Here is a 57,671-nt window from a genome sequence, read left to right as displayed (position 1 = left end):
CGAGACGCTCGCCCAGCACTTCTACGACACCTTCCCGCAGCTCGACGAGGTGCGCTTCACCCACCGGTGGGGCGGCGTGATCGACACCTGCAGCCGCTTCAGCGCCTTCTACGGGCAGGCGCACGGCGGGCGGCTGGCCTACGGCGTCGGCTACACGGGCATGGGCGTCGGCGCCACCCGCTTCGGCGCGAACGTCATGCTCGACCTGCTGTCCGGCGAGCCGACCGAGCGCACCGAGCTGCGGATGGTGAAGGAGAAGCCGGTCCCGTTCCCGCCGGAGCCGGTGCGCTCGGGCGTCATCCAGGTCACCCGCTGGTCGATCGCCCAGGCCGACCAGCATCAGGGCAGGCGCAACCTTTGGCTGCGCGCGCTCGACAGGATGGGGCTGGGATTCGACTCCTGAGCTGCGGGCATGATGCCCTGCGACCCCCGTTGGAGAGCACGGGGGTTGCGGGATGCGGGCGAGTGTCGTGGCCTGGGCGGGCCTGGCGGTGCTGACGGGCGGGTGCGGGCGCGAGCCGGCCCACGTGGTGCCGGCGGCGGTGGAGGCTCCGGTCAAGGTCGCCCGCTGTGTCATGAAATATCCAGACGTTCAGGCCGGGCGTCTCGCCCGCGCCCGGCTCGACCGCGACCTCGCCCACTACCTCGCCGGCCGCCCCGGCCGGGTCGTCTACGCGGCCCACGACCTGGTCAGCGGCGTCCGGCTGGGACGCGGCGAGCAGCAGAACGACCTCATCACGGCCAGCGGCGCCAAGGTGGACATCCTCACGGCGCTGCTGGCCGCCCGCCCGGGCGGGCTGGACGAGGGCGAGCGCGACCTCGCCGAACGCATGATCACCGAGAGCGACAACAGCGCCGCCGACGCCCTGTGGTCACGCGTCGGCGGGGGCGGCGCCATGAGCGAGTTCTACCGGCGGGCCGGCCTGAGCCGCACCGCGCCCGGACCGAGCGTCTACTGGGGCGGCACCACCACCAGCCCGTCCGACCGGCTCCGGCTGCTGAAGCTGCTCGTCAAGGGCGGCAGGGGGCTGAGCGCCGAGGACCGCGGGCTGGTGCTCGGGCTGATGGGACGGGTGCAGCGCGACCAGGCGTGGGGCGTCAGCGCCGCGGCGCGGAGCGGCGACCGGGTGGCGTTGAAGAACGGCTGGACGCCGCGCCCGTTCATCCACAACACCTGGGCCGTCACCAGCTACGGCCGGGTCTCCGGGCCCGGACGGGACCTGCTGCTGTCGGTGCAGACCGACCGGCAGCCGGGGGAGGGGGCCGGCATCGAGACGATCGAGGGCGTGGCCCGCATGATCGGCACCCGCCTGGACGGCCTGCGCCCCACGCTGCTCCGCCCCTGCCCCACCAACCCCATCCCCTGAGGCCGGGGAGCCGGGCGCTCAGGCGCGGGTCAGGGCCTCCTCCGGGATCTCCTTCGGCACGCCGCGCAGCCCCACCAGCGCCAGCACCGCGACCAGGGCCAGCACCCCGCTGGTGACCAGCGACGTCACGTGCACGCCGGTGAGGAACGCCTCCCGCGCCGCCGCCATCAGCGCCTCCGCCTGCCCGGGCGGCAACACGGCGGCCGTGCGGGCGGCTCCGGCCAGCGACTCCCTCGCCGTGTCCCCGGCGGGCCCGCCCAGCGCGGCCGGCAGGTCGAGGTTCGTGCGGTAGACGCTGGTCAGCACGGTGCCGAGGACCGCGATGCCGAGCGCCGCCCCCAGCTCGAACGCGGTCTCCGACACCGCGGCCGCCGCCCCGGCGCGTTCCCTGGGGGCGGTGGCCAGCACGTTGTCGTTGTTGACGGTGAAGGCGAAGCCGACGCCCACGCCGCCGACCACCATGGCGGGCAGCAGCGTCAGGTAGTTCAGCTCCGCGCCGAGCGTGGTGTAGTAGAGGAACGAGACCGCGTTCATGGCCAGCCCCAGCGCCACCACGCCGCCCCGGCCGAGCGGCCGGATCAGCCGCGCCGCGAGCACGCCGCCGACCGCGCCGCTCAGCCCGCCCGGCAGCTGCGCCAGCCCCGCCTGCAGCGGCGACCAGCCCAGCACGAGCTGCAGGTACCAGGCGAACATGAGCATCATCGCGGACATCGCGAAGATCGCCAGCAGGTTCGTCAGGATCGACGCGCTGAACGCCCGCCGGGCGAAGAGCCGCACGTCGATCAGCGGCTCGGCCAGCCGCGTCTGCCGCCGGGCGAACCAGCCCAGCAGCAGCACCCCGGCAGCGCCCGCGGCCGGCACGTCCGGCTGCGCGAGCCCGTCGTGCGCCGCCTCCTTGACGGCGTGGACGAGCGCGACCACCCCCACCACCGACAGGCCCGCGCTGAGCGGGTCCAGCCGGCCCGCTCGCGGGTTGCGCGACTCGGGCAGCAGGACGAGGCCGCCCGCCAGCACGAGCAGCATGACCGGCACGTTGAGCAGGAACACCGACCCCCACCAGTAGTGGTCCAGCAGCAGGCCGCCCACCACCGGGCCCACGGCGAAGCCCGCCGCGCTCATCGCGCTCCAGATCCCGACGGCCGCGGTGCGCTCACCCGGCTCGGTGAAGACGTTCCTGACGATCGACAGGGTCGACGGCATGATCGTCGCGCCGGCCACGCCGAGCAGCGCCCGGGCCGCGATCAGCAGCTCCGGGCTGGGCGCGTACGCGGTGACCGCGGAGGCCACGCCGAAGGCCGCCGCGCCGATCAGCAGCAGCCGCTTGCGGCCGACGCGGTCGCCCAGGTTGCCCATGGTGACCAGCAGACCGGCCAGGGCGAAGCCGTACACGTCGCCGATCCAGAGGAGCTGGGTGGAGCTCGCGCCGAGGTCGGCGGTCAGCCGGGGCAGCGCCAGGTGCAGGACCGTGAGGTCGAGGGAGAGCAGGAGAGTGGCCAGGCAGGCGATGGCCAGGCAGGCCCATTTGTTGGTCACGCGGTCGGTCATGGGGCCACTGTCGCGGGGCCGCCTGACCGCGGGCCTACCGCTCGCTGACCGTTCCGCTGACCGGCCCGCCTGCCGGTGCGCCCGCCTGCGCCAGCGCCGCGTCGATGCGGACGCGGGTGTCGTGGGCGCTGAACCAGTCCTCCGGGCACTCCTCGCGGGCCCGCCGCAGCAGGGCCCGCGCCTGCCCGGGCGCGCCGTCCCGCAGCGCCACCTCGGCCAGCCCGAGATGCGCCCAGGCCAGCATCTCGCCGGAGCCGTTGCGGCCGGACAGCTCGACGGCGAGCAGGTAGTCGGCCCGCGCCCGCGCCGGCTCGCCCAGGTGCTGGAGCGCGTCGCCGCGCCGGCACAGCGCCTCGGCGGTCTCCGTCACCGCGCCCAGCTCGCGCGCCGTGGCCAGCGCCTCCTCGGCGAGCGCGCACGCCCGCCGGTAGTCGCCCTGCTCCTGGTACAACGCGCCGAGCCCGGACAGCACCAGCGTCAGGCCCCACCGCTCGCCGATCTCGGTGAACTCCGCCCGGCCCTGCTCGAAATGCTCCAGCGCCTCCTCGATGCGGCCGAGCGCCTGCAGCACGAACGCCGCCCCGCTGTGCGACAGCGCCCGCTGCCACGGCGGCAGGCCGTCCATTATGGCCGTGACCAGCTCGTAGGCCTCCGCGAAGTCCCCTGGCGGGCCGGTGAGCATGGACAGCAGCATCATCAGGAACTCCACCCGCTCCGGCAGGTAGGTGACCGGCAGCAGCGTCCGCACCTCCTCCAGGCGCTCGCGTGCCCGCCGGTCGGCGGTGCCGGCCCAGGCGGAGACGAGCACGCACATCACGTACTCCTCCATCAGCTCCGGCGGGCGGCGCTCGCCGAGCGTGGCCAGCAGGTCGGCGGCGAGGGCGGCGCTGGTGGCGCGGTGGCCGCGCATCCACCAGTAGCAGGCGCTGTGGGCCAGCAGCCGCAGCGCGGTCTCCACCTGGCCGGTCTCGATCGCCCAGCGCAGGGCCGCGTTGACGTCGTCGCTCTCCTCGTCCAGGCGGGCCAGCCAGGGCAACTGCTCGCGGGTGCGCAGCCGGGCGTCGGCCGCCAGCACCAGGTCCAGGCAGTAGCCGGTGTGGGCGTCGCGGAGCGCCGCCGCCTCACCCGACTCCGCCAGCCGCTCCGCGCAGAACGCCTGAATCGTCTCCAGCATCCGGTAGCGCCCGCCGACCTGCTCCACCAGCGACTTCTCCGCCAGCGAGAACAACACCTCCTCCGGCAGCCCGCACACCCGCTCGGCCGCCTCGGGCCGCGCCCCGCCCACGAACACGCTGAGCCGCGCGGCCAGGCGCTGCTCGTCGGCGTCCAGCAGGTCCCAGCTCCAGGCCACGACCGCGTGCAACGTCTGGTGCCGGGGCAACGCCGTGCGGCTGCCCCGGGCCAGCAGCCGGAACCGGTCGTCCAGCCGCGCCGCCACGTCCGCGACCGACAGCGTGCGCAGCCGCGCCGCGGCCAGCTCGATGGCGAGCGGCAGCCCGTCGAGCGCCCGGCAGATGCGCACCACCTGCGCCGCGTTGCCCGCGTCCACGGCGAAGCCGGGCCGCACGGCGGCCGCCCGGTCGGCGAACAGCCGCACCGCCGGATAGGCCAGCGGGTCGCCGGCCTCGGGCGGCGGCAGCGGCAGCGGCGCGACGGGCAGGATCGACTCGCCGGTGATGCCCAGCGCCTCCCGCCCGGTGGCCAGCACCCGCAGGCCGGGACAGCAGGCCAGCAGATGGTCGGTCAGCTCGGCGGTGGCCGTGATCACGTGCTCGCAGTTGTCCAGCACGAGCAGCAGCTCGCGGCCGGCGAGCGCGGTCGCCAGCCGGGTCAGCGGGTCCACGGGCCGGTCGGCGGGCCGCAGGGCCTCGCGGACGCCGAGCGCCGCCAGCACGGCGGCGGGCACGTCCGAGCTGTCGGAGACCGGGGCGAGCGGGACGAAGCAGACGTCCTCCGGCTCCTGCGCGGCCGCCTCGGCCGCGAGCCTGGTCTTGCCCGCGCCGCCCGGGCCGATCAGCGTCACCAGCCGGTCGGCCCGCAGCCGGGCGCGCACCTGGGCCAGCTCCTCGGCCCGGCCGACGAAGCTGGTGAGCTGCGCCCGCAGCCCCTGCCGCTGCCGGGTGACCGGGGGCGCGGGCGCGCCGAGCGCCGGGTCGGCCCGTAACACGGCGAGGTGCGCGGCGGCCAGCTCGGCGCCCGGCTCGACGCCCAGCTCCTCGCCGAGGGTCTTCCTGGCCTCGTCGTAGACGGTCAGCGCCTCGGCCTGCCGGCCGCTGCCGTACAAAGCCCGCATGAGCTGGGCGCGCAGCCGCTCGCGCAGCGGGTGCGCGGCGATCAGGCCGCGCAGCTCGCCGGCCAGCTCGCGGTGCCGGCCGAGGTCGAGGTCGGCCTGCACGCGGTCCTCCACGGCGGCCAGGCGCAGCTCCTCCAGCGCGGTCGCCGCGCCCCCGGCGTGCGGGGCGTCGGCCAGCGGCGCGCCCCGCCACAGCTCCAGCCCCTCGCGCAGCAGCTCCGCGGCCCGGCCCGGGTCGCCGGCCGCGAGCGCCCGGCGGCCGTCGGCGGCGAGCTGCTCGAAGCGGCGGGCGTCCACCTCGGACGGGTCGGCGGCCAGCCGGTAGCCGGCCGGATGGAACTCCACCAGATCCCGGCCGAGCGCCCGGCGCAGCCGGGACACCTGCGACTGCAGCGCGTTGGCCACGCCTTCGGGCGGCTCCGGGCCGTACAGGCCGGCGACGAGCCGGTCCGCGGCGACCACGCGCCCGGCGTGCAGGGCCAGCAGCGCGAGCAGCGCCCGCACCCGCGGGCCGCCGAGCGCGACCGGCTCGCCGTCCTCGCCCAGCGCGGCCGTGGGCCCGAGGATCTGGAAGCGCATGCCTCGATTATCCCGGCTGGGGGAGCATCGCGGCGGTCTCCGCGTACGTCGGGACGGGCGGCGCGGGCCGGCCCTGCACGGCGAGCGCCGTCGCGAGCGCCCCCTGCAGCGCGGCCCGGTACAGCAGCGACCCGGTGCTCACCCGCGCCACCCCGGCCGCGCCGAGCTCGGCCAGGGTGGGCCCGTCCGGCTGGTGCAGCACGTTGAGCGGCAGCGGCGTGGCCGCCGCGACCTCGGCGACCGCGTCCAGGCCGGTGAGCCCGGGCACGAAGACGCCGTCGGCGTGCCCGTACGCGCGCACCCGCTCCAGCGTGTCGCCGGTGCGCAGCCAGCAGGTGTCGGTGCGGGCGTTGACGAACACGCCGTGCCCCAGGGCCGCCTGGATGATCTCCTGCTGGAGGCCGATCGGGCGCAGGGTGCCGTCGGGGCGGCCGTCCTCGATGTTCACGCCCGCCACGCCCAGCGCGGCCAGGCCCGCCACCAGGGCGGACACCTCGGCCGGGTCGTCGCTGAAGCCGCCCTCGACGTCCACGGTGACCAGCACGCCGAGGCCCTTGATCGCCTCGGCCAGCTCGACGGTCTCGGCCCGGGTGACGCCGGCCGCGTCCGGCCTGCCGTGCACGGCGGCCACGCCGAGACTGGTGGTGCCGATCGCGGGGAAGCCCGACGCGGCCAGGGCGGCGGCCGAGCCGTAGTCCCAGGCGTTGGGCAGCAGGAACGGCCGGCCGGGGCGGTGCAGGTCGCGGAAGCGCTGGGCGGCGTTCACCGGCGTCCCCCGTCCCGCAGGCCCTCCAGCACGCCGGCGGCGAGGGCGAGCGCGTGCGCGGGCGCCGGGCAGGGCCGCACGCCCGCGCCGAACGTCAGGTGCGGGGCCTGCCCGCGGGCCGGGTCGAACCGGCCGGGGTCGGGGAAGACGTCCGGGTCCCTGTTGGCGGCCGTCAGGTCGAGGGTCACCTCGTCGCCGGTGCGGGTGTCCAGCCTGCGGGTGGCCTTGAGCGGCGGGTCGTGCCGGAGCGTCTCGCGGAGCAGCGCCTCGACGTCACCCGGCTGGGCCAGGTGCGGCAGGGCGTGCTCGATCAGGGTCTCGACGGCGGAGTGGGCCTGGAGGAGCAGAGTCACGGCCGGGAGGTCGGCCCGGTCCAAAAGGGCGGCGACGGCGGCGTCGGCCCGCGGGCTCTCCTCGCCCGACAGGTAGCCGGCCGCGGCGGCGGCGACCGGCGCGGGCAGGGCATCGGGGTCCGCGACGCCGAGCGCGGCGCCGAGCACCCGCGTCGGCACGCCCCGCCAGTCGCCGCGCGCCTCCAGGGTCGCGGTGCGGGCGGCGTCGCGCAAGGCGGCGGGGTCCAGGCCGGCCAGGCGCTCCTCGACCAGGCGGCGGCGGGCGGCGTGCGTGTCGCCGGTGCTGAACCGCGAGACGTGGGCGCGCAGCCAGGCGAGCGTCCCCTCGCGGCCGTCCTGACGTACGGGAGGCGGCACGTACCGGGTGTCGGCGAGCACCGCCAGGGCTTCGGCGTGACGGGTGATGAACATGTCACCCACGCTAGGAGCAGGATCGTTCGACGACGGCCGAAGCATGCCGGTCAGGCGGCCAGCCGGGAGGAGTCCCGCGGCGGGACGGCCTCCACCGGCACGGGGGCCGCGGCCCGCCCGGTGACGCGGCGCGCCGTCGCGGCCAGCGCCATCGTGACGAGGAGCGTCATCTCGGCCAGCACCACGGCCCGCTCCAGCAGCCCGTAGTAGGAAGCGCCGCCGATCAGCGGCGAGGTGACGGCGGCCGGGTGCGCTGCCAGGTACACGGCGAGCGTCAGGGCCGAGGCCACGCTCACGGCCCGCACCGCGTTCCAGCGGGCCGCCGCCGCCCGGCCTCGCGCCAGGCTCCAGCCGGCGACCGGCAGCGAGGTGAAGACCACGGCCGCCGACCAGCGGTGGATCTCCCCGGACAGGGTGCCGACCTGCGCGGTGCCGGGGTCGGTCGGGAAGACCGCGCTCATCATCAGGCCGGCGGCCCCGGCCAGCAGCAGCACGCGGGTGGCGGCGGTGCGCGCCGGCTCGGCCGTCGCCAGCCCGTACGCGAGACACAGGCACGCCCCCGCGAGCGCCAGCATCCCGGCGAGCACCGGCATCATCCCGCCGGGAACCAGCGCGTAGTCGCTGAGCAGCGGCTGGGCGGGCAGGGTGAGCTCGGCCCAGGCCAGCGCCGCCGCCGAGGCGAGCGTGCCGGCGAGCGTCCCCGCCACGCTCCAGCGCGGTGTCATCGCGTCACCTCGTCGTAGATCGCCTCGAACCGGGCCAGCGACGCCTGGTGGTCGTGGGTGAGCGCCAGCTCCCTGCTGGCCGCGCCGTACCTGGCGCGCAGGACGTCGTCGGTGAGGACGCGGGTCAGGTGGCGGGCCAGCCCGACCACGTCGCCCGGCTGGAACAGGTGGCCGTTGCAGACCACCAGGTGCGGCAGCGCCATGGCGTCGGCCGCGATCACCGGCAGGCCGGTCGCCATGGCCTCCAGCGTGGCGATGCTCTGCAGCTCGGCGATGCCCGGCATGGCGAACACGTCGGCCGCGGCGTAGGCCTGCGGCATGGTCTCGTCGGGGACGAAGCCGAGGAAGAACACCCGGTCGCCCACCCCGATCCGGTGCGCCAGGCGCTCCAGCTCCTCCCGCTGGCTGCCCTTGCCGACCAGCGCGACCTGCGCGTCGGTCTCGTTGAGCACCAGGGGCAGCGCGCGGATCAGCTCGTCGATGCGCTTCTCCTCGTCCAGGCGGCCGACGAACAGCGCGGTCGGCCGGTCGGGCAGCCCGAACAGCCTGCGCGCCCACGCCTTCGGCTCGGCGTGCGGGTGGAACCTGGTCAGGTCGATGCCGCAGGACACCGGCTCCACCTCGCGTGCGAACCCCTGGTCGGCCAGCAGCTTGGCGGCCAGCGGGGTGGGCGTGGTGACGTGGTCGGCCCGGTTGAAGATCCGGCTGAAGTCGCGCCAGGCCAGCCGGCCCGCCCCGGCCCGCAGCCGCGCCGGGATGTGGGCGAACTGGAAGAGGTTGTCGGGCATGAAGTGGTTGGTGGCGACGACGGGGACGCCCGCGCGGCGGGCCGCGCCGATGGCGGCCCGGCCGACCACGAAGTGGCCCTGCGTGTGCAGCACGTCGGGCCGGATGTCGGCGACCAGCCGGTCGAGCCGGGCCGGGACGGTGACCCGCATCGTCGGGTGGACCAGCAGCGGCGCCGAGCGCAGCCGGTGCACGACCACGCCGTCCACGACGTCGGCGCTGGCCGGGCCGTGCTCCGACTGGCAGACCACGTGCACCTGGTTGCCGCGCTCGGCGAGGCCGGTGGCCAGACGGTGGGTGAAGTAGGCGGCGCCGTTGACGTCGGGCGGGTAGGTGTCGGTCGAGATCAGCACCCGGCGAGGGCGCTCGGGGGCGGGGGCGAGCTCGGCGCGGTCGCTGACGCTGTGCAGGGGCATGGCCATGACGGTGACTCCAGAATCGCAAGGGAACCCGGCCGGGGGAGGACCGGAGAGAGAACGGGGGACGACGGGCAGGGGGGACGGGGACAGGGGACGGGGACAGGGGACGGGGGACGGGGACAGGGGACGGGGGACCGGTCAGGCGGGCTCGGTGCGCGCCTCCAGGGGGCTGGTGCGCGCCAGCGCGACGGTGCCGGCGGCGGTCAGCAGGGCGGCCGCGACCGGCGCGACCCCGGTCGGCAGCGGCTCGCCGAGCAGCAGCGCGCCGAAGGCGACCGCCGTCAGCGGGTCGGCGACCTGCAGCGAGGCGAACGACACGCCGAAGTGCCCGACGGCGTAGGCCCGCTGCAGCATCATCAGCGCCAGCAGCGCGGGCGCCGGCAGGGCCAGCAGGTACCACCAGTTCCAGCCGCCGTCCACGAGCACCCGCATGAGGGTGGCCGTGGCGCCGTACAGGACGCCGGAGCTGGTGGCGAGCAGCGCCGCCCGCGCGGCCGGCGAGGCCACCCGCGCGCCGGCCCAGAGCAGCACCGCCGCGATCCCGGACACGGCGAGGAGGATGAGCACGCCGTCCGGGGCGAGCCGGGTCGGCCCCTCGGACTCCGGCACCATCAGCACGAGGCCGACCAGGCCCGCCGCCACCACCCCGGCCGCGCCCAGCTCCTTGCGCGAGGGCCGGCGGCCGTGCAGCGTGGCGGCGATGGGCAGCGCGAACAGCAGGCTGGCCACGCCCATCGGCTGCACGACGGTCAGCGGGCCGAGGCCGAGCGCGACGATGTGCAGGCCGCCGCCCGCCAGGATGGACGCGCCGCCGGCCAGCCAGCGCGGCCGGCGCAGCAGCGTCAGGAGTCCCGGCTTCGCCGAGCCGGCCGCCTCGAACTGCTGAAGGGCCGCGCCGAGCGCGAAGAACAACGAACCGACCAGGGCGATCACCGCGGCCAGTACAGTCATGCGCGCACTCCTCTCACGACGGATGGTTGCCAGGCAGGGTCAAACGGACGTGTCCGCGGGAAGACGTTCCGGGGAAGGCTGGATGGCGCGCCGCTTCCTGGCCCACCGCACGACCTCGACGACCGCGGTGACGGACAGCGCGATGCCGAGGCCCAGCAGCAGCCCCTTGATCGGGTCGTTCTCGAACGCCATCCCGCCGAAGAACCCGATCAGCCCCGAGTAGAGCGCCCACGAGACCGCGGCGATCGCGTCGAAGAACGTGAACGAGCGCAGCGGGTGCCGCACCGCGCCCATGGTGAGCGTGGTCGCGGTCCGTCCGCCCGGGATGTAGCGGGCCACGACGAGCACCAGCCCGCCCCGCTCGGCCAGCGCGTCGCGCGCCCAGACGAACGCCTTCCTGCCCCGCAGCCGCCCGGCGGACTTGTTGCCGATCAGGTACGAGACGTGGTCGCCGGCGAACGCGCCGAGCGCCGCGACCACGATCACCAGCGCGAGGTTCGTCTCCCCCGACGCGGCGAACACCGCCGCCGTGATCACCGACGTCTCGGCCGGCACGACCGGGAAGAACCCGTCGAGCACGGCCAGCGCGAACAGCGCGACGTAGAGCCAGGGCGACGACATGACCTGCTGGACCAGGTCGAGAACGGCATGCGACATGGGGCGAGAACTCCGATCTTCAGGACATACCGACAGCGTCTCGGTACGGGAGGTCCCGGGGCATCGGGGATGCCCCCGGTCGAACGCGGACCCATCCCCTAATCGGGTCAGGGCCGGTATCCCTTGAAGCTAGAAACTCCGCTGGTCGCGGCACATCGGCCGATCGGCAGCCGCCACCCCCGACTTTCGTCGGGGCCGGTGCCGCGATCCCCGGGCCACACCGTCGATCCAACCCGTTCGCGCAGGCCCGCACAGCAGTGGAGGTAGGCGCTTTGGGGGTGGTGCTAGCTCTACCCGGACGGTGTCGCGCGCCCCACCCTGACTTTCGTCAGGGTCGCCTCCTGTCTGAGGAGGAGGGCGGGCCCCCTCCGGACCCTCATAAGGTCGGTGACGTGAGACTTCTGCGGCCGCTGCGCAGGGAGAGCCGCCGCGAGGTGGTCGTCGACCTGCTGCTCTGGGTGTTCCTCCTCGCCTTCGTCGCCGCCATGGGGCCCGACCCCACCGCGGATCCGGCCGCCTTCGCGACGGTGACCGTGCCGCGGCTCGCCCTCGCGACGGCGGCGGTGCTGGTGGGGCGGCGGTGGCCGCTCGCGGCCCTGGTGCTGCTGCTGCCGCTCGGCCCGTGGCGCTTCAGCGACGGCTTCGCGACGGTGGACCTGACCTGGCTGCTGCCCCGGCGCGACGTGAAGATCCTGCCGCTGGTGGCGACCTCGCCGTTCATCGTCTGGTACGCCTACTTGACCGGGCGGCGGGCGGCCGGGGCGTGGCCGCCGGTCGTGGCGTTCGGCCTCATCGCGGCGGTCGGGGTGGCGGTCGTGCTCGCCGCCGGCGGCGACCTCGCGCTCTGGGTGTCGATGGTGACCGGGCTGGTCGGCACGTATCTGGTGCCGTACCTGCTGGGCGTGCTGCGGCGGCTGCTGCTCCAGCAGCGCCGCCAGGCCAGGCTGTCGGCCGAGGCGCAGGCCCGGCTGCGCGAGCGGGCCAGGATCGCCCGCGACATGCACGACTCGCTCGGCCACGACCTGGCCCTCATCGCGGTCCGCGCCGCCGGGCTGGAGGTGGCGCCCGGGCTGGCCCCGGCGCAGGCCAGGGCGGCGGGGGAGCTGCGGGTGGCGGCGGCCGAGGCCACCGAGCGGCTGCGGCAGATCATCGGGCTGCTGCGCGAGGACGCCGACCCGGCGCCGCTGTCGCCCGTGGACGAGGACGTGGCCGAGCTGGTCGGCCGGGCCAGGGACTCCGGCATGGCGATCACCCTCGACCTGGCGGCGGGCCCGGTGCCCGGCCTGGCGCACGCCGTCGTCCAGGAGGGGCTGACCAACGCCGCCAAGCACGCGCCCGGGGCCGCCGTGCGGGTCACGGTCGAGCCGCACCGGGTGAGCGTGCGCAACGGCCCGCCGCGCGGCCGGCCCGCCGCCCGCCGCGGCGGCCTGGGGCTGACCGGCCTGCGCGAACGCGTCCGGCTGGCGGGCGGCACGCTGACCGCCGGGCCCGTGGACGGCGGCTTCGAGCTGGCCGTCGAGCTCCCCCTCGCGGGGGAGGAGGATCCCCGCGGCTCGGGAGGCCGCCCGTAGCGCGGCGCGCGAGGCTCGGTGCATGACGTACGAGAGAGCGGGCCTGGCCCGCGTCACCGCCGGGCTCGTGGCGGGCGCCGCCATGCTGCCCTACCTGACGCTGAAGGTCCTCTGGCTGGCCGGGCGGCCCATCGGGGTGAGCGATCCCGGCCTCATGCGCGAGTCGTCCATGATCGGGGCCAACGCCGTGACCTTCGGCATGGAGGCCGTCGGGCTGCTGCTGGCGGTGGCCCTCACCATGCGGTGGGGCCTGCGGCTGCCCGCCTGGCTGGTGCTGCTGCCGCTGTGGGCGGGCACCGGCCTGCTGTCGGAGGTCGCCGTCACGACGCCGCTGGCGCTGCTGACGCACGGCGGCGCGGTGTTCGCGGGCGGCAGCCCGGTCCGGCCGTGGGTGTACCTGATGGTCTACGGCGGGTTCATCGTCCAGGGTCTCGCGCTGATGACGGCCTTCGTCCTGTACGCCCGCGAGCGCTGGCCGTTCGCGTTCGCCCGCTTCCCCTTCGCCGGGCCGGCCGCGCCGCTGCACGCGGTCGTGGCCCGGGGCGTGCTGCTGGTGGCCGGGGTGCTCGGCGCGGTGCGGCTCTTCTGGGCGGTCACCGGCGGCGGCGGCGGCACGAGCGCCGCGGCGGGCGTCCAGAACGGGGTGAAGGGGGTGTTCGCGGTGGGCGGCGCCCTCGCGCTCGCGGCCCTGGTGCGGGGTCAGGGGCCGCGCCGGCTGGTGGCCGCCTGGCTGGGCTCGGGCGCCCTGTTCGCGAACGGGCTCTACGGCTCGCTGCTCACCGTCGTCGGAGGGCCGTTCGGCGCCGCCGGGGCGCCGGTGCGGATCGCCGACCTGTTCGGCCTGCTGACCGGGGCTCGTGATGGGGCTGTGCGGGGCGTACCTGCTGGCCGAACGGTCAGGCGTGCGCGACGTGCAGCCGGCGCAGCACCCGCTTGAAGGCCCACACCGAGAACGTGATCGCCAGCCCGCTGATCACGGCCACCGCTGAGGTGCGCAGCACCATGAACGCGCCGAGCGAGCCGCCCAGGCTCTCGTACACGGCCAGCGCGATGCTCAGCGTCGAGTTCATCAGCAGCACGAACGCCCACAGCAGCGTGATCCGGGCGAAGAACCTGCGGATGCGCTCGTGCCTGAGCACCGCCGACGGCAGGTGGATGTAGTCGAGCGTGAGCTTCTGCACCAGCGGCCGGTTGAGCCGGACGGAGGCGAGGAAGGCCATGCTGATGCAGATCGTGCCCAGCTCCGGCTGGATGAAGAACCACATCCAGGTGCCGGTCCAGAACGACACGAGGGCGCGCACGGTGATCGCGAACGCCGCGAGGTACATGGTGGCGGGCACCTTCACCCGCCTGATCAGCCGCCACGCCACGCCGAGGTAGACCCAGGCGACGGTGGCGATCAACGCCCACTTGAACCCGAGGACCACCATGGCGAGATAGAACACCGCCAGCGGGGCCACGACGGCTTCGAGCAGCTTGGGCGCCGCCTCGCGGGCCAGCGCGCCGAGGCGGGGGAGGGTCACCGGGGGATGGTTCAAGGCTGCTCCGCAGATAGGCCGACGATCAGCGACTACCCGGGCTTCGAGGGGCCAGGGCTTTCCTGATGGACCGCTCGCACTTACCGCGGCGGCATCGCCCTGGCGTCCGGGAAGCACGCCGGTGGCTTACCGTACCCGAGCCAGGGCGGTGCGACTGCCTCTTTTGCCACGTTCCATCTGTGTCCTACCGAACCAGCAGGTGCTTGAACCCGGCTTTCAGCCCAGTGAAGCGGTGGCCAGCTTCGCGCCGAACCCCAGGAAGACGGCCCCGACGCACGAGGTCAGCCCGGCGCTGACCCGCTGGTGCCGGCGGAACTGGGCGGCCAGGAAAGTGCCGCCGAAGATCAGCGACGTCAGGTAGAGAAAACTGAAGACCTGGATGACCGCGCCGAGGATCAGGAACGACAACGCCGGCGCGCTGTAGGCCGGATCCACGAACTGCACGAAGAACGAGACGAAGAACAGGATCGCCTTCGGGTTGAGCAGGCTGATCGTCAGCGCCTTGCGGAACGGGCGCGGCTGGTGCTCCACGGCGGCCTGCGCCGGGACGGCGGCCTCCGTGCCCCGCCCCCGCGCCCGCCAGGAGCGCCAGGCGCCCCTGATCATCTGGAAGCCGACCCACGCCAGGTAGCCGGCGCCGGCGTACTTGACGACCATGAACAGGATCGGGTTCGAGCGCAGCAGGGAGGCCGCGCCGGCGGCGGTGAGGACCATCAGCACGGTGTCGCCGACGAAGACCCCGGCGGCGGCCCGGTAGCCCTGGCGGACGCCGTGCTGAGCGGCGAAGCTGAGCACGTAGAGGGAGTTGGGGCCGGGCAGGAGGATGATCAGGAAGGCGCCGATCACATAGGCCCAGAAATCGGTGATGCCGAAGAACACGGATCTCACCGTACCGCCTGCTCAGTCCCCCGGCGGATACCAGATCCCGCCATATCGCGCTCCACCCCCACGTCGAACGCCGCTACCTCGTGGTGCCGCGCCTCCGCTCCTCCCGCATCCACGTCCACGACGGTCGTCACGCTGTTCCCGGTCTGGAGCCAGCCCCCGGCTCCGCAGATGCGGGCAGGATGGGACATGTGCGGATATCCATCCTGGGGCCGATGGAGGTCGAGGGCGCCGGCGGGCCGATCGAGGTCGGCGGGCTCCGGCTGCGGGCCCTGCTGGCGGTGCTGGCGCTCGACGCCGGGCGGGTGGTCACCGCCGACCGGCTGATCGACGTCCTGTGGCCCGGCGAGCCGCCGGGCAACGCGGCCAACGCCCTGCAGACGCTGGTCAGGCGGCTGCGGGTGGCGCTCAGGCCGGAGAAGGTGCTGGAGAGCCGGCCCGGCGGGTACCGGCTGGCGCTGGCGGGGGACGACGTGGACGCGCTCCGCTTCCGGCGGCTGGCCGGGCGGGGCAGCCCGGAGGAGGCGCTGCGGCTCTGGCGCGGGACGGCCCTCGCGGGGCTCACCGGCGTGCCGTACCTGCGGGACGTGGCGGAGGGGCTGGAGCAGGAGCGGCTGTGCGCGGTCGAAGCACGCGCCGAGGCCCGGTTGGCGACCGGAGAAGCGGCCGGGCCGGCGGCTGAGGGATCGGCCGGGCTGTCGGCTGGGGGAGCGGCCGGGCTGGCGGTGGAGCTGCGGGCCGAGCTTGCCGCCCACCCGCTGCGGGAGCGGCTCGCGGCGCTCGCCGTGCGCGCGCTGGCGGCCGGCGGCCGGCAGGCGGAGGCGCTGGAGCTGTTCGAACGCACCCGGCGGAGGCTCGCCGACGAGCTGGGCGTGGACCCCGGCGCCGAGCTGCGCGCCGCCCACCTGGCCGTGCTGACCGGGGAGCCGCACACCGGCCGCCCGGCCGCGCCCGCCGCGCAGCGCCGTGCGGGCGGGGAGCCGGCTCCCGTGGGCAGGCAGGTCGTGCGCGGGAACGTGCGGGTGGCGCGGACCAGCTTCATCGGGCGCGAGGCCGAGCTGGAGCAGCTCGCCCGGCTGCTGCGCCGGACCAGGATCGTCACGGTGGTCGGGCCCGGCGGCGCGGGCAAGACGCGCCTCGCCCTGGAGACGGCCGCCCGCGCAGGGGACCGCGTGGACGCCTGCTGGGTGGTCGAGCTGGCCTCCCTCAGTGCCCCGGCCGAGCTGCCCGGCGCCGTCTGCGACGCCCTCGGCCTGCGCGAGGACCGGCCGGTGCCGTACCACCTCGAACCGGCCGCCACCCCGCCGGCCGGCGGCGACGCGCTGGAGGCCGTCACGGACGCCGTCGGCGACGGCGACGTGCTGCTCGTGCTGGACAACTGCGAGCACCTGCTGGACGCCGCCGCCGCGCTCGCCGAACGGCTGCTCGCCGCCTGCCCCCGCCTGCGCGTCCTGGCCACCAGCCGGGAGCCGCTGAGCGTCCCCGGCGAGCACCTGGCCCCCATCCCGCCGCTGGAGCCCCCGCCCGCCGGGGTCACGGCGGCCGAGGCCGCGGCGTACCCGGCGGTCCGGCTGCTGGTGGAGCGGGCGGTGGCGGCGCGGCCCGCGTTCGTGCTGGACGACGGCAACGTGGCCGCCGTGGCCGAGCTGTGCCGCAGGCTGGACGGCCTGCCGCTGGCGATCGAGCTGGCCGCCGCGCGGCTCCGCACGATGAGTGCCGCGCAGCTCGCCGATCGCCTCGACGACCGCTTCCGGCTGCTGACCGGCGGCAGCAGGACGGCGCTGCCGCGCCAGCAGACGCTCCGCGCGGTCGTGGGGTGGAGCTGGGACCTGCTGGAGAGCGAGGAGCGGGCGCTGGCCGCGCGGTTCGGGGTGTTCGCGGGCGGGGCCGCTTTGGAGAGCGTCGAGGCGGTCTGCGGGCACGAGGCGGGCGCGGTGCTCGGCGCGCTGGCGGACAAGTCGCTGGTGCAGGTCACCGCCGACGGCCGCTACACGATGCTGGAGACGATCAGGGCGTACGCGCTGGAGCGCCTGGCCGAGGCCGGCGAGAGCGCCGAGTACCGGCGGAGGCACGCCGCCTGCCTCCTCGACCTGGCCGAGCGCGCGGTGCCCGAGCTGCGCACGGCCGCGCAGATCGACTGGATCGAGCGGCTGGCCGCCGAGCGCGACGACTTCGCCGCCGCCCTCCGCTGGGCCGTGGACGCCGGCGAGACCGCGACGGCGCTGCGGCTCTGCGCCGCGCTCACCTGGTACTGGTGGATGTGCGGCTACCGGCAGGAGAGCCTGGCCTGGGCCACGCAGGTGATCGGGCTGGCCGGCGACGCGCCGCCGCCCGGCCTGACCGCGGCGTACCTGTGCTGCCTGTTCGCGCAGGGCGTGACCAGGTTCGCCGAGTTCGTCGGCGACCGGGAGCGCATGCGGGCCCTGTCGCGGCGGCTCGACGAGCTGGTGGAGCAGGCGGAGCGGGAGGGGCCGGTGCACCCGATGATCCGGCTCAGCCGCGCCGTCGCCGCGGCCGTCGCCGGGCGCGACGAGCACGTCACGGAGCTGATGCGGGAGTACGCGGCGAGCGAGGACCGCTGGCTGGCGAGCGCGGCGCTCATGTTGTCCGGCTCGCACGGCGGCGAGGAGCGGCTGGAGCGGGCGGTCGCCGGGTTCCGGGAGGTCGGCGACCGGTGGGGGCTGACCGAGGCGCTGCTCGCCCTGGCCGCCGCGCGGGCGTCGAGGGGCGCCCCGACCGGCGACCTGATCGCCGAGACCTGGTCGCTGACCAGCCGGTGGGTGGCCGCCGACGAGGCCGTCTCCACCCTCGTCCGGCTGGCCGAGCTGCGGATCAGGAGCGGCGACCTGGACGGCGCGCGCGAGGACCTGGCCCGCGCGCGGGCCACGATGGACGACGAGGTGTCCCCGCTGACCCGGTTGCAGCTCGGCATGGCCGAGGCCGCCTACGACGAGCGCCGCGGCGACCTCCCCGGCGCCCTGGCCCGCTACCGCGACCTGTTCGACGTGCTCGCCGAGGGCCCGCCGATCGCCCAGTTCGCCGCCGCGCTGCTGACCGCGCACGGCCGCGCGCTGGCCCGGGCCGGCCACCTGGAACAGGCCCTCGGCCGGCACCGGCGCGCCCTGGACGCGCTCGGCGCGACCGCGCCCGACCGGCCGCTGCTGGCCGCCGTGTTGTCCGGCTTCGCGCTGGCCGCGCTCGCCGGGGGCGACCCCGAGCGGGCGGCCGTGCTGTTCGGGGCGTCCTCGGCGGCCGACTCCCACTTCGGCATGGCCGACTCCGGCACGCCCGAGGCGACGGAGGGGGTGGCCGCGGCGCGGCGGGCCCTCGGCGAGGCGCGCTTCGAGCGGTGCTTCGCCGAGGGCGCGGCCCTGACCCGGCCGGAGGTCTACGGGATGGTCGGCAGCACGACGTAGGACGGGGCGTGCAGGGTGGTGGTGCCCTTGTCCGGGTTGCGGGCGAAGCGGGGGAAGTTCGAGCCGGCCACGTCGACCCGGATCCGGTGCCCCGGCAGGAAGGCGTTGGAGATCGCGCCGAGCGGCACCCGGACCTCCCGCACCTCGCCCGGCGCGAGGCCGGTCACCCGGACGATCCCGTCGGTCAGCAGCTCGGCCCGCCCCGACGGGTGCACGTCGACGAGCTTGGCGGTGACGTCGGCGCCGGGCGCGGTCGAGGAGATCCGCGCGACCAGCTCGACTGGGCCGCTGACCTCGACCCGGCCGGTCAGGGGCGCGCTCTGGTGGCGCAGCACGTCGCCGCGCCCGTCCAGGGGGCGCTGGTCGAGCGGCCCGTAGGCGTCGAACACCATCACGGCCCCGCCCACCGTGGGCACCGGGTCACCGGGATCGGCGACGAACTCCCCGAGCCACCCCTCCTCGCCGGGCCGCCCCTCCTCGCCGGGCCGGCTCTCCTCGGCGGCCAGCGTGCCGTCCGTACGCAGGTGGTGGCGCACCGGCTCGGCCCGGCGCGGCGGCCAGGAGTCCTCCTCCCGCCAGGCGTCGTCCCCCATCACGAAGATGCGCACCCGCGCCCGGTCGCCCGCCGGCCGCCCCCGCAGCCAGTGCCCGAACCAGTCGAGGTGGACGCCGGTCCAGTCCACCGCCTCGTGACTGGCCAGGTCGCCGTAGTCGCGCCCGCAGATGTGGCGTTCGTGGCTGAAGTGCGACCACGGGCCGACGATCAGCCGCGACTCGCCGCCGAGCCGCGCGAAGTGCTCGATCGAGGCGTCGCGGAAGTAGTCGTACCAGCCGGTGCTGACCAGCGCGGGCACCTCGATCGCGGCGTGCCGGACGACGCCGCCGCCCCACATCGGGTCGGCCGGGTCGGGGGCCGACATCCAGGCGGCGTAGAACGGCACGAGGTCGGCCAGCAGCGGCTGGTCGGTCAGCGGCAGGCGTTCCATCAGCTCGTCGAGCGCGCCGGGCCGGGTGACCGCCGTCAGGTACGCCTCCTTGTCCGCCGGGCTCGCCGTGCCGCGCGCGATCCGCCGGTCCAGCTCGCCGACGGCCAGCACGATCACGGCGACGGTGAGGATGATGTTCAGGTTGGCCACGCCGCCCGGCTGGTACACGGCCTCGTACAGGCCGAGCGGCGGCACGTGCGGCGCGATCGCCCGCAGCCCCTCGGGCCGTTCCTGCGCGGCGAGGAGCTGGGTGATCGCCAGGTAGGAGTCGCCGTACATGCCGACGTTGCCGTCGGACCAGGGGCGGGTGGCCGCCCAGCGCACGGCGTCGTGCCCGTCGGCCGCCTCGCCGGCGATGAAGCGCAGCTCGCCGCCGGAGCCGCCGGTGCCGCGTACGTCCTGGCAGACGACGGCGTACCCGTCGGCGACCAGGCGCGGCACGTCCAGGTGGTAGCCGGGGCCTTCGAGGCCGCGGCCGTACGGGGTGCGCGACAGCAGGACGGGGAAGCGCCCCTCGCGGGCGGGCCGCCAGACGGTGGCGACCAGCTCGACGCCGTCGCGGGTGGTCATGGTCTCCGTGGTCTCGATCATCGTGGTCCCGGTCATCGTGGCTCTCCTCGGTCGGATGCCCGCCACTCTTCCTGGCGGCGCTGGCATCGACCTGGCAGCCGTCTGTCAGGGATCCGGACGTCCGCAACTTTGGGCCTTTGCGGATGATCGGGACATCCTCACTCTCGGTTCAGGCGCTGGTCACCATCCCATCCCGAGCGCCCTAGGAGGACCAGGTGAAACGCCGTTTCGTCATCCTGCTCGCCGCACTCGGCCTCGTCTGCCTCACCGGCATGACGGGCGCCGGGGCGGCCGCCGAGCCCCCGCCGAACAAGCAGTACCGCGTCCAGGGCCCGGCCACCGCGCAACAGCGCAGCGCCGTCGCCGCCACCGGCGCGGCCATCGAGGAGGTGGCCGCCGGCTCGGTGCTGGTCACGGCCACCACAGCGGAGGCGGCCGCCATCAGGCGGCTCGGTTACCGGGTCACCGAGGCGCCCCGGCCGGCGCCCCCGTCCGGCGTCGAGGCGTTCGACTTCCCGCCCGCCGACTCGGCCTACCACAACTACGCCGAGATGAACGCCGAGATCAACAGCATCGTCGCGGCCCATCCGGGCATCGTCAGCCAGTCGACGTACGGCACCTCGTACGAGGGCCGCGAGCTCCGCCTGGTCAAGATCAGCGACAACGTGGGCACGGACGAGGCCGAGCCGGAAGTGCTCTTCACCGCCCACCAGCACGCCCGCGAGCACCTGACGGTGGAGATGGCGCTGTACATCATGCACCTGCTCGCCGACAACTACGGCACCGACTCCCGCATCACGAACCTGGTCAACAGCCGCGAGATCTGGATCATGCCGGACCTCAACCCGGACGGCGGCGAGTACGACATCGCGACCGGCAGCTACCGCTCCTGGCGCAAGAACCGCCAGCCCAACTCCGGCTCCAGCGCGGTCGGCACCGACCTCAACCGCAACTGGGCCTACAACTGGGGCTGCTGCGGCGGCTCCTCCGGCACCACCTCCAGCGAGACCTACCGGGGCGCGAGCGCCGAGTCCGCGCCCGAGGTCCGGGCCACGGCGAACTGGGTGCGCGGCCGCGTCGTGGGCGGCGTCCAGCAGATCAAGGCGCACCTCGACTGGCACACCTACAGCGAGCTGGTCCTGTGGCCCTACGGCTTCACCACCGCCGACACCGCGCCGGGCCTGACCCAGGACGACCGCGACGCGCACGCCACGCTTGGCCAGAACATGGCCTCCACCAACGGCTACACGCCCGAGCAGGCCAGCGACCTCTACATCACCGACGGCACGATCGACGACTGGCTGTGGGGCGTCTACAAGATCTTCAGCTTCACCTTCGAGATGTACCCGACCGGCTCCAACCCCGGCTTCTACCCGCCGGACGAGCAGATCGTCCCGCAGACCACCCGCAACCGGGAGGCGGTGCTGCGCTTCCTGGAGTACTCCGACTGCGTCTACCGGATCATCGGCAAGGAGAGCCAGTACTGCGGCACCGGCACGCCGCCGGTGAACGTCTACGCCGACACGTTCGAGAGCGCGACCGGCTGGACCGCGAACCCGGCCGGCACCGACACCGCCACGCTCGGCCTGTGGGAGCGGGGCGACCCCGAGGCCACCACGTCCTCGGGCGCCAAGCAGCTCGGCACCACGGTCAGCGGCACGAACGACCTGGTCACCGGCCGTCTGGCGGGCGCCTCCGCCGGCGACAACGACGTGGACGGCGGGGTCACCTCGATCCAGTCGCCGCCGATCACGCTGCCCGCCACGGGCTCGCTCACGCTGTCGCTGTCCTGGTACCTGGCGCACGGCTCGAACGCCACCAGCGCCGACTACCTGCGGGTGCGCGTGGTCGGCGACACCACGGCCACCGTGCTCAACCAGGCGGGCGCGGCCGCCAACCGCAACGGCGCGTGGGCCACGGCCACCGCGAGCCTGAACGCCTTCGCCGGCCAGACGGTCCGCATCCTCGTGGACGCCGCCGACGCCGGCACCGCCTCCCTGGTGGAAGCAGGTATAGACGACGTGAGGATCACCCAGCAGCCGTAAGAGGCAGCTGCCGCTCCGCCGTACGGGCCCCCGGCCTCGTACCCCCTCCCCTCTGTACGGGCTTGGCCCCGTACAGCCCCCGCTCCGCCGTACGGGGCGCCGCCTCGTACCCCCTCCCCTCTGTACGGGCTTGGCCCCCGTACAGCCCCGCTCCGCCGTACGGGCCCCCGCCTCGTACGGCGGAGCCGTTTTTTGGGTCTTGTAAGGACGGTTTGTCAAAGCTACGATCGCGACAACTCTTAGGAAACTTTCCTAACAGTAAATGGCCAACCGGACAAAACCTTACTGCCTCCGCAAAGCGTGGCCCGTGCCGCACGGCTCGCGCTCCGCACCCCCCGGTGCGAGCCGTGCGGCACGTCACCCCCCGTAAGGAAGAGCCCGTGAGACACCGCGCGATCCTCCTGGCGTTCACGACCCTCGCCCTGGCCCTCCCCGCCGCCCCCGCCCACGCCGCCACGGCGACGGCGACCTTCACGAAGGTCTCCGACTGGGGCTCCGGCTTCGAGGGCAAGGTCACCGTCACCAACGCCACCACCACCGCCATGACCGGCTGGAACGTGCAGTTCGACGTTCCCTCCGGCTACTCGATCCCGTCCGCGTGGGACGCGGTCATGACGAGGAGCGGCCAGCACTACACGTTCACCAACCCGTCCTGGTCCGGCGGCCTGCCCGCCGGCGCGAGCGTGAGCTTCGGCTTCAACGGCAGCCCCGGCAACTTCCCCGGCATCACCGGCTGCACGCTCAACGGGTCCGCGTGCGGCGGCGGCCCCTCGGCGGGCGTCCCCGGCCGGCCCGGCGCCGCCTCCGCCACCAGCACCACCAGCTCCGTCACCCTCACCTGGGGCGCGTCCTCCGGCACGGTGACCGGCTACCGCGTCTACGAGGGCACGGCGGTCAAGGCCGCCGTCACCGGCACCACCGCCACGATCGGCGGCCTCGGCGCCTGCGAGAGCCACACCTACACGGTCAAGGCGTACAACGGCGAGGGCGAGTCGGCGGCCGGCGATCCCGTGACCGCCACCACCGCCGGCTGCACGGGAGGCGGCGGGACGCTGCCCAGGCACGCGCTCACCGGCTACTGGCACAACTTCGTCAACGCCGCGACCGAGCTCCGGCTCTCGGCCGTGCCCGACGAGTACGACCTGGTCGCCGTCGCGTTCGGCGAGGCCACGAGCACCGCCGGGCAGGTCGCCTTCGCCGTGGACGCCGGCCTCGCCACCGCGCTCGGCGGCTACACCGACGCCCAGTTCAAGGCCGACGTGCAGGCCCTGCACCAGCGGGGCAAGAAGGTCATCCTGTCCGTCGGCGGCGAGGCCGGCCGGGTGCAGGTCGCTGACGCGGCCGCCGCCGCCCGTTTCGCCGACTCGGTGTACGCGCTGATGCAGAGCTACGGCTTCGACGGCGTGGACATCGACCTGGAGAACGGGCTCAACGCCACCTACATGGCCCAGGCCCTCCGCGCCCTGCGCGCCAAGGCCGGCGCGGGCCTGCTCATCACGATGGCCCCGCAGACGATCGACATGCAGTCCACCGGGATGGAGTACTTCAAGCTCGCCCTGTCGATCAAGGACATCCTCACCGTCGTCCACACGCAGTTCTACAACTCCGGCTCCATGCTCGGCTGCGACCAGTCGCAGGCGTACGCGCAGGGGAGCGTCAACTTCATGACCGCGCTGGCCTGCATCCAGCTGGAGAACGGCCTGCGCCCCGACCAGGTGGCGCTGGGCCTGCCGGCCGGGCCGGGCGCGGCGGGCGGGGGCGTCGTCCAGCCCGCCCTCGTCAACCAGGCGCTCGACTGCCTGGCCAGGCGCACCAGCTGCGGGACCTTCGTGCCGCCCCGCGCCTACCCGGACCTCCGGGGCGCGATGACCTGGTCCATCAACTGGGACGCCAGCAACAACTGGTCCTTCAGCAAGACCGTCAAGCCGCACCTCCAGGGAATGCCATGAGATTTCGCAGCAGACTGACCGCGCTGGTCGCCGGCACGGTCCTCGCCCTCACCGGCGCCGGCCTGAGCGCCGTCGCCCCCACCGCCCAGGCCGCCGTCCAGCGGCAACTGGCCGCCGCGTGGGCCCCGTGGACCGCCTACGCCATCGGCGCGGTCGTCACCTACAACGGCGTCGACTACGTGTGCATCCAGGCCCACACCTCCCAGCCCGGCTGGGAGCCGCCGAACGTGCCCGCCCTGTGGAAGGTCTCCACCGGCGGCGGCACCGACACGACCGCGCCGTCCGTGCCGGGCAACCTCCGCTCGACCGGCGTCACCTCCAGCAGCGTCGCGCTCGCCTGGAACGCCTCCACCGACAATGTCGGCGTCACCGGCTACAACGTCTACCGGGGCGGCACCCTGGTCACCACCGTGACCGGCACGACGTACACCGACACCGGCCGCGCCGCGAACACCGCCTACACCTACACCGTCCGGGCCCGCGACGCCGCCGGCAACCTGTCCGGCGCCAGCAACTCCGTGACCGCCACCACCTCGGGCGGCACCGGCGCGCCCGGCCAGCCCGGCACGGTCAGCACGTCCGTGACCAGCTCCAGCGTCTCGCTGAGCTGGGGCGCCTCCTCGGGCACGGTGACCGGCTACCGCGTCTACGAGGGCGCCACTCAGAAGGCGCAGGTCACCGGCACGAGCGCGACGATCTCGGGGCTCGGCGCCTGCACGACCCACACCTACACCGTCAAGGCGTACAACTCGGCGGGCGAGTCGGCCGGCCGCGACGCCACCGCCACCACCAGCGGCTGCACCGGCAATCCGGGCAAGCTGGCCGGCGCCCCCTACCTCTACATGGGCTGGGGCAACCCGCCCGACCCGGGCGCCGTGATGGATGCGACCGGCGTGAAGTCGTTCACGATGGCGTTCATCCTGTCCAGCGGCGGCTGCACCCCGGCCTGGGACGGCAACCGGCCGCTCACCGGCGGCGCCGACCAGCAGGCGATCAACACGATCAAGTCGAAGGGCGGCAGCGTCCAGATCTCCTTCGGCGGCTGGCAGGGCAACAAGCTCGGCCCCAACTGCTCCAGCCCCGAGGCGTTCGCCGGCGCGGTGCAGCAGGTCATCAACGCGGTCGGCCCGGCCGTCGTCGACTTCGACATCGAGAACACCGACGAGTTCGAGAACTACACCGTCCAGGACCGCATCCTGAACGGCATCAAGATCATCAAGGCCAACAACCCGAACGTCAAGGCCGTCGTCACCTTCGGCACCACCACGACCGGCCCGAACGCGCACGGCGTGCGCCTGATCAACCAGTCGAAGGCGCTCGGCGTCCCGATCGACAACTACACGATCATGCCGTTCGACTTCGGCAGCTCCAACATCTACCAGGACACCGTCAACGCCTCCGAGGGCCTGAAGAACGCGCTCAAGAACGCCTTCGGCTGGAGCGACGCCCAGGCGTACGCGCACATGGGCATCTCGGGCATGAACGGCCTGTCCGACCAGCAGGAGCTGACCAGCACCGCCACCTGGACGCAGATCCGCGACTGGGCCAGGTCCAAGGGCCTGACCCGGCTCGCGTACTGGGCGGTCAACCGCGACCGCGGCTGCCCCGGCGGCGGCGTGACGTCCAACTGCAGCGGCATCGCCCAGACCGACTGGGACTTCACCAGGATCACCGCGGGATTCTGACCCGCCACCCGGCCCGCCCCGCTCGCCCCGGGGCGGGCCCACCCCGCCGAGGAGCCCCCCATGAGACCCGCCGCAGCGGCGCTCGCCGCCGCCCTCACCCTGGTCCTGACCGCCGCCCCCGCCCACGCCGCGAACCTCCTCGCCAACCCGGGCTTCGAGTCCGGCCTCACGGCCTGGACGTGCCCCGCCGGCCAGGCCGTGTCCGCCCCGGTGCACGGCGGCGCGAAGGCGCTCCAGGCCATTCCCGCGGGCACCGATCTGGCCCGTTGCCAGCAGACGGTGTCCGTCCAGCCGAACACCGCCTACCAGTTGTCCGCCTGGGTGCAGGGCGGTTACGTCTTCCTCGGCGCGACCGGCACGGGCGTCAACGCCAGCACATGGGGCTCGCCGGGCGCGTCCTGGGCCCAGCTCCGCACGTCCTTCACCACGGGCCCGTCCACCACGTCCGTGACGCTCTATGTGAACGGCTGGTACGGCCAGGGCCCCTACCTCGCCGACGACGTCGTCCTCGACGGCCCCGGCGGCACGCCGGACACCCAGGCTCCCACCGTCCCGGCGAACGTCACCGTCGGCGCCGCCACCTCCTCCACCCTCACCGTCACCTGGACCGCCTCGACCGACGACACCGGCGTCGCCCGCTACGAGGTCTCCCGCGACAACGGCGCCCCGGCCACCGTCACCGGCACCACCTACACCGCGACCGGCCTCACCGCGAACACCTCCTACGGCTTCCGCGTGCGCGCCTGCGACGCCGCCGGCAACTGCTCGGCCTACAGCCCGGGGGTCACCGGCACCACGACCGCGGGCGGCGGGGGAGGGACGCTGCCGAAACGGGTGCTGGTCGGCTACCTGCACGCGTCGTTCGCCAACGGATCCGGATATATCAGGATGAGCGATGTCCCGCCCGAGTGGGACGTCATCAACCTCGCCTTCGGCGAGCCCACCTCGGTCACCTCCGGCGACATCCGCTTCCGCCGCTGCCCCGCCGCCGAGTGCCCGAACGTCGAGCCCGAGGCCGACTTCATCGCCGCCATCCGGGCCAAGCAGGCACAGGGCAAGAAGGTGCTGATCTCCATCGGCGGCCAGAACGGCCAGGTCCAGCTCACCACCACGGCCGCCCGCGACGCCTTCGTCCGGTCCGTCGCGGCCATCATCGACACCTACGGCCTCGACGGCCTCGACGTCGACTTCGAGGGCCACTCGCTCTCGCTGAACCCCGGCGACACGAACCTGAGCGCCCCCACCACCCCGGTCGTGGTCAACCTCATCGCCGCGCTCAAGGCGCTCAAGGCCCGCTACGGGGCGAAGTTCGTGCTCACCATGGCCCCCGAGACGTTCTTCGTCCAGCTCGGCCACCAGTTCTACGGCCCGGGCCCGAACGGCGCGGCCGACCCGAGGAGCGCCGCCTACCTGCCGGTCATCCACGCCCTGCGCGACGACCTCACCCTGCTCCACGTGCAGGACTACAACTCCGGCCCGATCAAGGGCCTGGACGGCCAATACCACACCATGGGCGGCGCCGACTTCCACGTGGCCATGACCGACATGCTGCTCGCCGGCTTCCCCATCATGGGCGACCCGGCGAACGTGTTCCCGCCGCTGCGCCAGGACCAGGTGGCCATCGGGCTGCCCGCCTCGGTCAACGCGGGCAACGGGTTCACCTCCGTCGCCGAGGTGCAGAAGGCGTTCGACTGCCTGGCCAAGGGCACGAACTGCGGCTCCTACCGGCCGCGCGGCGTCTACCCCGGCCTGCGCGGCCTCATGGCCTGGTCCGTCAACTGGGACAGGTACAACGCCTTCGAGTTCTCCAGGAGCCACCGCGCCTACCTGGACGGCCTCACCTGAACCGGACGAGCTGCGTCGGCTTCAGCGGCACGCCGAGGCCCGGCGGGCGGTACGTCGGCAGGGCCTCGCCGTACTCGCGCATCCAGGCGTGGTCCACCAGCAGCCGCATCCGCCCGTCCGCGGCCCCGCCGCCCGGCTCGGCCGCGGCGGTCCGGCCGGCCAGCCGGGCGACCGCCGCCGTCACCAGCGCCGGGTCCGGCGGCGCCAGGTCGCAGTGCTCGTCGGGGCCGATCAGCAGGTCCACCTCGGGCGGCAGCGGGTAGATCGGCCGCGGCAGGGCCAGCACGCGCGGCGGCGGGGCCATCGGCCAGCCGTCGCGCACCGCCTCCAGCAGCACCGACCGCGACGTGCGCCGCGCGAACAGCCCCTCGGCGAGCGCCCAGCTCAGCGCGCCCACGTCGGCGCGGTCCTCGCCGCAGGCGTGCAGGCACAGGTACGGCACCAGCGGGATGCCCGCCGCGCCCGCCTGCGCCCAGCCGCCGCCGCACCCGGTCAGCACCAGCAGCGCCAGCATCGCCCGGTAGGCGGTGTCGGCGTGGGGGGTGTCGAGCCGGCCCGGCACGATCACGCACCGGCCGCCGGTCTTCTCCGCCGTCACGCCCAGCTCCCGGGCGATCTTCAGCGCGCGCGAGGCGGGCACGCCCGTGCACGCCTCCTGCCAGCCCGGCGTGTACGGCTCGGCCCGGTCGCCGTACCCGTCGGGCCAGCGGCCCGGCAGGCCCGGCCGCGCCACGCCGTACCCGGCCAGCAGCAGGTCGAAGACCGTGGTCAGCAGCTCGCCCCCGTCCCGCAGCACCGGCACGCCGCGCCGCAGCACGCCGGGCCCGTCGTCGAAGCGCGGCAGCAGCACCTCCACCGCCTCGCCGCCCGCCTCGCCGCCGTACACGCTGAGCCGGTCGCTGATCCGCCCCTCCGCCACCTCGCCCGGCACGTACGCGTCCGCCCGCTCCCGCAGCCGCACCAGGAACGGCAGGTCCGTCGCCGCCATCGCGTGCCGCTCGAACGGCGTGCGGTCCAGGAAGAACTCCTTGAGCAGCACGTGCCCCATGGCCATCGCCAGCGCGCCGTCCGTGCCCGGCCGCACCACCAGCGTCTCGTCCGACAGCCGCGTGGGATGCGTGCCGATCGCGACCACCTTCTGGCCCTTGTACCGGCCGGCGATCACCCACGGCGTGTCCGCGGTCCGCGTCAGCCGGTCCTTCTCGCCCCACAGCAGCACGTACGCCGCCCGCGCCCAGTCCTCGGCCCGCGGCGGGCCGCCGAACCGCGTCCCGAGCACCTGCTCCGGCGCGCAGGGGTGCTCGGTCAGCACCGCCCCGCCGAGCCCGCCCACCAGCCCCGCCAGCGGCGAGGTCGCGAGGGCCGCCACCCGCTCCGGCCCGTGCTCGGTGGCGGTGTGCACGATGGCCGCGGCGGCCAGCTCCGCCGCGGTCGCGTCGTCGAGCGGCACCCGCCGCTCGCCCCGCGTCCTGGTGTATTGCTGAGAATTGCCTGTGAGTTTCGCCCACGCCGCGACCGGGTCGCGCAGCCCATCCCTCACCTCGAAGTAGAGCCTGACCAGTGCCTGGTTGACCTGCGATCCCCCCATGCAAAAAGTTGAACACAAAGCGTGAGGTCGTATCGCCATACGTGTCGGCATGTCGGGGATAAGAATCGGAAGCCCAGGTGGCGGCACCCAGAATGATGCGGCAGGCTAGTTGCCGCCATGGATTACGCAGTCCTCACGGGGATCGTCCTCGTCGCCGGTGTCCTGTTCGCCCTCGTCGCGCAGTGGCGCGACTGGCGCCCGCCGCTCGCCGCCGCCATCGCGGTCGGCGTCGTCGTGCGCCTGCTCATCATGTACACCTCGGCGATCGACTCATGGCAGCCCGTCGACTTCGTCGAGAGCTTCAAGCCCGCCGGCGAGGCCATCCTCCGCGGCGAGGACCCGGTGCTGGCCAGCGAGGGCGGCTGGCACTTCCTACCGACCATCCCGTACGTCTACGGCCTCCTGCTCTGGTTCGGCATCCCCTGGGAGTACGCCGGCCGCCTGGTCACCGTCGTCGCCGACATCGCGCTCATCCCGCTGGTCGCCAGGCTGGCCGGCGGCCCCAAGGCCAACCTGCGCGCCCTGCAGTACGCGCTCAACCCGCTCGCCGTGCTCATCGCCTGCGTGCACGGCCAGGTCGAGCCGGTCGCGCTGGTGTTCGGCGTGGCCGCGTTCGTGGTGGCGCGCGGCCCCGGCGACCCCGACCGCGCCGGCGTCCTCACCGACGTCGTCGGCAAGGTGCGGGCCGGCGTGGCGGCCTACGGCGTGAAGGCGTCGGCCGTGCGGGTGCTCGGCCGCGGCGGCATGCTGCACCGCGCCCTGCTGCCCGGCTCCGACGACAAGGCCACGCTCAAGCGCGGGGCGGCGGCCGGCCTGCTCATGGGCCTGGCGCTGTGCGCCAAGAGCTGGCCGATCTGGCTGGTCCCCGGCATGCTGCTGCTCCTGCCCAACCTGCGCTCGCGCATCGCCGCCCTGTTCACCACCGGCGTCGTGCCGGTGTTCTTCTTCGTCACGCTGCCGATCTTCGCCGGCACCGCGATCGGCGACCTGCCGAAGGTCATCGACACCATCCGCGACATCCGGCCGATCGTCGGCGAGTACGGCTGGACGCCGTGGTTCACCAGCGGCGACTGGGCGCTGCGCCCCGACCTGGCCTCGTTCGGCACCAACCTCATCTACGTCTGCGTCATCGCGGTCATCCTCCTCTGGCGGCGCGCCGACCCGATCGACCTCACCACCGCCATCCTGCTGATCTTCATGGTGGTCACGCCGCGCCTCGGCGCCCAATACCTGCTGTGGTTCATGCCGTTCCTGGTGGCCCGGCCCACCCGGTTCGCCTGGCCGGCCATCCTCGCCGTCTCGTTCTGGGCCGGCTACGGCTACCTCTACATGACCCAGTTCGACACCAACACCTGGTGGCACCTGCACTCGTTGTGGTCGCGGGCCTCGGTCGCGCTGCTGCCGATCCTGCTGCTGGCCATGCCGTGGGGCCGCCGCGACGCGACGGCCCCCGCCCTGGCCCGCTCCCCGGAGAAGGCCGGGGTCACCTCAGCGGCATAGCCGTTCCCACAGCGTCACCCACTGGTCGGGGTGGACGTGGCCGACGACGGCGTCCTTCGGCACCCCGGCCGCCCGCAGCGCGGCGTCCACCCCTTCGTAGCGGGCCCGCAGCGAGGCCCGCACCGAGCCGCCGGCGCCGCCGAAGCCCAGCTCCACCAGCTCCCGGTACGAGCGCCGCCCGGCCACGAGCGGCTCGGGCCTGCGCTCGACGCGCAGGATCGCCGAGTCGACCGACGGCACGGGACGGAAGCTCTCCCTGCCGATCGTGTCGCCCAGCCGCCAGCGGAACCACGGCCACGACTCGACCGTGACCAGGCTCCACCGGCCGTAGTCGCCGCTCCGCTTGCGCGCGTACTCCCGCTGCGTGAGCAGCGTCGCCGAGGTCAGGCCCGGCGCCCGCAGGCACCAGTCCACGATCCTCGACGTCACCGAGTACGGGATGTTGCCGACGACGGCGAACGGCTCGCGCGGCGCCCGCGCCGCCGTGAAGTCGCCCCGCACCACCTGGATGCGGGGATCGTCGCGGGTGCGCGCGGCCAGCCGGCCAGCCAGCACCGGGTCGATCTCGTGGCCGACGACGCGGGCGCCCGCCTCGGCCAGGGCGAACGTGAGCGCCCCTTCCCCCGGCCCCGGCTCCAGCACCAGCCCCTCCGGGGCGGCGGCCTTCACCATCAGCTCGACGGCATGGCGGTCGACCAGGAAGTTCTGCGAGAGCGTGCGCCGCGCCCGGTCCCGGGGCGTGCGGCCGCCGCCGCTGTTCCTGGCCTTCTTCTGAGTGTGTGAATAGTTCCCGTGTGCGAAATTCTGCGCCACAGCACTGCCCTTCCGGGTCCTCGAGAGTCGATCGGGTCTCGAAGGGCCCTGGGCACGCGTTGCGGACGCGCTGCCTCAGCTCGGGTTCGACGCGTCCGCTAGCGGGCCAGAGCCCGGCCGCGGCGGATGCGGATGAAGACGGGGCAGCAGAACATCGAGGTCATGGCCGTCACCCTAGGCAGCGCCCGCGCCGCCGGGCAACGCAATTACCGCTTTGAGCCGGCTTTGAGCTGGCCCGGGTAATCCTTGAAGCATGGACCGACCGGCCAGGGTGCTCGTGGTGGACGACGAGCCGAACATCCGAGCCCTGCTCTCCCAGACGCTCCGCCTGGTCTCGTACGAGGTGCGCACCGCCGCCACCGGCGCCGAGGCCGTCACGGCGGCCCGCCAGTTCCGGCCCGACCTCGTGGTGCTGGACGTGATGCTGGAGGACTTCGACGGGTTCGAGGTCGCCAGGCGGCTCGGCGGGAGCGTCCCGGTGCTCTTCCTGACCGCCCGCGACCAGGTGGAGGACCGCGTGCAGGGCCTGACGCTGGGCGCGGACGACTACGTGGTCAAGCCGTTCAGCCTGGAGGAGGTCGTGCTGCGCATTCGCGCCGTGCTGCGCCGCAGCCGCTCGGCCCCGGCGGACGAGGTGCTGCGCTACGCCGACCTGGAGCTCGACCCGCAGGCGCACGAGGTGCGGCGGGCCGGGGTGCCGGTCGAGCTGTCGCCGACCGAGTTCAACCTCCTCGAATACCTGCTCACGAACGCCGGCCGGGTGGTGAGCAAGGCGCAGATCCTGGACAGCGTCTGGCGCTACGACTTCGACGGCGACTCCAGCATCGTCGAGTCGTACGTCTACTACCTGCGCAAGAAGATCGACAAGTGGGAGCCGCAGCTCATCCACACCGTGCGCGGCGTCGGCTACACCCTGCGGACCCCGCGGTGAGGCCCGCGACGTGGAGCCTGCGCGTCCGGCTCGTCCTCGCCATCCTCGGCCTCGCCACGGTCGCCCTCGCGCTGTCGAACGTCGCCGGCGTCACGCTGCTGCGCGGCAACCTGCTCGACCGCGTTGACGCCCAGCTCAACCAGATCGCCAAGATCGCCTCGACCAAGAGCATCCAGCTCATCGTGCCGAAGCCGGTCGCGCTCAACGACCTGTACACGCTGCTCGCCAAGCGCGCCGCCGCCACCCAGCAGTTCATGATCTACGACGACGCGGGCCGACTGCGGTTCTCCACCGCGATCGACCCCGCCCAGCCCGCCCCCGACCTCGGCCCGGGCCCGATCCGGACAGGCGGGCCGTACACCGTCGCCGGCACCACCGGGCCGTCCTGGCGGGTCCGCGCCGTCCCGCAGACCGGCGGGGGCGTCCTGGTCGCCGCCCAGTCCCTGTACGAGGTGGAGCAGACCGAGACCTCGGCCGCCGCCATCGCCGTCGCCGTGAGCGCGTTCATCCTGCTCCTGCTCGGCCTCGCCGCCGACGCCGTGGTCCGCCTCGGCCTGCGCCCCCTCACCAGGATGGAGACCACCGCCGGGCACATCGCCCGCGGCGACTTCTCCCGCCGCGTCCCCGTCCACGGCCCCGCCGGCGGCCCGGACGGCTCGTCGGGCGGCTCGTCGGGCGGCCCGTACACCGAGCCCGGCCGCCTGGCCCGCGCCATGAACGTCATGCTCGACCGCCTGGAGGCCGAGATCGCCGCCAGGACCGCCTCCGAGGCCCGGATGCGCCGCTTCCTCGCCGACGCCTCCCACGAGCTGCGCACCCCGCTCACCTCCGTGCGCGGCTTCGCCGAGCTGCACCGCAGGGGCGGCGACGCCGGCGAGGCCATGCGCCGCATCGAGGAGGAGGCCGCCCGGATGGGCGTGCTCGTCAACGACCTGCTCACGCTGGCCCAGCTCGACGAGGAGCGCCCCCTCGACCGCGGCCCGGTGGACCTGCTGGAGGTGGCCGCCGACACGATCAGGGACGCCCGCGCCCGCGTCCCCGGCCGGCCGGTCAGGCTGACGGGGCTCGGCGGCCCGCTCGCGCCGGTCGCCGTCACCGGCGACGAGGCCCGCCTGCGCCAGGTCGCGGCCAACCTCGTCGGCAACGCCCTGACCCACACGCCTCCCGACGCCGCCGTCACGGTCGGCGTGGGCCGCGCGGCCGGCCTCGCCGTGCTGGAGGTCGCCGACACCGGGCCGGGCGTGCCGCCTGAGCACGTGCCGCGCCTGTTCGACCGCCTCTACCGGGTCGGGCAGGGCCGCTCCAGGGCCGACGGCGGGGCGGGGCTCGGGCTCGCCATCGTGGCCGCCATCGTCGAGGCCCACGGCGGCCGGGTCGAGGTCGACACCGCGCCCGGCCGCGGCGCCCGCTTCCGCGTGCTCCTGCCCGGCCTCCTACCTGACTCCGAGGCGGCTCCCAGGCCGCTTTGAGCGACGCTCAGCACAGTCGGGGGCATGAGACGGACACTCCTCACGACCGCCCTGCTGGCGGGCCTCGCCGCCCTCGCCGCCGGGTGCGGCGGCCAGAGCGGCGGCCCGGGCGTCGCCTCCGTGGCCGGCGCCTCGGCCCCGCCCCCGGCGAGCGCGTCCCCCAGCGCCACCGCCGACCCGCAGGAGCAGGGCAGGCTCTTCGCCCGGTGCATGCGCGAGCACGGCGTCCCCATGGACGACCCCGACACCAAGGACGGCGGCCTCGTCAAGATCATCGGCGAGGGCCTGGACAAGAACACCATCAAGCAGGCCACCGACGCCTGCCGCCAGTACGCCCCCTCCCTCGACCGCAAGAGCCTCGACCCGCAGCAGGTCGAGCAGCTGCGCCAGTTCGCCCGGTGCATGCGCGAGCACGGCGTGAACATGCCCGACCCCGACCCCGACGGCGGCTTCGCCAGCGGCACCGCCCGCGCCTTCAAGCCCGACGACCCGGCCTTCAAGAAGGCGTTCGAAGCCTGCCGGGACACCTTCCCGCGGATCGGGGGCGGCAAGTGACGCAGGTCAGGGAGCTGGACGGGCGCGCCCTGCGCCCCCTGCCGCCCCGCCGCCGCAGGCCGCTGCGCGCCCTGGCCTGGGTGGGCGGCGCGGCGCTGCTGGCCGCCGCGGTGGCCGCCGCCGCCGACCGGCTTCGGCGGCTCCGGAGACGGCGGCGCGGCCGCCGCGCGGCGGCCGCCCGCCACCGCCCAGGTCGTCCGCACCACGCTGACCGCCACCGAGACCGTGAACGGCACCCTCGGCTACGGCGACCCGGTCACCGTCACCGGGCGGACCCAGGGCACGATCACCTGGCTGCCCGCCGAGGGCGCCGTCATCACCCGCGGCCACGGCGTCTACAGCGTCGACGCCGACCGCCGCCCCCTCCTGTACGGCGACCTGCCCCTCTACCGCACCCTCCAGGACGGCGCCCACGGCAAGGACGTCGAACTCCTCGAACGCAACCTCGCCAAGCTCGGCTACACCGGCTTCGACGTGGACGACACCTACACCTGGGCCACCGCCGACGCCGTCGAGCGATGGCAGGAGGACCTGGGTCACGACGTCACCGGCCGCGTCCGGCCCGGCGACGTCGTCGTGGCCGCCGGCCCGATCCGCGTCGCCGGCCTCAAGAAGGCCCTCGGCGACAGCGCGACCGGCCCCGTCCTCACCGCCACCGGCACCACCCGGCAGGTCCGCGTCGACCTCGACGTCGCTGACGAGCACCTCGTGCGCAGGGGCATGAAGGCCGGCGTCGAGCTGCCCGACGGCGCCACCGTGAACGGCAAGGTCACGAGCGTGGGCAAGGTCGCCACCCAGACCGGCACCGGCAACGACCCCGCCACCACGATCGAGGTCACCATCGCGGTCAGCGGGCTGAAGAAGCCGTACGACGCCGCCCCCGTGGACGTCACGCTCGTCTCCGAGCGGCGCGCGGACGTCCTCGCCGTGCCCGTGGGCGCGCTCGTCGCCCTCGCCGAGGGCGGCTACGGCGTGCAGGTCGTCGAGGGCGCCGCCACCCGCTACGCGGCGGTCACGACCGGCCTGTTCGCCGACGGCCAGGTCGAGGTCACCGGCGTGGCCGAGGGCACCACCGTGGCGGTGCCGGCGTGATCGCCGAGCTGCGCGACGTCAGCAAGCTCTACGGCGACGTCGCCGCGCTGCGCGGGGTGTCCATGGACATCGGCCCGGGGGAGCTGGTCGGCATCGTCGGCCCGTCCGGCTCCGGCAAGTCCACGATGCTCAACATGATCGGCACCCTCGACCGGCCCACCGGCGGCGTCGTCCGCGTCGCCGGGCACGACGTCAGCACCCTCACCGACCGGCAGCTGTCCGCCCTCCGCGCGAACGTCATCGGCTTCGTCTTCCAGCAGTTCCACCTGGCCCCCGGGGTCCCCGCGCTGGACAACGTCGCCGACGGCCTGCTGTACGCCGGGCCGTCGCAGCGCGAGCGGCGGCTCCGCGCGTACGAGGCGCTGGAGCGCGTGGGCCTCGCCCACCGGCTCGGCCACCGCCCCCACGAGCTGTCGGGCGGCGAGCGGCAGCGCGTCGCCATCGCCCGCGCCGTCGTCGGCGAGCCCGCGCTGCTGCTCGCCGACGAGCCGACCGGCAACCTGGACTCCCGGTCGGGAGCCGGGGTGATGGAGCTGCTGCGCGAGCTGAACGCCGCCGGCACCGCCGTCGTCGTCATCACCCACGACCGCGACATCGCCGCCTCCCTGCCCCGTCAGGTGGAGATGCTGGACGGCCGCATCGTGCAGGGGGTGCCCGCGTGAACGCGCTGACCGCACACCGGATGCGGGCCAGGGACGTCGTCCGGGTCGGCGGGGCCGGGCTGCGCGCCCGTCCGCTGCGGGTCTTCCTGTCGGCGCTCGGCATCGCCATCGGCATCGCCGCCATGCTCGGCGTCGTCGGCATCTCCGCCTCCAGCCAGGAGGACCTCAACCGCCGGCTCGCCGCCCTCGGCACCAACCTGCTCACCGTCGCGCCCGGCAAGACCCTGTTCGGGGAGGCGTCCCACCTGCCGGCCGAGGCCGAGGACATGATCGCCCAGATCGCCCCCGTCACCTCCGTCACCGCCACCGGCACCACCGGCGCCAGGGTCTACCGCAACGACCGCGTCCCGCCCGCCGAGACCGGCAGCATCTCCGTCACCGCCGCCCGCCTCGACCTGCTCCAGGACGTCGGCGCCGGCGTCGTCTCCGGCGCCTGGCTGAACGCCGCCACCCACCGCTACCCGGCCACCGTGCTCGGCGCCGAGGCCGCCGACCGGCTCGGCGTCGTCCATGCCGGGCCCGAGCAGCGGGTGTGGCTCGGCGGGGAGTGGTTCACCGTCGTGGGCGTGCTCGCCCCCGCCCCGCTCGCCCCCGAGCTGGACACCGCCGCCCTGGTCGGCTGGCCGGTCGCCGAGCGGCGCCTCGGCTTCGACGGCTACCCGACCACGATCTACGCCCGCGCCGAGGAGTCGCAGGTCGCCGCCGTCCGCGGCGTGCTCGGCGCGACCGCCAACCCCGAGAAGCCGAACGAGGTCGAGGTCTCCCGCCCCTCCGACGTCCTGGCCGCCAAGCAGGCCACCGACGCCACCCTCAACGCCCTGCTGCTCGGCCTCGGCGGCGTCGCGCTGCTCGTCGGCGGCGTGGGCGTGGCCAACACCATGGTCATCTCGGTGCTGGAGCGGCGTGCGGAGATCGGCCTGCGCCGCTCGCTGGGCGCGACCCGGGGACAGGTCCGGCTCCAGTTCCTCGCCGAGTCGCTGCTGCTGTCCGCCCTCGGCGGCGTCGGCGGGGTGCTGCTCGGCATCGGGGTCACCGCCGCGTACGCGGGGCTCCAGGGCTGGCCCGCCGTCGTCCCCCTGTGGGCGATGCTCGGCGGGGTGCTCGCGACGCTGGTCATCGGAGGGCTCGCCGGGTTCTACCCGGCCGTCCGGGCCGCCCGCATGCCGCCCACGGAGGCCCTGGCCACGCCCTGACCGGGTAGCCCCGCGGTGACAACCCCCTACCAGCCGCCGTGCCTCCGCGCTGCGGGGTAGGGGGTGCCACCGACCTGCGAAAGGGATCTCCATCATGGATGTGCTCGATCGCGCGGAACGCTACCTGTACCTGAACGCCAGGCTCATCGACCGGCTGCGTTTCGCCGCGCTCTTCCGCGACGGCGACCGCGAGCGGGTGCTGGACGCGCTTCGCTGCTACCAGAACCCCGACGGCGGCTTCGGCCACGCCCTCGAACCCGACCTGCGCGGCCCCGGCAGCCAGCCGGAGCCCGTCGAGGTGGCCCTGTGGATCATGGACGAGCTGGACGCCTTCCCCTCGCCGATGGTGCCCGCCGCCTGCGACTACCTGGCCCACCTGACCACCGGCGACGGCGGGGTGCCGTTCGCCACGCCCGCCGTCCGGCACGACCCGCGCGCGCCCTGGTGGCAGAGCGACGACGACCCGCCCGGCAGCCTCGTCCCCACGGCGTCCATCGCCGGGCTGCTCCACAAGCACCTCATCACCCACCCGTGGCTGGCCGCCGCCACCGAGTTCTGCTGGTCCACGATCGCCGCCGTGGACGAGCCGAACGCCTACGAGGCCCGCGCCATCGTGACGTTCCTGGACCTGGTGCCGGAGCGGGACCGGGCGGACAGCGAGTTCGAGCGGCTGCGCGAGGCCATCCTCGCGACGGTCGCCCTCGACCCCGCCGAGCCCGGCGAGGTCCACTTCCCCCTGGACTTCGCCCCTTACCCGCTCCGGCTGCCGCTCTTCACCAAGGACGTCCTGGACCTGCACCTCGACGCCCTCCTCGCGGCCCAGTCCGCCGAGGGCGGCTGGAACGGCAACTGGACGATGTGGACGCCGCTGGTCAAGCACGAGTGGGGCGGACACATGACGGTCCAGCGGCTGAAGACGCTGCGCGCGTACGGCCGGCTCCCGTCCGGCTGAGCGCCGCGTACGTTGGAGGCATGTACGCGGAACGGTCTCCCGACCCCGGCCTGGCTGCCGTCGTGGCCTGCCACTGGCACCGGGTCAGCGAGTCCGCCGGCGATCTGCTCGTGGTGCCCGACGCCTGCGTGGACCTGTACTGGGGCCCCGGCGGCCCGTTCGTCGCCGGCCCCGACACCGGCCCGGTGGCGACGGCGGCGGGCGACGTGTTCGTGGGGGTGCGCTTCCGGCCGGGCGCGGCCGCCGGCCTGTTCGGCGTCCCCCTGCACGCCCTGCGCGACCAGCGCGTCCCCCTCGCCGACCTGCCGGCCGCGGCCTGGCCCGGCTTCGCCCTCCTCGCCACGGCACCGCCCGTGCCCGGTGGATCGGCGATCCCCGCCCTGCACCACGCCCTGACCCGTGCCGTCCGCGCCGCCGCTCTCCCGGCCGAGGCGACGCGCCCGGCCCGCTCCGCCGCCCCTGCGCCCGCCCCGGCCCCCGCCCGCCTCGCGGCCGCCCTGCGCTCCGGCCGCTCGATCGCCGAAACGGCCTGGGACCTCGGCCTCAGCGAACGCCAGCTCCACCGCCGCAGCCTGGCGGCCTTCGGCTACGCCCCGAAGACGCTGCAACGGATCATCCGCTTCCAGCACGCCCTGCGCCTGGCCCGCGCCGGAGTCCCGCACGCCACCGTCGCCGCTGAGGCCGGCTACACCGACCAGGCCCACCTGTCCCACGACGTCAAGCGCCTGAGCGGCGTCACCCTCAGCGCCCTCGCCCCTCGCGGCTAATCGCCGTTCGGCATCTTCCCCGAGATCAACGCCTGCGCCCATTTCGCACTCGGATCGCTGTCCACCAGAACCGCCCGCGCCAGCAGGCTCAGCGGAATGGCCAGAATCGCCCCCAGCGGCCCCAGCACGAACGTCCACAACAGCAACGACATGAACGTCATGGTCGTGGAGAGCCCCACCGCGTCCCCCAGGAACTTGGGCAGGATGAACGACTGCGTGACCACGTTGATCACGATGTAGGCGGCGATGACGAGCACCATCGTCCGCACCCCGCCGTCCAGCAGCGCCAGCATCGCGGGCGGCAGCAGCCCGATCACGAACCCCACGTTCGGGATGTAGTTCGTGATGAGCGCCAGCACCCCCCACAACAACGGCAGCGGCACCTGCAGAATCGACAGCGCCACCACGTCGAGCACCGCGTTGAGCAGTCCGAAGACCGTGGAGACGATGAGGTAGCGCCGCGTCTTGTGCGCGAACGTCGCCAGCGCCGTCACCAGTTGCGGCCTGTTGCCTTCCCCCGCGGTGAGAATGCGGGCGGTGACCGGCGCGTCCAGGCACATCGCCAGCAGCAGCACCACGATGAGGAACAACGCGGACAGCACGCCGATCAGGCTCCCCAGCAGGCTCTGCGCCACCCCCAGCAGCCGGGTCGGGTCGAACGTCTGCAGCGTCCTGCTGAGCACGTCGTTCCCGAGCCCGTACGAGGCCGCCCACTTCTGCGCGTCCACGAGCAACCGCTGGAACTGGTCGGTGTACGTGGGCAGCAACGAGGCGAGCTGCGTGACCGAGATGGTCAGGATGCCCACCATGCCCAGCAGTACCAGAACGACGATGAGGAAGGGCACCGCGACCTGCAGCCAGCCCGGCGCCCCCTTGGCGGCGAGCCAGCCGCGCACGGGCGCGACGGCGATCACCAGGACCAGGGCCAGCACCACCGGGCCGACGATCGAGCTGACCTCACGCAGGCCGAACAGGGCGACCACCGCGCCGGCGATGCCGACCAGGATGATGAGCGCCCGGGGAAGGGGTTGATCTCGCACCCCCGGTTCCTACCCCGTGCACGCGGGGGGAGCCGTCGATTTGACGGTTCCCGGGACCGTACATAGAGTTCACCAGTCCCGCGAGAACGGCAGTGATCGCCGGCCTCACTTCGGGGACGACCTCCTGACACCTCCACTTCGGTGGCGTTCGCAAGCATGCGAAACGGCTGGTAAGTTAGAGGGGTTGCCCCGGAAACGGGGCGCGGATTAATTCCAGCAGGTCGAGCAGGGCCGGTCAATTTGACAGCCACCTGAACGACTGAAAGAATTAGGACACAACGAAAGACCGAAACGAAACGCCTCCGACGCAAGGCTTGAAAGCCTGGCTGACGATGTACGCGTCCGTTTCTTGAGAACTCAACAGTGTGTTAAAAGCCAGTGCATGTGCATCACACATGTATCACCCCGTCATTCATGACGGATTCTTGCTTGGACAGTACTGTCCGAACAGTCATTGTTTGGAGAGTTTGATCCTGGCTCAGGACGAACGCTGGCGGCGTGCTTAACACATGCAAGTCGAGCGGAAAGGCCCTTCGGGGTACTCGAGCGGCGAACGGGTGAGTAACACGTGAGCAACCTGCCGTCGGCCAACGCCCCGACCCTGCAGTGCACGAACGTCCCAGCCCCCAGCCACCGCCGCGGCACCGCCGTCCCGTCCACGAGGGTGACGTTCGCTAGCGCGTTGCCCCGGAACTCCACGCTGCCGGCCACGCCGTCCGCCGCCAGCCCGTACGTCGCCACCCGCTTCTCCACGGCCATCCCCGCGTCCACGCCCCACCCACGCCCGTCGAGCACCCGCGTCACGTGCTCGGTGAAGTCGGCCCGGGCCGCCTGGCAGTCCTCCTCCGCGCCCACCCAGAACACGGTCCGCGGCGACGAGCAGGCGGCCTGGTCGAACCAGTACGTGTCGTTGACGAACCCCTCCGCCACGCTCGCCCGCAGCGCTCGCGCCGCGCACAGCCACTGCGCCGCCCGCAACACCGCGAACGACGACCGATCCGGGAAGCCCAGGTCACGGGCGTGCGGCGCGAGCGGATGCCGCCGCACCTCCAGCACCGTACGATCGCCGCCCCACACCACCCGCAGGTCGCAGGCCGCCGACAGGGCCGCCGTCACGCCTTCGCGGGACCGGTCGTAGGAGACGATCCGCTGCGTCTCGCTCACGATGGGATCGGCCTCGTCCAACGCCTCGTGCAACGTCTCGACGATCACCTCGGCGACCGCCCCGGCCCGCGGCGAGAGCCGCACGACGTTGCGGTTGCCCATCAGCGCGGACAGGGCCCAGGAGTACACGAAGACGGTGTCGACGTTGGCCGGCGGAATGTGGAAGACCAGACCGCGCGGCACCCGTACGTGCTCGCCCGCCAGGGCGTCCACCGTACGCGCCAGCTCGCTCGGCCGCAGGAAGAATCCGAGGGACCCGAGCTCCGGATGCCGCCGCGCCAGAGCAGGCCGCAACAACCGCCTCCCGAACGCTCCCAGAAACCCCCGGATCCGCTCATCCCCCACACTCAGCCCAGAACCCCGCACCCCCCGCAGCAGCTCCTCAACCGCCACGACATCCGACCCGCCCCTGCCGTCAGAGCACCCCGAACCCGCCGAACCCGCCGAATCCGGCGAACCCACATGAGGCCCGCCCTTCGCGAGAGGGAACCGAACCTGCACCAGGTGTCCCTCATCGTCCGCGCCGCCTTCGCTCCCGCCACGACCGACGCCTCCCGCCACGGCCGCCGCCGCTCCCGCTGCCTCCATCGCTCCCCTCTCCTCGCACTCCCATCACCGCCACCACCACGACGCCCAGCCCTCACCACGCGGGCGCTCAAACCCTGGCCCCCGCAGCCCCGACCCGCAGCCCCGGCCCTCAGCCTGGGACCCGCAGTCTGGGACCCTCACCCTTGTCCCGCACCGAAGGTGTCGCTGCAGCCGCGCACCTCGGCCCGCGGCAACCGTCCCAGCACCTCGAACCGCTTCCCCGGCCACGCCCCGTCGTCGACCCCACGCACCACCCCCATGTCCTCGGTGAGCAGCACGTGCCCGGGATAGGAGGTGGGCAGCGTGCTGACCACCTCGACCAGTCCCGGCGTCCCGACCGGCGCCTCCTCCCACGTCTCCGGATCCCGGATCACCACGTCCGCGAAGTCCGGGCAGTAGAGCCCGTCGCCTTCGGGCCCCTCCAGGAAGATGGTCCCGATCTGCTCGACCATCCCGTAGAAGTTGTGGATCCGGACGAGCCCGCACTCCGCGCCCAGCCGCCGCCGGAACTCGGCGTTGTCCACCGCCTGCTCGGCCAGCCGCTTCCAGCCGCCCGAGTGGACGAGCACCCCCTGCGACAGGTCCACCCCCAGGTCCAGCAGGTAGAGCCACACCATGAACGTGAACCCGAACACCAGGAACCGCTGACCGCCGTGCCGGGCCAGGAACCCCTTGACCGCCTCGGCGTCCACCCGCCCCCGCTCGTCCAGGACGAACGTGTGATCCCGCCCGAAGTTCATCATCCCGAGCACCCCGGCCCCGCGCGCGCTGAGCGTCGCGTCCCGGACCACGGCCCGGCTGTCGACCACCAGCATGGGCAGCCGCCGCTCGCCCAGCACCTCCTTGAGGGTCGCGGCCAGCATCCGCGTCTGCGCCGCCGCCGCCTCGCGGTCGAGGTAGACCCGGCTCGGCCGCTGCCCGGTGGTGCCGCTGGACGTCAGGACCCGGAACACCCGCTCGCGCGGCACACTCCGCAGCTCATGCGTCTTGAACAGCCGCACCGGCAGCCACGGCAGGTCCACCAGCCTCTCGTACGGCGGCCGCGCCCCCGTCGCCTCGAGAATGCGCCGGTACGGCAGGCACGCCTCCCGATGCCGCTCGGTCAGCGCGGCCAGCTCCCTGACGAGCCGCGCCTCCCGCTCCCCTTCACGCAGACTGAAAACGCTCACCCCGAACCCCCGCTCGTGCTCGTACGTCCGGATGCCGCCCACAACGCCCTCGCGCCCGCACGCCGCCGCCAAGCACCCATGCCCGCGCACAGCCACCAAGCGCCCGTCTCCCTCGCCCCCCACACCACCCCTCGCAGACCATGACGACAGGCGGCTCTGCCGCCCTGCCCCTCACCTCCCATGAAGCGTCCGATCAGCCGCATTCGCGCCGCGCCCCGCACCCCGCGACCGCTCATGTACGACTCTCCAGGGCCCGGTAGTCGACCTTGCCCGTGGCGAGCAGCGGCAGCCGCTCGATCGGCCGGACGTCGAAACCGCTCCAGTGCAGCCGCAGCTCGGCGCCCAGCCGCCGCGCGAGCCCCGCGCAGCCGGCGGCGTCGAGCCCTTCGGCCCAGACGGTCACCCGGTCGTCCCCGCTCGTGGCCGCGACCGGCCCGGCACCGCGCAGCAGGCGCTCGACGTCGTCGAGGTTCACCCGCACGCCGAAGATCTTGGCGATGCGCTTGAGCCGTCCGGTGATGTGAAGGAAGCCCTCCGCGTCGAGGTGCCCGAGGTCGCCGGTGCGCAGCACCCCACCGAGGTCGTCCCCTCGGGCCAGGTCGGCGGCCGTCTCGGCGTAGCCCATCATCACGTTGGGCCCGTGGTAGACGACCTCGCCGTCCTCGATCTCCAGCCGCCCGCCGGGCACGGCCGTGCCCACCGAGCCGAGCTTGTCGGCCAGCCGGTCCGGCGGCAACACGGCGATCCTGGCCGTCGCCTCCGTCTGCCCGTACATCACGAAGAACCGGTCCGCCTTCGCCGCGAACTCGGTGACGAGCTCCGGCGCGAGCCGCCCGCCGGCCTGCGTGAGCGTGGCGACGGACGGGTGCTCGGCCCGGTCGTAGCGCAGCCGGCGCAACATCTCGTACTGGTACGGGACGGCGGCCAGCGACGTGCAGTGGTGCGCGTCCAGATGCGTCCAGAACGAGCGCTCCAGCAGCCCCGCCTCGGTCAGCATCACCGTCGCGCCCGCGATCAGGTGACTGTTGAGCACCGAGAGGCCGTAGCTGTAGTGCAGCGGCAGGCTGGTGGGCGCGACCTCGCGCGGAGTGATCGACAGGGCTGTGGCGATGCCGGCGGCGTTGGCCAGGACGGCCTGGCGGGACAGCCGGACGAGCTTGGGGTTGCCGGTGGACCCCGAGGTGGCGAGAAGCACCGCGAGATCGGGATGCGGATCGGGCACGTCGCGCCGCGCGGGCGGCGAGCCGTCCCCGGCGTGCGTGAACCCGAGCAGCGCCGCCGGCCGGAACCGCGCGGCCAGCTCCGCCAGCGCCCCCGGCGACAAATCCGGGTCCAGCAGCGCCACGGGCCGGCCGGAGCGGAAGGCGGCCAGGTAGCGGAGCACGGAGGCGAGATTGTTCCGCATGCCGCAGAACAACGGGCCGGGACGCAGCCGGGCCAGCACCTCCGCCGTCCGGACCACCCGCCGCTCCAGCTCACCCGCGCCCAGCACCACCGACTCCCCGGCGATGATCAGCCGCGCCTGCGGATGAGGAAAGGCACTCGCGGCGACCGCGAACCCTCCGGCCACCGACGCGGGCGCGACCGCGGCTGCGGATCCGGGCGCTGATGCGGGTGCGGAAACGGAGGACCGTGACGGTGCGGCCGCGGAGGCCGGTGCGGAGGCGGACACGGAGGCCGGTGCGGAGGCGGACGCGGAGGTCGGTGCGGAGGCGGACGCGGGGGCGGAGGCCGGTGCCGGTGTTGCGGCGGAGGCCGGTGCCGGCGCGGAGGCGGCTTCCGGTGCGGCTGCTGCGGAGGCGGATGCCAGTGCAGTTGCCGCGGATTGCGGTGATGCCTCGCCCTGAGCCGTGTCGCCGCCCCGTGAAACGGTTGCCCGCCGCGAGGCGACCGCCGTTTCGACGTTGAGCGCCGGATTGGCACTGAGCGCCGGATTGGCACTGAGCGTCGGGGCCGGCTGCGTGCCGGGCCGCGTAGTCGGAGTTCCAGGGGTCGAGGAGGGCGTCGGCTGCTGTTCGTGGTTCGTCATGGCACCAGACCCCCGTCCACCCCGAGGATCTGGCCGGTGATGAAGTCGGCGTCGGGGGAGAGCAGGAACGCGACCGCGCCCGCGACGTCGTCGGGACGACCGAGCCGGCCGAGCGGGGTGGCGGCGATCGTGGCGGTACGGGCGTCGGGGTCGAGCGTGGACAACATGTCGGTCTGGATGTAGCCGGGGGCCACCGCGTTGACCCTGATGCCGGAGCGGCCCAGTTCTTTGGCGGCGGCCAGGGTGAGGCCGACGAGCGCGGCCTTGGAGGCCGAGTAGACCGTCTGGCCGGGGCCGCCCGCGAGGCCCATGACCGAGGACATGACGACCACCGCCGGGAACGTCCCGCGTCGCAGCAGCCTGAGCGCGGCCTGCAGGGTGTGGGTCGCGCCGACGGCGTTGACCTGGAAGAGGCGGCCGACCGTCTCGTGGCGCACCATGCCGAGCAGGCCGGCCGCGTGGATGCCGGCGTTGACGACGAGCGCGTCGAGACGGCCGTGGCGCTGGTAGATCTGCCGCATCATGGCCGCGACGAGGGCGGGGTCGGCGACGTCGCCGTGCACCGCGTCCGTCAGGCCGCCGGTCTGCGCGGCGACCTCGGCGGCGGCCTTGTCGGCCCGCTCCTCGTCGCGGCCGTGGAGCACGACGCGGTCTCCGCGGGCGGCCAGCCGGACCGCCACCGCCCGGCCGATCCCCGTCGTCGAGCCCGTGACGAGGACGACGCGGGGAGAGGAAGGCGGAGAGGGCAGGGTCGCGGGTCGCTGCGGCGACGTCGCGGGGACGTGTTCGGACGCCGCGCGGCTGAGCCCGAGGCCGCTCCACGCCAGGGCGAACTCCTGCCCGGGGTGGGTGACCTGCTGAGGGCTTGGAGGTGCCGGCGCGGGGCGGCTCTCGCGCTGCTCGGTCATCAGGTGCCCGCCTGTGGCGTCTGGGGCATCTGGTGCGTCCGGCGCTTGATCGGGCAAAGTGCTCGTCGTTGTGGCATTCGTCGCGAGGACCGCAGGTAGCGGGGTCGTAGGGGTGGGACACGTTGTTTGAGGTCCGGCCGTGCCGGGCGGCTCGGGCGTTTCCGGTCCGGCTGCTGCCGTGGCGCTGTCGTCGGACGCCGGCAGGCCCAGGCCGAAGCCGCTGAACGGTGCGGTGTCGGCATCAGGGCTGCTGGGTGCCGCCTCGGAGCTGGAGCTGCCGGCATGTGCCGGCTTCAGGTGGGAGGCGCTGGGGGATGACGTCCTGACGCCTGGACTGCCGGACGGAGTCAGGTCCGTGCGCGTCTCGTCGTGGCTGTCGCGGGGCACTGGAGGCGTGGGGGAGGTGCCGCGTGAGGCCACCCTGGTGCCGGAGCCGCCGGACCGGGCTCGCCCCGTGCCGGAGACGTCAGCGCCGGCGACATCGGGAGATCCCGGATCGGGCCCGAGGCCGTCGCCGGGCCGTGCCGGTGCCAGGCCGAGACGGATGGACGGTGCCGCGTTCGGTCCGGGATCGTCGGGGCGCGCCGGTGTCAGGTCGAGACGGGTGGGTGACGCCGCATTCCGTCCGGGATCGTCGGGGCGTGCCAGTGCCAGTGCCGGTGCCGGGCCGGGACCGGTGGACGGTGCCGGGCTCGGGCCGGAGCTGATGGCCGGTGCCGGAGAGGCGTCGAGGGCCTCGGTCGCTTCCGGTTCCGGTTCCGGTGTCATCGCGCCCTCCCGCGGTCGGTAGACGCTGCCTGGTCCGTTGTCATGCCGCCCCCAATGGCTCGGACGATGGCTGGCCCGGTCTCATGGCACCCCCGGCAGACCGGAGGTGGACTGGTGTGGCTCGTGGCGTCCCCCGACGCCTCCTGCTGGTGCCGGCACCGGCGTCTGCCCCCGACGCCCCCGGTGGCCCGGGCTCCTGCTGCTGCGGGAGCGCGGAGCCGGGTGCGAGGGCGCGGTCAGACGGCGGCGGTGCCGACGCCGTGCTTCTCGAGGAGCTCGGCCGCCTTGGCGAACGAGCTCATGTCGATCATCTCGTCGGTGTCGATCATGATGGAGAACTCGTCCTCCATCGCGGCGACCAACGCCATGTGGGCCAGTGAGTCCCACTGCTGGATGGCGCGGTATTCGAGGTCGTCGACGGATGCGTCGGCGGGAAGGTTGAGAGCTCTGCGGAAGACGGCCCGCAACCGGTCGAGATGGCTCATGATCACTCACTAACTCTCTGTCCTCAGGCCACGACCGAGTGTAGCGGCAATTCCGGGTCCGGAGAAACCAAGACCCCACCCCGAGTAATGGAACCGTATAACGGCGAGTGAGGCACGTTCGGGGCTGGGAATGTCGGATGGGGCGCGCCAACCGCTACGGGGGGAATGATGGACGAATCCAATCACTGGTACGGGCACTCGCGCATACTCGGCAGATACTGTGAGATGCCGGACGAGGCGCCGAAGCGCATCCAGGGCTTTCTGCAACATGGGTGGAACTATCTGCACGGGTTCCCGCCGAACGATCACTGGTGCAGCCCGGGTTATCCCCGTTTCGTGTGGTCTGACGTGCTGCGCCGACGAGGCTGGTCGATGGGGCGCAGAGGACACTACCTCATCGGCGCGCCCTGGATTTACCTCCTTCATCTGGAGCCCGAACTGGGCGTCACCCCGAAACGTGAGGGTACGATCTGGTATCCCTTTCACGGCTGGGAGAAGAGCTCCGTCAGCGGCGATCATGCCCGGCTGGCGGACGAAATCCGAAATGTCGAGACAGAGCCGGTCACGGTTTGCCTTTACTGGCTGGAATTCGCAAACCCGGACATTCGGCGAGCGTATGAATCGCGGGGTTTTCGGGTCATCTGTCACGGCGAGCGCGGTTCCCGCTGGGAGGGGAAAGGGCGCGACTTCCTGCGCAAGCAGCTGACCCAGCTGCGACGCCACCGCAGGGTGGCCTCCAACCGGCTCGGCAGCGCGCTGTTCTACGGCGCGTCGGTGGGCTGCGAGGTCGCCGTGTACGGGGACCCCATGCAGTACGAGGACGAACGCCCCGAGTACGGCGGCACGGCGCGCCGCATGCGGCTCTGGCCCGAGCTGCACGGCGAGCGCGTCGATCCCGAGCTGGCGGTCGAGGTGGCGCGGCGCGAGCTGGGATTCGAGTATCAGGCGACACCGGAGGAGCTACGGCGCATGTTCGGATGGAAGCGGGTGCGGTACGCGTGAACGAGGCACCCGGGAACGTCCGGTTGATCGGTGGAGAAATGCTGCTCTGGTCGGACATGGCCGACATGGGCGGCATCACCGACTGGCGGGGGGCGGCACTTGAGCTGATCAGGCGGATCCTTCCCGCGAACGGCAAGGTGCTGCTGGTCGGCCCGCATCCGCAGGCGGTGGTGGACGAGGTGGCGGCTCTCGCCGGATTGACGGGCGCGCTGGCGAAGGCACTGCCGGAGGACGTCGTCGCGTCTCCAGCGAAGGCACTGCCTGAGGACGGCGATGTGTCGACGGTGGAGGTGCCGTCTGAGGACGGCGATGTGTCGACGGTGGAGGTGCTGTCTGAGGACGGCGATGTGTCGACGGCGGAGGTGCTGCCTGAGGACGCCGTCGGGCCGGGCGCTGTCGCTGCCCGCCCTCTTCCTGTCGGAGAGGGCACGGGTGCGCCGGACGGCGAGGGTGCGTCGGGTGACCAGGGGGTGGGCGGGGGGCCGGACGTGGGGGTGTTGGTGCGGTCCTACCCCGACGCCTGCGCTCTGGGTGAACGTCACCCGGGGCTGGCCGTCTTCTGCGGGAGGCTGGAGGCGTTCCGGGCGGAGGAGCCGTACGATCTGGTGCTGGCCCTCGACGGGCTGCTGCGGACGCACTCCGCCGAGGCGCCGGCCGCGGCCTGGATCGAGTCGCTCGACGCCCTGGCCGCGCTGGTCGCGCCGGGCGGGCGGCTGGTCCTCGGCGTGCGCAACGACCTGGGCGTCGACCGGTTCCTGGAGGCGCGGCCCGCCGACCGCGACGGCGGCGACGATCAGTGGGCTCCGCACGGCTTCGACCCCAGCTACCCCAGCGGGCCGGGCGCGCTCGACGCCGGCCTGGAGTCCGCGGGGCTGACCGTGCAACGCTGCTACGCGGCCTATCCGGGACGGCAGGCGCCCAGGGCGCTGCTCGCCCGTGAGGCGCTGGCCTTCGACCTGCCGGACGCGCTGGCGTTCCCGCTGAGCGCCAGGAACGGGGACCGCATGCTGGTCGCCGATCCGCTGCGGCTGACCCGCCTCGTCTTCCGGCACCGGCTGGGGGAGGAACTGGCGCCGATGTGGCTCGCCGTCGCCACCCGGTCCCCGCTGCTCACGGCGGCGGCGACCGGGACCGCCGCGGACGAGGCCTCGAGCGCGGCGCTTCCGGCGGAGACGGTGGCGGGAGGGGGGCTGCCGCTCGGGCTCGTGCAGGAGGGCGAGCTCCTGTACGAGCTGACCAGGGCCGGGCTCAAACAGCTCCCCGACGGCGACGAGCGCCCCATCCCCGCGGGCCGGGTCCTGGAGGAGATGCTGGTCGAGGCGTGCGCCCGCGAGGACACCAGGACCGTCCGCGAGCTGCTCTCCGCTCTGGCCGGCTGGCTGGAGGACGGCGGCACGGCGGACGCGGCGGGTGCGGCGACCGACAGCCTGGTCTACGACGGCACCCGTTTCACCCCCATAGGCGACCTCAAGGGCCCGTCCACCCCGCCCGAGCCGCGGATCGTCCTGTGCCGGATCCTGTGGCGGTTCGCGGTGCGGCTGCAGGCGGCCGGGCACCACCACCCGTGGCCGTGGCCGCTGGAGGCCGACCAGCTCACGCTGACGCTGTGCGGCATGGCGGGCCGGCCCTGCGACCCCGGCGACCTCGACCGGGCCCGCAAGCTGGACGCCGAGCTGGGCCACCCGGTCGAGCAGGCCGAGCACGCGCCCACGTACCGGGACCTGCTGAGCGCCCGCGACCGGCTGGCCGATCAGCTCACCGCGGCCCTGGCCAGGATCGCGCGGCTGGAGACGAAGCTGTCCTACCGGGAACGGGAGCTGGTCCGGGCGAAGGCCAAGCTGCGCAGGACCCAGCGCAAGGCGACGGCCTACCGGCGCACGCTCGGCTACCGGCTCTCGCGCCGGCTGGCCAGGCCGCGCCGGGTGGCCCGCAAGGTGTTCCGCCTGCTGTCCGGATGACCCGCGCCACGCCACAGCCACGCCACAGCCACGCCACAGCCGCGCCTCCCAGCGCCACGACGCCCGGCCCACCGACACGACGCACCACACCACCACATGACGCATGACGCAGAGCGACGAAGAGGAGTACTCGTGCCGGCTCTCTCGGTGATCGTCCCGTTCCACAACGTCGAGAAGTACATCGGCCCCTGCCTGGACTCCATCACCGCCCAGACCCTGGACGACCTGCAGGTGATCTGCGTCGACGACGGCAGCGACGACCAGGGGCCGGACGTCGTGCGGGCCAGGCAGGCCGAGGACCCCCGCATCGACCTCGTCACCCAGCACAACCAGGGCGTCGGCCGGGCCCGCAACGTCGGCCTGGCCCGCGCCACCGGCCGCTACCTCGCCTTCGTGGACGGCGACGACACCGTGCCGCGCGACGCCTTCCAGCGCCTGGTCTCCAGCCTGGAGGACACCGGCTCCGATCTGGCCTGCGGCAATGTCATGCGGTTGTGCCGCAACCTGCTGGTGCCGTCGTGGGCGCACCGCGAGGCGTTCGCCAGGCCGAGGAAGCGCACCCACATCACCCGCCACCCGCTGCTGATCCGCGACCGCATGTTGTGGAACAAGGTCTACCGCCGCTCGTTCTGGGACCGGCTGGGCCTGAGTTTCCCCGAGCGCATGTACGAGGACCAGCCGGTCGCGATGGCCGCCCACGTCGGCGCCCGCTCGGTGGACGTCCTGGCCAAGGTCGTCTACCACTGGCGGCAGCGCGACGAGCCGGGCACCTCGATCACGCAGCGCAGCCTGGAGGCGGGCAACCTGCGCGACCGCCTGCTGTCGGTGCTGGAGACCGCCGACCTGCTGGCCCGCCACGCGCCCCGGCTCAAGCCCGCCTTCGACCGCGACACCATGGACATCGACATGGGGGTCGCCGCCGAGGCCGTGGCGGCCATGGGCGCCGCGGCCGACCCCGCGCTGATCGACCTGATCGTGCGCTACCTGGACGGCGTGTCGCGCGAGGCGTGGCTGAGCGTGCCGTTCGCGCACCGGCTGCAGGTCCATCTGCTGCGCAAGCGCCGCCTGGCCGAGCTGGCCGACGTGCACGCCCAGGCCCGCGACGGCCGGCTGCGCCCGCCGCTGCGCCCGGCGGGCCTGCTGCGGAGGCGCTGGCAGGGCCGGCACGCGTGGCTGCCGGGCGGGCTGTCGGACGTCTCGGGCGAGCTGGGCCTGTCCGCCCGGCTGCTGGAGCTCGACTGGCGGGACGGCGTGCTGGCCGGCGTGGGCCGGGTGGGCGTCGGCAGTTTCGACGTGGGGGCGCTGCGCCGGGTCCGCGTACGGGTGTGGCTGGAGGAGCGCCGCACCGGCGAGCGCGTGCACCTGTCCGAGGAGGAGGCCGCGCCCGGCTGGGAGAGCGTCGAGGAGGAGGACGGGGCGCGGCTGCCGCAGCACGTGTTCCCGTTCGCGTTCGCCTTCGACCCGGCCGCGCTCTCGCCGGCCCAGCTCGCCCGGCGCGGCCAGTGGGACCTGCGCCTCCGGCTCAGGGGGCCGGGCCTGCGGCTGGAGGGCAGGGTGGCGGGGCCGCGCTGGCTGCCGCCGGCGATCCCGGCCCCGCGCCGCACGTCGGGGGTGTGGGTGGTGCCGGTCCGCAACGCGAAGGGGGCTTGGGGGCTGCGGCTGCGCATGGCCGAGGTGATCATCGGTGAGTGCCGGATGGACGGCGGCGACCTGGTGTTCTCGGGGGAGATGGCCGACGTCGGCGACGGCGAGCCGGTGCTGCGGCTGCGCCGCAGGAGCGACGGCGAGGAGATGTACTTCCCGGTGGCGCTGGCCGGCCAGGACTTCCACGCCCGTGTCCCGCTCGCCGACATCGACGAGTGCGTCGGCCACGAGTCGTGGTGGGAGGTCGTCATCGACCAGGGCAAGGCGCTGCGCCCGCTGGTGCGCACCGGTCAGCGGCCGGTCGCGACCGTCGCCGACCGGCGCTTCCTGGTGGACCGCGGCGAGGACGGCTGCCTGCTCCTCGCCGAACGCTAACGCTGGCCGAGGATCGTGGTCAGGGTCTCGATGACGTGGTCCTGCTCGGCGTCGGTGAGGTCGGGGAAGAGCGGCAGCGACAGCTCCTCGGCGTAGTACGCCTCGGCCCGCGGGCACATGCCGCGCCGGTAGCCGAGGTCCTCGAACACCGGATGCCAGTACGCGGGCAGGTAGTTGACCTGCACGCCGATGCCGGCCGCGCGCATGCGGTCGTAGACCTCGCGCCGCCGCCCGTCGCGCACCCGCACGGGGTAGAGGTGCCAGCTCGGCGACACGTACGCGCGCTCGGCCGGCAGCTCCAGCCCGGCCACGCCGCGCAGCAGCCGCCCGTAGCGGGCCACCAGCTCGGCGCGCCGGGCGCGGAAGCGGGCGAGCCGCCGGAGCTGGCTGAGGCCGAGCGCGCACAACACGTCGGGCAGGCGGTAGTTGAGCCCGAACGCGTGCACCTCCTGGTGCCAGCCGCCCACCGAAGGGTCGCGCTGCCCGGCGGGGTCGCGGACCAGGCCGTGGTTCATGAAGCGGGCGGCCCGCAGGCGCAGCCCGGGGTCGGCGACGGCGACCGCGCCGCCCTCGGCGGTGGTCACGGTCTTGGTGGGGAAGAACGAGAACGTGGTGAGGTCGGCCAGCGCCCCCACGGGACGGTCCTTGTAGGCCGCCCCGATGGAGTGCGCCGCGTCGGCCACCAGCCGCGCCCCGGCCCGGGCGGCGACCTCGCGCAGCTCGTCGTAGTCGGCCGGATGGCCGGCGTAGTCGACGGCGGTGATCACCCGGGTGCGGCCGGTGGTCAGCGCGGCCGCCGCGTCGGAGTCGAGGTTGCCGGTGTCGGGCTGCACGTCGGCGAAGACCACCCGCGCGCCGAGCAGCGCCGCCGTGGCCGCCGTCGCGACGAACGTGAGCGGCGTGGTGACCACCTCGTCGCCCGGCCGCACGCCCGCCGCCGCGTAGGCGACGTGCAGCGCGGCCGTGCCGGAGGTGACCGACACGCACGGCACGCCGCCGGTCCAGCGGGCCAGCTCGGCCTCGAACGCGGCGACCGCCGGCCCGGTGGTCAGCCAGTCGCCGCGCAGGACGGCGGTCACCGCCTCGACGTCGGAGTCGTCGATCGACTGCCGCCCGTAGGGGAGCATCAGCCGGCCACCATGTCGCGCAGGTCGTCGACCGACAACCACTGGTCGTTGGTGTCGGAGCGGTAGGCGAAGCCCTCGGGCAGCAGCTCGCCGCTCTGCGGCGGGGCGTAGCCCCAGGTCGCGATCGTGGGCTGGACCACGTACCGGTCGGCGAGCCGCAGCGTGCGGCGGCCGTCGTCGGGGCCGATCATCTCCTCGTGCAGCTTCTCGCCGGGCCGGACGCCGATCTCGTAGATCGGGCTCTGCGGCGCGAGCGCCTCGGCGAGGTCGGTGATGCGCATGCTGGGGATGCGCGGCACGTACAGCTCGCCGCCCCGCATCAGCTCGAAGGAGTCGACGACGAAGCGCACGGCCTGATCGAGGGTGATCCAGAACCGGGTCATGCGCTTGTCGGTGATCGGCAGGCTCTCGCCCTGCTCGGCCAGGCGCAGGAACAGCGGCACCACCGAGCCCCGGCTGCCCACGACGTTGCCGTAGCGGACCACGGAGAAGCGGGTCTCGTGCGCGGCGGCGTAGTGGTTGGCCGAGACGAAGAGCTTGTCGGCCACGAGCTTCGTGGCCCCGTAGAGATTGATCGGGCTGGACGCCTTGTCGGTGGACAGCGCCACCACCTTGCGGACGCCGCAGTCGATGGCGGCCTCCACCACGTTCTGCGATCCGGCGATGTTGGTGCGGACGTACTCGAACGGGTTGTACTCGGCGGTGTCGACCTGTTTGAGCGCGGCGGCGTGCACGACGTGGTCGATGCCGTGCATGGCCCTGGTCAGCCGCTCGCGGTCGCGGACGTCGCCGATGAACCAGCGCAGCCGCTCGTCGTCGCCGAAGAGCTGCCGCACCTCGTACTGCTTGAGCTCGTCGCGGGAGAAGACCACCAGGCGCCGCACCCCGAGCGTGTCGAGTGCGTGGCGGATGAAGGCCTTCCCGAAAGACCCCGTTCCCCCGGTGATCAACATCGACGATCCATGGAGAATGCTCACGTCGCCCCCTGAAATCGTGTGCCGGGCGGTAGCATAACGCGATCGGCCTATGACGCACTGTCACACGGGGGAATGGGGCTTTCGTGCGTATTGTCGGAATCATTCAGGCCAGGATGGGATCCACCCGACTTCCCGGCAAGGTGCTGCGCCCGCTGGGCGAGGGCGGCCGGTCGGTGCTGGGGTGGGTGGTGCGCGCCGCCCGGGAGTCGGAAGCGCTCCACGACCTGCTCGTGGCCACCACCACGCTGCCGGACGACGACGTGGTGGCCGAGGAGTGCGCCCGGCTCGGCGTCGCCTGTCACCGAGGGCCGGTGGACGACGTGCTCACCCGGTTCACCCAGGCGATGGACGGGCGGCCGGGGGAGGCCGTGATGCGCTTCACCGCCGACTGCCCGCTGCTCGACCCGACCGTGATCAAGGAGGCGGCGCTGGTGTTCCAGGCCGTCCCCGGGCTCGACTACCTCAGCACCAGCCTGGCCCGCACGCTGCCGCGCGGCCTCGACGTCGAGATCATCGGCAGGGCCGCGCTGGAGCGCTGCGACCGCGAGGCCGTCGCCTACCACCGCACCCACGTCACCTCCCACATCTACAGCGAGGCCGCCGACGAGTCGCGGCTGCTCGGGCTCGCCTACCACCCGGTCGCCGCCGACCTGCGGGTGACGCTCGACACCGAGGACGACTGGGCGCTCATCTCGCGCGTGGTGGGCGAGCTGGGCGACGGCTGCGTGCCGGTGCGCACGCTGGTGAGCTGGCTGCGCGCCCGCCCCGAGGTGTGCGGGCTCAACGCCCACGTCCGGCAGAAGGCGCTCCAGGACGCGTGAGCGCGGGCCCGCGGATCGGCTTCCGCTGCGACGCCGGTGCCGGCAGCGGGGTCGGGCACCTCGTCCGCTGCGTCGCGCTGGCCGAGGAGCTGCGCTCGCGCGGGGCCGCCGCCGTCTTCCTCGGGTCGGTGCGCGACTCGCCCTGGGCCCTGTCCCAGCTCCGCGACCGCGACCTCCCGCTGACCCCCGCCCCCGAACGCCCCGACGCCCTGGCCGCCCTCGCCCGCACGCTCGCGCTGGACGCCGTGGTCCTCGACTCCTACCACCTGCCGCCGGGCACCGGCGCCGAGCTGCGCCGCGCCGGGCTGCCGGTGCTCGCCATCGTCGACGGCGACCCCCTCGGCCAGGACGCCGACCTCTACCTCGACCAGAACCTCGGCGCGGAACGCCGCCACTTCCCGGCCGGCCCGGTGCTGGCCGGCGCCCGGTACGTGCTGCTGCGCGACAGCGTGCGGGGCCGCGCGAGGGTGCGCGGCGGCGGGGGCGTCCCGCGCGTGCTGTGCTTCTTCGGCGGCACGGACGCCGCCGGGGTGGTCCCCGCCTGGGCGGCGGCCCTGCGCGCGACCGGGGTGCCGTTCACCGCCACCGTGGTCAGCCCCGTACCGTTCGAGGCCGGCGGGCCGATCGAGGTCGTCCCGCCCACCGACCGGCTGCCGGAGCTCATGGCCGCGGCCGACCTCGTCGTCACCGCCGCCGGGTCGGCGATCTGGGAGCTGCTGCACCTCGGCGTGCCCATGGCGCTGACCTGGGTGGCCGACAACCAGCTCCTCGGCTACGACGAGCTGGTCGGCAGGGGCGTGGCCGCGGGCCTCGGCGGCGAGCCCGGCCCGGAGGCGGTCGCCGTCCTGGCCCGGCTGCTGTCCGACCCGGCCGCCCGCGAGGAGCACGGCCGCCGGGCCGGCGGCCTGGTGGACGGCAGGGGCAGGGAGCGCGTCGCCGACGCGCTCCTCGCGCTGCTCCCTAGATGAGGTCCCACGTCAGCGGCGTGCCCATCGGCACGTCGCGGACGAAGCGCCGCCCCGTCACCTCGCGCACCGCGTCCGGCGGCAGCCCGCCGGCGGGCCGGATCGAGCGCACGTTGCCCGGCCCCACCTCCTCGCCGGCCCGCACGTCGCGCACGACGTGGAGCGAGCGGCGGAAACGCAGCCCCTCGCGCTCGGACGGCCGCGGCCCGAGCACCGGCTCGCCCAGCGCCTCCCAGGCCCGCCCGCTCTCGGTCACGAGCGCCGCCAGCTCGGCGGGCTCCAGCGAGAACGCCGAGTCGACCCCGCCGTCGGCCCGCGCGGCGGTGACGTGCTTCTCGATCAGGCAGGCCCCCAGCGCCACCGCCGCGAGCGGCACCCCGATGCCCGGCGTGTGGTCGGAGACGCCGACGACCTCGCCGGTGAGCGCGGCCAGCAGCGGCAGCGCCCGCAGGTTGCTCTCCGCGGGCGCGGCCGGATAGGACGCCGTGCAGGCCAGCACCACGAGCTGCGTGCAGCCGCCCTCCCTGGCGGCGGTCACGGCGGCCTCGATCTCGCCGGTCGTCGCCATGCCGGTGGAGATGATCAGCGGCTTGCCGGTGGCCGCCGCGAGCCGGATCAGCGGCAGGTCCACCAGCTCCGACGAGGCGATCTTGTACGCGGGCACGTCCAGCTTCTCCAGGAACTCGACCGCCGTCGGGTCGAACGGCGAGGAGAAGGCGGCGAGCCCCCGCTCCCGCGCCCGCGCGAACAGCGGCCCGTGCCACTCCCACGGCGTGTGGGCCCGCTGGAAGAGCTGGTAGAGGCGTTCGCCGCCCCACAGCGCGTGCTCGCCGCCCAGCCGGAACGCCGGCCCGTCGGCGTCGACGGTGAGCGTGTCGGGCGTGTACGTCTGCAGCTTCAGCGCGTGCGCCCCGGCCTCGGCCACCGCGTCCACGATGGCGAGAGCCCGCTCCAGGCTGCCGTTGTGGTTGCCGGACAGCTCCGCCACGACGTACGGCGGATGGCCGGGCCCGATGGCCCGCCCCGCGATGGAGATCATGACTGTTGCCTCCTCAGCTCGATGGCCACGACGTCGCGCGGCACGCCGTCCACGTCGCGGCGGTAGGCGGCGACCTCGGCGAAGCCGAAGCGCCGGTGCAGCGTCCTGACCGGCTCGTTGTCGGCCAGCACCTCGCCCCGCAGGACGCTCAGGCCGAGCGGGCCGAAGGCGTGCCCGATGGCCGCCCGCTCCAGCCCGGCCCAGGCCCGCAGCAGCGCCCCCGACCGCTCCAGGCCGTCGAGGTCGAGGTAGAAGCCCCAGGTGGCGCTCGCGGCCGACAGGTCGGAGTAGGCGACCACGCCGGCCGGCCTGCCGTCGTGGTCGTAGACCAGCACGCGGCGGGTGGCGTCGGCGCGGACCGCCGCCCACCAGCGGGCGTGCTCGGCGGCGCCGATCTCGTGCGTGGTGAAGCTGGCGGCGCGCACCTTGGGGTGGTTGCGCCAGCGCCGCATGGCGGGGAGGTCGTCGTCGTGGACGTCGCGAAGCATTGCGCCCCCTACGATTCGTGTGCGTCCTGACGCACAACGTAGCGGATGTGGCCGGGCGGTAAAGAGCTCTTCAGGCCCGGCCCTCCGGCGGGCACCGCGCGGCATGCTGCCCTCGATCGCATTTCCGGTCGTCGAGCCAAGGAGCCGTATCGGCATGATCCCCCTGCTCAGCGTCATCGTCCCGTTCCACAACGTGGAGCCCTACCTCGCCGAGTGCCTGAAGTCGCTCGCCGTCCAGACTTTGGACGACCTGGAGATCG

The 57,671-nt window shown here is 74.0% G+C and carries 47 protein-coding genes (2 of these 47 only partly in view); 24 read left to right on the top strand and 23 right to left on the bottom strand.

Translation table 11 applies throughout. The features are described 5' to 3' along the window. Together MF672_RS47895 and MF672_RS47890 are read left to right on the top strand one after the other, a co-directional pair. Nucleotides 1–403: the final stretch of an NAD(P)/FAD-dependent oxidoreductase gene (locus MF672_RS47895; protein ID WP_242374471.1), read on the top strand. It extends 992 nt beyond the left edge of the window; only the last 403 of its 1,395 coding nucleotides appear in the window; its start codon lies off the left edge, out of view; its stop codon occupies nucleotides 401–403. Nucleotides 404–455: 52 nt separating this feature from the next. After that, the gene (locus tag MF672_RS47890; RefSeq protein WP_242374470.1) at nucleotides 456–1,367 is read left to right on the top strand and encodes a serine hydrolase; all 912 of its coding nucleotides are present in this window, start codon (nucleotides 456–458) and stop codon (nucleotides 1,365–1,367) included. A gap of 18 nt (nucleotides 1,368–1,385) precedes the next feature. Here the strand turns inward: MF672_RS47890 and MF672_RS47885 are convergent, their stop codons facing one another. The 8 genes from MF672_RS47885 to MF672_RS47850 form a co-directional block, all read right to left on the bottom strand. Next, complete coding sequence (locus MF672_RS47885) at nucleotides 1,386–2,912, bottom strand: MFS transporter (RefSeq protein ID WP_242374469.1); 1,527 nt, start codon at nucleotides 2,910–2,912, stop codon at nucleotides 1,386–1,388. Between the two features lie 34 nt (nucleotides 2,913–2,946). Beyond that, complete coding sequence (locus MF672_RS47880) at nucleotides 2,947–5,784, bottom strand: AfsR/SARP family transcriptional regulator (RefSeq protein ID WP_242374468.1); 2,838 nt, start codon at nucleotides 5,782–5,784, stop codon at nucleotides 2,947–2,949. Nucleotides 5,785–5,791: 7 nt separating this feature from the next. Further along, a complete protein-coding gene (locus MF672_RS47875; RefSeq protein ID WP_242374467.1) occupies nucleotides 5,792–6,550 on the bottom strand; it encodes an isocitrate lyase/PEP mutase family protein in 759 nt (252 codons plus the stop codon). Continuing rightward, entirely contained in the window at nucleotides 6,547–7,314 is a 768-nt protein-coding gene (locus tag MF672_RS51710; protein ID WP_302893424.1) for a cytochrome P450, read from the bottom strand. Before MF672_RS51710 ends, MF672_RS47875 begins: the two co-directional genes overlap by 4 nt. A 50-nt stretch (nucleotides 7,315–7,364) precedes the next feature. Then, a complete protein-coding gene (locus MF672_RS47865; RefSeq protein WP_242374466.1) occupies nucleotides 7,365–8,039 on the bottom strand; it encodes a DUF998 domain-containing protein in 675 nt (224 codons plus the stop codon). Next, nucleotides 8,036–9,247: a glycosyltransferase gene (locus MF672_RS47860; RefSeq protein WP_507161388.1), complete on the bottom strand. Its 1,212-nt coding sequence runs from the start codon at nucleotides 9,245–9,247 to the stop codon at nucleotides 8,036–8,038. Before MF672_RS47860 ends, MF672_RS47865 begins: the two co-directional genes overlap by 4 nt. A gap of 135 nt (nucleotides 9,248–9,382) precedes the next feature. Beyond that, a complete protein-coding gene (locus MF672_RS47855) occupies nucleotides 9,383–10,195 on the bottom strand; it encodes a DMT family transporter (RefSeq protein WP_242374464.1) in 813 nt (270 codons plus the stop codon). A gap of 39 nt (nucleotides 10,196–10,234) precedes the next feature. Further along, nucleotides 10,235–10,852: a DedA family protein gene (locus MF672_RS47850; RefSeq protein ID WP_242374463.1), complete on the bottom strand. Its 618-nt coding sequence runs from the start codon at nucleotides 10,850–10,852 to the stop codon at nucleotides 10,235–10,237. Nucleotides 10,853–11,244: 392 nt separating this feature from the next. On the opposite strand from MF672_RS47850, the gene MF672_RS47845 reads away from it, so the two are divergent. Both MF672_RS47845 and MF672_RS47840 read left to right on the top strand, forming a co-directional pair. Next, nucleotides 11,245–12,423, top strand: coding sequence for a sensor histidine kinase (locus MF672_RS47845; RefSeq protein ID WP_242374462.1), 1,179 nt, complete (start codon nucleotides 11,245–11,247; stop codon nucleotides 12,421–12,423). Between the two features lie 22 nt (nucleotides 12,424–12,445). Beyond that, on the top strand, nucleotides 12,446–13,360 hold the full coding sequence (locus MF672_RS47840; RefSeq protein ID WP_242374461.1) for a hypothetical protein: 915 nt from the start codon (nucleotides 12,446–12,448) through the stop codon (nucleotides 13,358–13,360). Here MF672_RS47840 and MF672_RS47835 read toward each other — a convergent pair. Beyond that, on the bottom strand, nucleotides 13,320–13,946 hold the full coding sequence (locus tag MF672_RS47835) for a VC0807 family protein (protein WP_242374460.1): 627 nt from the start codon (nucleotides 13,944–13,946) through the stop codon (nucleotides 13,320–13,322). The two genes, MF672_RS47840 and MF672_RS47835, sit on opposite strands and share 41 nt — an antisense overlap. Nucleotides 13,947–14,177: 231 nt before the next feature. Then, on the bottom strand, nucleotides 14,178–14,840 hold the full coding sequence (gene leuE / locus MF672_RS47830) for a leucine efflux protein LeuE (RefSeq protein ID WP_242374459.1): 663 nt from the start codon (nucleotides 14,838–14,840) through the stop codon (nucleotides 14,178–14,180). Between the two features lie 197 nt (nucleotides 14,841–15,037). Here leuE and MF672_RS47825 point away from each other — a divergent pair, with 197 nt between their 5' ends. Further along, nucleotides 15,038–18,262, top strand: a complete 3,225-nt coding sequence (locus MF672_RS47825; protein ID WP_242374458.1) for an AfsR/SARP family transcriptional regulator — start codon at nucleotides 15,038–15,040, stop codon at nucleotides 18,260–18,262. On the opposite strand, the gene MF672_RS47820 is transcribed toward MF672_RS47825, so the two are convergent. Beyond that, nucleotides 18,235–19,854 (bottom strand): CocE/NonD family hydrolase, encoded by a 1,620-nt coding sequence (locus tag MF672_RS47820; protein WP_242374457.1) that lies wholly within the window; start codon nucleotides 19,852–19,854, stop codon nucleotides 18,235–18,237. The genes MF672_RS47825 and MF672_RS47820 overlap by 28 nt on opposite strands. 179 nt (nucleotides 19,855–20,033) lie before the next feature. On the opposite strand from MF672_RS47820, the gene MF672_RS47815 reads away from it, so the two are divergent. The 4 genes from MF672_RS47815 (at nucleotide 20,034) to MF672_RS47795 (ending at nucleotide 27,342) form a co-directional block, all read left to right on the top strand. Continuing rightward, nucleotides 20,034–21,863 (top strand): M14 family metallopeptidase, encoded by a 1,830-nt coding sequence (locus tag MF672_RS47815; RefSeq protein ID WP_242374456.1) that lies wholly within the window; start codon nucleotides 20,034–20,036, stop codon nucleotides 21,861–21,863. A gap of 380 nt (nucleotides 21,864–22,243) precedes the next feature. Next, on the top strand, nucleotides 22,244–23,812 hold the full coding sequence (locus MF672_RS47810; RefSeq protein WP_242374455.1) for a chitinase: 1,569 nt from the start codon (nucleotides 22,244–22,246) through the stop codon (nucleotides 23,810–23,812). Next, nucleotides 23,809–25,497: a fibronectin type III domain-containing protein gene (locus MF672_RS47800; protein ID WP_302893423.1), complete on the top strand. Its 1,689-nt coding sequence runs from the start codon at nucleotides 23,809–23,811 to the stop codon at nucleotides 25,495–25,497. Before MF672_RS47810 ends, MF672_RS47800 begins: the two co-directional genes overlap by 4 nt. A gap of 60 nt (nucleotides 25,498–25,557) precedes the next feature. Continuing rightward, a complete protein-coding gene (locus MF672_RS47795) occupies nucleotides 25,558–27,342 on the top strand; it encodes a chitinase (RefSeq protein ID WP_242374454.1) in 1,785 nt (594 codons plus the stop codon). Here the strand turns inward: MF672_RS47795 and MF672_RS47790 are convergent. Next, nucleotides 27,335–28,930 (bottom strand): molybdopterin-dependent oxidoreductase, encoded by a 1,596-nt coding sequence (locus MF672_RS47790; protein ID WP_242374453.1) that lies wholly within the window; start codon nucleotides 28,928–28,930, stop codon nucleotides 27,335–27,337. The genes MF672_RS47795 and MF672_RS47790 overlap by 8 nt on opposite strands. 117 nt (nucleotides 28,931–29,047) lie before the next feature. On the opposite strand from MF672_RS47790, the gene MF672_RS47785 reads away from it, so the two are divergent. Further along, nucleotides 29,048–30,430: a putative hexosyltransferase gene (locus MF672_RS47785; protein ID WP_242374452.1), complete on the top strand. Its 1,383-nt coding sequence runs from the start codon at nucleotides 29,048–29,050 to the stop codon at nucleotides 30,428–30,430. On the opposite strand, the gene erm is transcribed toward MF672_RS47785, so the two are convergent. Further along, the gene (gene erm, locus MF672_RS47780) at nucleotides 30,419–31,243 is read right to left on the bottom strand and encodes an ErmE/ErmH/ErmO/ErmR family 23S rRNA (adenine(2058)-N(6))-methyltransferase (RefSeq protein WP_242374451.1); all 825 of its coding nucleotides are present in this window, start codon (nucleotides 31,241–31,243) and stop codon (nucleotides 30,419–30,421) included. The two genes, MF672_RS47785 and erm, sit on opposite strands and share 12 nt — an antisense overlap. A 253-nt stretch (nucleotides 31,244–31,496) precedes the next feature. Between erm and MF672_RS47775 the strand changes: the two genes are divergently transcribed. From MF672_RS47775 to MF672_RS47740, 8 genes are all read left to right on the top strand, one after another. Next, nucleotides 31,497–32,174: a response regulator transcription factor gene (locus MF672_RS47775; protein ID WP_242374450.1), complete on the top strand. Its 678-nt coding sequence runs from the start codon at nucleotides 31,497–31,499 to the stop codon at nucleotides 32,172–32,174. Continuing rightward, nucleotides 32,171–33,643, top strand: a complete 1,473-nt coding sequence (locus tag MF672_RS47770; RefSeq protein ID WP_242374449.1) for a HAMP domain-containing sensor histidine kinase — start codon at nucleotides 32,171–32,173, stop codon at nucleotides 33,641–33,643. The genes MF672_RS47775 and MF672_RS47770 overlap by 4 nt, the downstream gene beginning before the upstream one ends. A 24-nt stretch (nucleotides 33,644–33,667) precedes the next feature. After that, on the top strand, nucleotides 33,668–34,198 hold the full coding sequence (locus MF672_RS51705; RefSeq protein WP_302893422.1) for a hypothetical protein: 531 nt from the start codon (nucleotides 33,668–33,670) through the stop codon (nucleotides 34,196–34,198). 225 nt (nucleotides 34,199–34,423) lie between these two features. Next, nucleotides 34,424–35,290, top strand: a complete 867-nt coding sequence (locus MF672_RS47760) for a peptidoglycan-binding domain-containing protein (protein WP_247815799.1) — start codon at nucleotides 34,424–34,426, stop codon at nucleotides 35,288–35,290. After that, nucleotides 35,290–35,952 carry an ABC transporter ATP-binding protein gene (locus MF672_RS47755; RefSeq protein ID WP_242383854.1) on the top strand — a complete coding sequence of 221 codons (663 nt, stop codon included), beginning with the start codon at nucleotides 35,290–35,292 and terminating at the stop codon, nucleotides 35,950–35,952. The genes MF672_RS47760 and MF672_RS47755 overlap by 1 nt, the downstream gene beginning before the upstream one ends. A gap of 20 nt (nucleotides 35,953–35,972) precedes the next feature. Then, complete coding sequence (locus tag MF672_RS47750; RefSeq protein WP_242383853.1) at nucleotides 35,973–37,145, top strand: ABC transporter permease; 1,173 nt, start codon at nucleotides 35,973–35,975, stop codon at nucleotides 37,143–37,145. A 94-nt stretch (nucleotides 37,146–37,239) separates the two neighbouring features. Continuing rightward, entirely contained in the window at nucleotides 37,240–38,097 is an 858-nt protein-coding gene (locus tag MF672_RS47745; RefSeq protein ID WP_242383851.1) for a hypothetical protein, read from the top strand. Nucleotides 38,098–38,117: 20 nt separating this feature from the next. Then, nucleotides 38,118–38,864 carry a DUF6597 domain-containing transcriptional factor gene (locus tag MF672_RS47740; protein ID WP_242383850.1) on the top strand — a complete coding sequence of 249 codons (747 nt, stop codon included), beginning with the start codon at nucleotides 38,118–38,120 and terminating at the stop codon, nucleotides 38,862–38,864. Here MF672_RS47740 and MF672_RS47735 read toward each other — a convergent pair. From MF672_RS47735 to MF672_RS47710, 6 genes are all read right to left on the bottom strand, one after another. After that, nucleotides 38,861–39,904, bottom strand: coding sequence for an AI-2E family transporter (locus MF672_RS47735; protein WP_242383849.1), 1,044 nt, complete (start codon nucleotides 39,902–39,904; stop codon nucleotides 38,861–38,863). The genes MF672_RS47740 and MF672_RS47735 overlap by 4 nt on opposite strands. Nucleotides 39,905–40,312: 408 nt before the next feature. Beyond that, nucleotides 40,313–41,362, bottom strand: a complete 1,050-nt coding sequence (locus MF672_RS47730; RefSeq protein ID WP_247815798.1) for an acyl-CoA reductase — start codon at nucleotides 41,360–41,362, stop codon at nucleotides 40,313–40,315. Nucleotides 41,363–41,793: 431 nt separating this feature from the next. Continuing rightward, complete coding sequence (locus MF672_RS47725) at nucleotides 41,794–42,825, bottom strand: LuxE/PaaK family acyltransferase (protein ID WP_242371986.1); 1,032 nt, start codon at nucleotides 42,823–42,825, stop codon at nucleotides 41,794–41,796. Between the two features lie 232 nt (nucleotides 42,826–43,057). After that, the gene (locus tag MF672_RS47720; protein WP_242371984.1) at nucleotides 43,058–44,395 is read right to left on the bottom strand and encodes an AMP-binding protein; all 1,338 of its coding nucleotides are present in this window, start codon (nucleotides 44,393–44,395) and stop codon (nucleotides 43,058–43,060) included. A gap of 455 nt (nucleotides 44,396–44,850) precedes the next feature. Then, the gene (locus MF672_RS47715; RefSeq protein WP_242371983.1) at nucleotides 44,851–45,762 is read right to left on the bottom strand and encodes an SDR family NAD(P)-dependent oxidoreductase; all 912 of its coding nucleotides are present in this window, start codon (nucleotides 45,760–45,762) and stop codon (nucleotides 44,851–44,853) included. A 1,004-nt stretch (nucleotides 45,763–46,766) separates the two neighbouring features. After that, nucleotides 46,767–47,015: an acyl carrier protein gene (locus MF672_RS47710; RefSeq protein WP_242371982.1), complete on the bottom strand. Its 249-nt coding sequence runs from the start codon at nucleotides 47,013–47,015 to the stop codon at nucleotides 46,767–46,769. 225 nt (nucleotides 47,016–47,240) lie between these two features. Between MF672_RS47710 and MF672_RS47705 the strand changes: the two genes are divergently transcribed. The 3 genes from MF672_RS47705 to MF672_RS47695 all read left to right on the top strand — a co-directional run bounded on the left by MF672_RS47705 (nucleotide 47,241) and on the right by MF672_RS47695 (nucleotide 51,994). Beyond that, entirely contained in the window at nucleotides 47,241–48,017 is a 777-nt protein-coding gene (locus tag MF672_RS47705) for a hypothetical protein (protein ID WP_242371981.1), read from the top strand. Between the two features lie 38 nt (nucleotides 48,018–48,055). After that, nucleotides 48,056–49,975, top strand: a complete 1,920-nt coding sequence (locus tag MF672_RS47700) for a class I SAM-dependent methyltransferase (RefSeq protein WP_242371980.1) — start codon at nucleotides 48,056–48,058, stop codon at nucleotides 49,973–49,975. A 132-nt stretch (nucleotides 49,976–50,107) separates the two neighbouring features. Further along, the gene (locus MF672_RS47695) at nucleotides 50,108–51,994 is read left to right on the top strand and encodes a glycosyltransferase family 2 protein (RefSeq protein WP_242371979.1); all 1,887 of its coding nucleotides are present in this window, start codon (nucleotides 50,108–50,110) and stop codon (nucleotides 51,992–51,994) included. Here MF672_RS47695 and MF672_RS47690 read toward each other — a convergent pair. Then, on the bottom strand, nucleotides 51,991–53,121 hold the full coding sequence (locus MF672_RS47690) for an aminotransferase class I/II-fold pyridoxal phosphate-dependent enzyme (RefSeq protein ID WP_242371978.1): 1,131 nt from the start codon (nucleotides 53,119–53,121) through the stop codon (nucleotides 51,991–51,993). The genes MF672_RS47695 and MF672_RS47690 overlap by 4 nt on opposite strands. Beyond that, nucleotides 53,121–54,074 (bottom strand): UDP-N-acetylglucosamine 4,6-dehydratase (inverting), encoded by a 954-nt coding sequence (gene pseB, locus MF672_RS47685; RefSeq protein ID WP_242371977.1) that lies wholly within the window; start codon nucleotides 54,072–54,074, stop codon nucleotides 53,121–53,123. The genes MF672_RS47690 and pseB overlap by 1 nt, the downstream gene beginning before the upstream one ends. A 107-nt stretch (nucleotides 54,075–54,181) precedes the next feature. On the opposite strand from pseB, the gene MF672_RS47680 reads away from it, so the two are divergent. Both MF672_RS47680 and MF672_RS47675 read left to right on the top strand, forming a co-directional pair. Next, entirely contained in the window at nucleotides 54,182–54,919 is a 738-nt protein-coding gene (locus MF672_RS47680) for a cytidylyltransferase domain-containing protein (protein ID WP_302893421.1), read from the top strand. After that, a complete protein-coding gene (locus tag MF672_RS47675; protein WP_242371974.1) occupies nucleotides 54,916–55,887 on the top strand; it encodes a PseG/SpsG family protein in 972 nt (323 codons plus the stop codon). The genes MF672_RS47680 and MF672_RS47675 overlap by 4 nt, the downstream gene beginning before the upstream one ends. Here the strand turns inward: MF672_RS47675 and pseI are convergent. Both pseI and MF672_RS47665 read right to left on the bottom strand, forming a co-directional pair. Next, nucleotides 55,880–56,923 carry a pseudaminic acid synthase gene (pseI, locus tag MF672_RS47670; protein ID WP_242371972.1) on the bottom strand — a complete coding sequence of 348 codons (1,044 nt, stop codon included), beginning with the start codon at nucleotides 56,921–56,923 and terminating at the stop codon, nucleotides 55,880–55,882. The genes MF672_RS47675 and pseI overlap by 8 nt on opposite strands. Further along, entirely contained in the window at nucleotides 56,920–57,411 is a 492-nt protein-coding gene (locus MF672_RS47665) for a GNAT family N-acetyltransferase (RefSeq protein WP_242371971.1), read from the bottom strand. The genes pseI and MF672_RS47665 overlap by 4 nt, the downstream gene beginning before the upstream one ends. 154 nt (nucleotides 57,412–57,565) lie before the next feature. On the opposite strand from MF672_RS47665, the gene MF672_RS47660 reads away from it, so the two are divergent. Further along, nucleotides 57,566–57,671 carry the beginning of a glycosyltransferase family 2 protein gene (locus MF672_RS47660; RefSeq protein ID WP_242371970.1) on the top strand. It continues 1,340 nt past the right edge of the window, so only the first 106 of its 1,446 coding nucleotides appear in the window; it begins with the start codon at nucleotides 57,566–57,568; its stop codon lies off the right edge, out of view.

It is taken from the genome of Actinomadura luzonensis, from assembly GCF_022664455.2.
In the GTDB taxonomy this organism is placed as follows: domain Bacteria; phylum Actinomycetota; class Actinomycetes; order Streptosporangiales; family Streptosporangiaceae; genus Nonomuraea; species Nonomuraea luzonensis.
The sequence above is the reverse complement of the archived record's forward strand: the minus strand, read 5'-3'. Positions and strand labels throughout refer to the sequence as shown.

Coding starts and splice junctions, on each gene's coding strand:
- MF672_RS47750 (WP_242383853.1), top strand. CDS start 35,973: ATGCGGGCCAGGGACGTCGTCCGGGTCGGCGGGGCCGGGCTGCGCGCC.
- MF672_RS47855 (WP_242374464.1), bottom strand. CDS start 10,195: ATGACTGTACTGGCCGCGGTGATCGCCCTGGTCGGTTCGTTGTTCTTC.
- MF672_RS47800 (WP_302893423.1), top strand. CDS start 23,809: ATGAGATTTCGCAGCAGACTGACCGCGCTGGTCGCCGGCACGGTCCTC.
- MF672_RS47715 (WP_242371983.1), bottom strand. CDS start 45,762: ATGACCGAGCAGCGCGAGAGCCGCCCCGCGCCGGCACCTCCAAGCCCT.
- MF672_RS47850 (WP_242374463.1), bottom strand. CDS start 10,852: ATGTCGCATGCCGTTCTCGACCTGGTCCAGCAGGTCATGTCGTCGCCC.
- MF672_RS47705 (WP_242371981.1), top strand. CDS start 47,241: ATGCCGGACGAGGCGCCGAAGCGCATCCAGGGCTTTCTGCAACATGGG.
- MF672_RS47690 (WP_242371978.1), bottom strand. CDS start 53,121: ATGCTCCCCTACGGGCGGCAGTCGATCGACGACTCCGACGTCGAGGCG.
- MF672_RS47865 (WP_242374466.1), bottom strand. CDS start 8,039: ATGACACCGCGCTGGAGCGTGGCGGGGACGCTCGCCGGCACGCTCGCC.
- MF672_RS51705 (WP_302893422.1), top strand. CDS start 33,668: ATGAGACGGACACTCCTCACGACCGCCCTGCTGGCGGGCCTCGCCGCC.
- pseI (WP_242371972.1), bottom strand. CDS start 56,923: ATGATCTCCATCGCGGGGCGGGCCATCGGGCCCGGCCATCCGCCGTAC.
- MF672_RS47790 (WP_242374453.1), bottom strand. CDS start 28,930: ATGGGGGGATCGCAGGTCAACCAGGCACTGGTCAGGCTCTACTTCGAG.
- MF672_RS47710 (WP_242371982.1), bottom strand. CDS start 47,015: ATGAGCCATCTCGACCGGTTGCGGGCCGTCTTCCGCAGAGCTCTCAAC.
- MF672_RS47795 (WP_242374454.1), top strand. CDS start 25,558: ATGAGACCCGCCGCAGCGGCGCTCGCCGCCGCCCTCACCCTGGTCCTG.
- MF672_RS51710 (WP_302893424.1), bottom strand. CDS start 7,314: ATGTTCATCACCCGTCACGCCGAAGCCCTGGCGGTGCTCGCCGACACC.
- MF672_RS47890 (WP_242374470.1), top strand. CDS start 456: ATGCGGGCGAGTGTCGTGGCCTGGGCGGGCCTGGCGGTGCTGACGGGC.
- MF672_RS47700 (WP_242371980.1), top strand. CDS start 48,056: ATGCTGCTCTGGTCGGACATGGCCGACATGGGCGGCATCACCGACTGG.
- MF672_RS47665 (WP_242371971.1), bottom strand. CDS start 57,411: ATGCTTCGCGACGTCCACGACGACGACCTCCCCGCCATGCGGCGCTGG.
- MF672_RS47740 (WP_242383850.1), top strand. CDS start 38,118: ATGTACGCGGAACGGTCTCCCGACCCCGGCCTGGCTGCCGTCGTGGCC.
- MF672_RS47880 (WP_242374468.1), bottom strand. CDS start 5,784: ATGCGCTTCCAGATCCTCGGGCCCACGGCCGCGCTGGGCGAGGACGGC.
- MF672_RS47840 (WP_242374461.1), top strand. CDS start 12,446: ATGACGTACGAGAGAGCGGGCCTGGCCCGCGTCACCGCCGGGCTCGTG.
- MF672_RS47745 (WP_242383851.1), top strand. CDS start 37,240: ATGGATGTGCTCGATCGCGCGGAACGCTACCTGTACCTGAACGCCAGG.
- pseB (WP_242371977.1), bottom strand. CDS start 54,074: ATGTTGATCACCGGGGGAACGGGGTCTTTCGGGAAGGCCTTCATCCGC.
- MF672_RS47860 (WP_507161388.1), bottom strand. CDS start 9,247: ATGGCCATGCCCCTGCACAGCGTCAGCGACCGCGCCGAGCTCGCCCCC.
- MF672_RS47785 (WP_242374452.1), top strand. CDS start 29,048: ATGGATTACGCAGTCCTCACGGGGATCGTCCTCGTCGCCGGTGTCCTG.
- MF672_RS47775 (WP_242374450.1), top strand. CDS start 31,497: ATGGACCGACCGGCCAGGGTGCTCGTGGTGGACGACGAGCCGAACATC.
- MF672_RS47820 (WP_242374457.1), bottom strand. CDS start 19,854: ATGACCGGGACCACGATGATCGAGACCACGGAGACCATGACCACCCGC.
- MF672_RS47885 (WP_242374469.1), bottom strand. CDS start 2,912: ATGACCGACCGCGTGACCAACAAATGGGCCTGCCTGGCCATCGCCTGC.